This window comes from Streptomyces sp. NPDC049585 (genome assembly GCF_040675615.1).
Taxonomy (GTDB): Bacteria; Actinomycetota; Actinomycetes; order Streptomycetales; family Streptomycetaceae; genus Streptomyces; species Streptomyces luteosporeus.
Genome location: NZ_JBFAPE010000008.1, coordinates 1 through 56,160 on the forward strand (window position 1 = coordinate 1; position 56,160 = coordinate 56,160).

Annotated in this window: 53 protein-coding genes and 5 tRNA genes (1 of these 58 only partly in view); 18 read left to right on the top strand and 40 right to left on the bottom strand. The window is 71.9% G+C overall.

The features are described from left to right. Positions 1 to 115 precede the first annotated feature (115 nt). On the bottom strand, positions 116 to 700 hold the full coding sequence (locus tag AB0K17_RS11900) for a flavodoxin family protein (protein WP_365982866.1): 585 nt from the start codon (positions 698 to 700) through the stop codon (positions 116 to 118). 125 nt (positions 701 to 825) lie between these two features. On the opposite strand from AB0K17_RS11900, the gene AB0K17_RS11905 reads away from it, so the two are divergent. After that, positions 826 to 1,215, top strand: a complete 390-nt coding sequence (locus AB0K17_RS11905; RefSeq protein ID WP_365968007.1) for a helix-turn-helix domain-containing protein — start codon at positions 826 to 828, stop codon at positions 1,213 to 1,215. Positions 1,216 to 1,272: 57 nt separating this feature from the next. On the opposite strand, the gene mutM is transcribed toward AB0K17_RS11905, so the two are convergent. From mutM to AB0K17_RS11950, 9 genes are all read right to left on the bottom strand, one after another. Next, entirely contained in the window at positions 1,273 to 2,166 is an 894-nt protein-coding gene (mutM, locus tag AB0K17_RS11910; protein WP_365982867.1) for a bifunctional DNA-formamidopyrimidine glycosylase/DNA-(apurinic or apyrimidinic site) lyase, read from the bottom strand. Positions 2,167 to 2,323: 157 nt separating this feature from the next. Beyond that, positions 2,324 to 3,139, bottom strand: coding sequence for a ribonuclease III (gene rnc, locus AB0K17_RS11915; protein WP_365982868.1), 816 nt, complete (start codon positions 3,137 to 3,139; stop codon positions 2,324 to 2,326). Between the two features lie 19 nt (positions 3,140 to 3,158). Further along, entirely contained in the window at positions 3,159 to 3,332 is a 174-nt protein-coding gene (gene rpmF / locus AB0K17_RS11920; protein WP_086575354.1) for a 50S ribosomal protein L32, read from the bottom strand. Positions 3,333 to 3,334: 2 nt separating this feature from the next. After that, positions 3,335 to 3,928, bottom strand: a complete 594-nt coding sequence (locus tag AB0K17_RS11925) for a YceD family protein (protein ID WP_365968009.1) — start codon at positions 3,926 to 3,928, stop codon at positions 3,335 to 3,337. A gap of 190 nt (positions 3,929 to 4,118) precedes the next feature. Continuing rightward, positions 4,119 to 5,249: a cell division initiation protein gene (locus AB0K17_RS11930; protein ID WP_365982869.1), complete on the bottom strand. Its 1,131-nt coding sequence runs from the start codon at positions 5,247 to 5,249 to the stop codon at positions 4,119 to 4,121. A gap of 104 nt (positions 5,250 to 5,353) precedes the next feature. Beyond that, positions 5,354 to 5,875 carry a pantetheine-phosphate adenylyltransferase gene (coaD, locus tag AB0K17_RS11935; protein ID WP_365968011.1) on the bottom strand — a complete coding sequence of 174 codons (522 nt, stop codon included), beginning with the start codon at positions 5,873 to 5,875 and terminating at the stop codon, positions 5,354 to 5,356. Next, the gene (gene rsmD, locus AB0K17_RS11940) at positions 5,872 to 6,471 is read right to left on the bottom strand and encodes a 16S rRNA (guanine(966)-N(2))-methyltransferase RsmD (protein ID WP_365968012.1); all 600 of its coding nucleotides are present in this window, start codon (positions 6,469 to 6,471) and stop codon (positions 5,872 to 5,874) included. Before rsmD ends, coaD begins: the two co-directional genes overlap by 4 nt. 127 nt (positions 6,472 to 6,598) lie before the next feature. Continuing rightward, a complete protein-coding gene (recG, locus tag AB0K17_RS11945; protein ID WP_365982870.1) occupies positions 6,599 to 8,824 on the bottom strand; it encodes an ATP-dependent DNA helicase RecG in 2,226 nt (741 codons plus the stop codon). 35 nt (positions 8,825 to 8,859) lie between these two features. Next, the gene (locus AB0K17_RS11950) at positions 8,860 to 10,536 is read right to left on the bottom strand and encodes a DAK2 domain-containing protein (RefSeq protein WP_365982871.1); all 1,677 of its coding nucleotides are present in this window, start codon (positions 10,534 to 10,536) and stop codon (positions 8,860 to 8,862) included. A gap of 241 nt (positions 10,537 to 10,777) precedes the next feature. On the opposite strand from AB0K17_RS11950, the gene rpmB reads away from it, so the two are divergent. After that, entirely contained in the window at positions 10,778 to 10,963 is a 186-nt protein-coding gene (gene rpmB, locus AB0K17_RS11955; protein ID WP_003957616.1) for a 50S ribosomal protein L28, read from the top strand. Between the two features lie 150 nt (positions 10,964 to 11,113). Here the strand turns inward: rpmB and thiD are convergent, their stop codons facing one another. Continuing rightward, the gene (gene thiD / locus AB0K17_RS11960) at positions 11,114 to 11,899 is read right to left on the bottom strand and encodes a bifunctional hydroxymethylpyrimidine kinase/phosphomethylpyrimidine kinase (protein ID WP_365968015.1); all 786 of its coding nucleotides are present in this window, start codon (positions 11,897 to 11,899) and stop codon (positions 11,114 to 11,116) included. Positions 11,900 to 11,908: 9 nt separating this feature from the next. Further along, positions 11,909 to 12,883, bottom strand: a complete 975-nt coding sequence (locus tag AB0K17_RS11965) for a thiamine-phosphate kinase (protein WP_365968016.1) — start codon at positions 12,881 to 12,883, stop codon at positions 11,909 to 11,911. 157 nt (positions 12,884 to 13,040) lie between these two features. On the opposite strand from AB0K17_RS11965, the gene AB0K17_RS11970 reads away from it, so the two are divergent. Next, on the top strand, positions 13,041 to 13,274 hold the full coding sequence (locus AB0K17_RS11970; RefSeq protein WP_190063090.1) for an Lrp/AsnC ligand binding domain-containing protein: 234 nt from the start codon (positions 13,041 to 13,043) through the stop codon (positions 13,272 to 13,274). A gap of 20 nt (positions 13,275 to 13,294) precedes the next feature. Then, the gene (locus tag AB0K17_RS11975) at positions 13,295 to 13,804 is read left to right on the top strand and encodes a DUF3515 domain-containing protein (protein ID WP_365982872.1); all 510 of its coding nucleotides are present in this window, start codon (positions 13,295 to 13,297) and stop codon (positions 13,802 to 13,804) included. Between the two features lie 17 nt (positions 13,805 to 13,821). Here AB0K17_RS11975 and AB0K17_RS11980 read toward each other — a convergent pair whose 3' ends face one another. The 3 genes from AB0K17_RS11980 to AB0K17_RS11990 are packed head-to-tail and all read right to left on the bottom strand — an operon-like array spanning position 13,822 to position 16,764. After that, on the bottom strand, positions 13,822 to 14,970 hold the full coding sequence (locus AB0K17_RS11980; protein WP_365968018.1) for a D-alanine--D-alanine ligase family protein: 1,149 nt from the start codon (positions 14,968 to 14,970) through the stop codon (positions 13,822 to 13,824). A gap of 34 nt (positions 14,971 to 15,004) precedes the next feature. Continuing rightward, the gene (locus AB0K17_RS11985) at positions 15,005 to 16,006 is read right to left on the bottom strand and encodes an NAD(P)H-dependent glycerol-3-phosphate dehydrogenase (RefSeq protein WP_365968019.1); all 1,002 of its coding nucleotides are present in this window, start codon (positions 16,004 to 16,006) and stop codon (positions 15,005 to 15,007) included. Further along, positions 16,003 to 16,764 (bottom strand): lysophospholipid acyltransferase family protein, encoded by a 762-nt coding sequence (locus AB0K17_RS11990; protein ID WP_365968020.1) that lies wholly within the window; start codon positions 16,762 to 16,764, stop codon positions 16,003 to 16,005. Before AB0K17_RS11990 ends, AB0K17_RS11985 begins: the two co-directional genes overlap by 4 nt. A 175-nt stretch (positions 16,765 to 16,939) precedes the next feature. Between AB0K17_RS11990 and cofC the strand changes: the two genes are divergently transcribed. Beyond that, positions 16,940 to 17,581 carry a 2-phospho-L-lactate guanylyltransferase gene (gene cofC, locus AB0K17_RS11995; RefSeq protein WP_365968066.1) on the top strand — a complete coding sequence of 214 codons (642 nt, stop codon included), beginning with the start codon at positions 16,940 to 16,942 and terminating at the stop codon, positions 17,579 to 17,581. 175 nt (positions 17,582 to 17,756) lie between these two features. Beyond that, the gene (locus tag AB0K17_RS12000) at positions 17,757 to 17,972 is read left to right on the top strand and encodes a hypothetical protein (RefSeq protein WP_365968021.1); all 216 of its coding nucleotides are present in this window, start codon (positions 17,757 to 17,759) and stop codon (positions 17,970 to 17,972) included. Between the two features lie 84 nt (positions 17,973 to 18,056). Here the strand turns inward: AB0K17_RS12000 and AB0K17_RS12005 are convergent, their stop codons facing one another. From AB0K17_RS12005 to leuC, 4 genes are all read right to left on the bottom strand, one after another. Further along, positions 18,057 to 18,749: an HU family DNA-binding protein gene (locus AB0K17_RS12005; RefSeq protein WP_365968022.1), complete on the bottom strand. Its 693-nt coding sequence runs from the start codon at positions 18,747 to 18,749 to the stop codon at positions 18,057 to 18,059. 123 nt (positions 18,750 to 18,872) lie between these two features. Next, positions 18,873 to 19,118: a hypothetical protein gene (locus AB0K17_RS12010; RefSeq protein ID WP_365968023.1), complete on the bottom strand. Its 246-nt coding sequence runs from the start codon at positions 19,116 to 19,118 to the stop codon at positions 18,873 to 18,875. 181 nt (positions 19,119 to 19,299) lie between these two features. After that, positions 19,300 to 19,893, bottom strand: a complete 594-nt coding sequence (gene leuD / locus AB0K17_RS12015; protein ID WP_365982873.1) for a 3-isopropylmalate dehydratase small subunit — start codon at positions 19,891 to 19,893, stop codon at positions 19,300 to 19,302. A 2-nt stretch (positions 19,894 to 19,895) separates the two neighbouring features. Further along, on the bottom strand, positions 19,896 to 21,320 hold the full coding sequence (gene leuC / locus AB0K17_RS12020) for a 3-isopropylmalate dehydratase large subunit (RefSeq protein WP_365982874.1): 1,425 nt from the start codon (positions 21,318 to 21,320) through the stop codon (positions 19,896 to 19,898). Between the two features lie 100 nt (positions 21,321 to 21,420). On the opposite strand from leuC, the gene ndgR reads away from it, so the two are divergent. After that, positions 21,421 to 22,149, top strand: coding sequence for an IclR family transcriptional regulator NdgR (ndgR, locus tag AB0K17_RS12025; RefSeq protein ID WP_365968025.1), 729 nt, complete (start codon positions 21,421 to 21,423; stop codon positions 22,147 to 22,149). A 106-nt stretch (positions 22,150 to 22,255) separates the two neighbouring features. Here the strand turns inward: ndgR and AB0K17_RS12030 are convergent. The 8 genes from AB0K17_RS12030 to AB0K17_RS12065 all read right to left on the bottom strand — a co-directional run bounded on the left by AB0K17_RS12030 (position 22,256) and on the right by AB0K17_RS12065 (position 25,582). After that, a tRNA-Glu gene (locus AB0K17_RS12030) sits at positions 22,256 to 22,328 on the bottom strand. 39 nt (positions 22,329 to 22,367) lie between these two features. Continuing rightward, a tRNA-Gln gene (locus AB0K17_RS12035) sits at positions 22,368 to 22,439 on the bottom strand. 18 nt (positions 22,440 to 22,457) lie between these two features. Continuing rightward, a tRNA-Glu gene (locus AB0K17_RS12040) sits at positions 22,458 to 22,530 on the bottom strand. 26 nt (positions 22,531 to 22,556) lie between these two features. After that, positions 22,557 to 22,629, bottom strand: a tRNA-Glu gene (locus AB0K17_RS12045). Positions 22,630 to 22,690: 61 nt separating this feature from the next. Continuing rightward, positions 22,691 to 22,762: transfer RNA gene (locus AB0K17_RS12050), tRNA-Gln, on the bottom strand. Between the two features lie 247 nt (positions 22,763 to 23,009). Then, on the bottom strand, positions 23,010 to 24,485 hold the full coding sequence (gene gltX / locus AB0K17_RS12055) for a glutamate--tRNA ligase (protein ID WP_365968026.1): 1,476 nt from the start codon (positions 24,483 to 24,485) through the stop codon (positions 23,010 to 23,012). Continuing rightward, positions 24,478 to 25,260, bottom strand: a complete 783-nt coding sequence (locus AB0K17_RS12060; RefSeq protein WP_365968027.1) for a fumarylacetoacetate hydrolase family protein — start codon at positions 25,258 to 25,260, stop codon at positions 24,478 to 24,480. The genes gltX and AB0K17_RS12060 overlap by 8 nt, the downstream gene beginning before the upstream one ends. Before the next feature lie 115 nt (positions 25,261 to 25,375). Next, positions 25,376 to 25,582: a hypothetical protein gene (locus tag AB0K17_RS12065; protein WP_365982875.1), complete on the bottom strand. Its 207-nt coding sequence runs from the start codon at positions 25,580 to 25,582 to the stop codon at positions 25,376 to 25,378. A 500-nt stretch (positions 25,583 to 26,082) separates the two neighbouring features. On the opposite strand from AB0K17_RS12065, the gene AB0K17_RS12070 reads away from it, so the two are divergent. The 8 genes from AB0K17_RS12070 (at position 26,083) to AB0K17_RS12105 (ending at position 36,188) form a co-directional block, all read left to right on the top strand. After that, positions 26,083 to 29,724 carry a nitrate- and nitrite sensing domain-containing protein gene (locus AB0K17_RS12070; protein WP_365982876.1) on the top strand — a complete coding sequence of 1,214 codons (3,642 nt, stop codon included), beginning with the start codon at positions 26,083 to 26,085 and terminating at the stop codon, positions 29,722 to 29,724. 9 nt (positions 29,725 to 29,733) lie between these two features. Further along, a complete protein-coding gene (locus AB0K17_RS12075; RefSeq protein ID WP_344435999.1) occupies positions 29,734 to 30,147 on the top strand; it encodes a roadblock/LC7 domain-containing protein in 414 nt (137 codons plus the stop codon). Positions 30,148 to 30,250: 103 nt separating this feature from the next. Next, a complete protein-coding gene (locus AB0K17_RS12080) occupies positions 30,251 to 30,661 on the top strand; it encodes a DUF742 domain-containing protein (RefSeq protein WP_344435875.1) in 411 nt (136 codons plus the stop codon). Continuing rightward, a complete protein-coding gene (locus AB0K17_RS12085) occupies positions 30,642 to 31,253 on the top strand; it encodes an ATP/GTP-binding protein (protein WP_365968030.1) in 612 nt (203 codons plus the stop codon). The genes AB0K17_RS12080 and AB0K17_RS12085 overlap by 20 nt, the downstream gene beginning before the upstream one ends. Positions 31,254 to 31,674: 421 nt before the next feature. Further along, positions 31,675 to 34,599: a nitrate- and nitrite sensing domain-containing protein gene (locus tag AB0K17_RS12090; RefSeq protein ID WP_365982877.1), complete on the top strand. Its 2,925-nt coding sequence runs from the start codon at positions 31,675 to 31,677 to the stop codon at positions 34,597 to 34,599. A 10-nt stretch (positions 34,600 to 34,609) separates the two neighbouring features. Continuing rightward, positions 34,610 to 35,023: a roadblock/LC7 domain-containing protein gene (locus AB0K17_RS12095; RefSeq protein ID WP_181143878.1), complete on the top strand. Its 414-nt coding sequence runs from the start codon at positions 34,610 to 34,612 to the stop codon at positions 35,021 to 35,023. A gap of 84 nt (positions 35,024 to 35,107) precedes the next feature. Continuing rightward, the gene (locus tag AB0K17_RS12100) at positions 35,108 to 35,626 is read left to right on the top strand and encodes a DUF742 domain-containing protein (protein ID WP_365968032.1); all 519 of its coding nucleotides are present in this window, start codon (positions 35,108 to 35,110) and stop codon (positions 35,624 to 35,626) included. Continuing rightward, positions 35,607 to 36,188 (top strand): ATP/GTP-binding protein, encoded by a 582-nt coding sequence (locus tag AB0K17_RS12105; protein WP_365968033.1) that lies wholly within the window; start codon positions 35,607 to 35,609, stop codon positions 36,186 to 36,188. Before AB0K17_RS12100 ends, AB0K17_RS12105 begins: the two co-directional genes overlap by 20 nt. Positions 36,189 to 36,374: 186 nt before the next feature. On the opposite strand, the gene AB0K17_RS12110 is transcribed toward AB0K17_RS12105, so the two are convergent. The 4 genes from AB0K17_RS12110 to AB0K17_RS12125 form a co-directional block, all read right to left on the bottom strand. Next, on the bottom strand, positions 36,375 to 36,575 hold the full coding sequence (locus tag AB0K17_RS12110; RefSeq protein WP_344435868.1) for an acyl-CoA carboxylase subunit epsilon: 201 nt from the start codon (positions 36,573 to 36,575) through the stop codon (positions 36,375 to 36,377). Positions 36,576 to 36,592: 17 nt separating this feature from the next. Next, on the bottom strand, positions 36,593 to 38,176 hold the full coding sequence (locus AB0K17_RS12115; RefSeq protein WP_365968034.1) for an acyl-CoA carboxylase subunit beta: 1,584 nt from the start codon (positions 38,174 to 38,176) through the stop codon (positions 36,593 to 36,595). Between the two features lie 175 nt (positions 38,177 to 38,351). After that, a complete protein-coding gene (locus tag AB0K17_RS12120; RefSeq protein WP_365982878.1) occupies positions 38,352 to 40,748 on the bottom strand; it encodes a polysaccharide lyase 8 family protein in 2,397 nt (798 codons plus the stop codon). A gap of 154 nt (positions 40,749 to 40,902) precedes the next feature. Beyond that, entirely contained in the window at positions 40,903 to 42,342 is a 1,440-nt protein-coding gene (locus tag AB0K17_RS12125) for an FAD-dependent monooxygenase (RefSeq protein ID WP_365982879.1), read from the bottom strand. Positions 42,343 to 42,427: 85 nt separating this feature from the next. Here AB0K17_RS12125 and AB0K17_RS12130 point away from each other — a divergent pair, with 85 nt between their 5' ends. Beyond that, the gene (locus tag AB0K17_RS12130) at positions 42,428 to 43,072 is read left to right on the top strand and encodes a TetR family transcriptional regulator (RefSeq protein ID WP_365982880.1); all 645 of its coding nucleotides are present in this window, start codon (positions 42,428 to 42,430) and stop codon (positions 43,070 to 43,072) included. Positions 43,073 to 43,093: 21 nt separating this feature from the next. Here the strand turns inward: AB0K17_RS12130 and cimA are convergent, their stop codons facing one another. From cimA to AB0K17_RS12150, 4 genes are all read right to left on the bottom strand, one after another. Beyond that, entirely contained in the window at positions 43,094 to 44,728 is a 1,635-nt protein-coding gene (cimA, locus tag AB0K17_RS12135) for a citramalate synthase (RefSeq protein ID WP_365968038.1), read from the bottom strand. 281 nt (positions 44,729 to 45,009) lie between these two features. Continuing rightward, the gene (locus tag AB0K17_RS12140; RefSeq protein WP_365982881.1) at positions 45,010 to 46,323 is read right to left on the bottom strand and encodes an MFS transporter; all 1,314 of its coding nucleotides are present in this window, start codon (positions 46,321 to 46,323) and stop codon (positions 45,010 to 45,012) included. A 103-nt stretch (positions 46,324 to 46,426) separates the two neighbouring features. Next, positions 46,427 to 47,512, bottom strand: coding sequence for a branched-chain amino acid aminotransferase (locus AB0K17_RS12145; protein WP_365968040.1), 1,086 nt, complete (start codon positions 47,510 to 47,512; stop codon positions 46,427 to 46,429). A gap of 194 nt (positions 47,513 to 47,706) precedes the next feature. Then, positions 47,707 to 48,774: a 3-isopropylmalate dehydrogenase gene (locus AB0K17_RS12150; RefSeq protein WP_365982882.1), complete on the bottom strand. Its 1,068-nt coding sequence runs from the start codon at positions 48,772 to 48,774 to the stop codon at positions 47,707 to 47,709. Positions 48,775 to 48,927: 153 nt separating this feature from the next. On the opposite strand from AB0K17_RS12150, the gene AB0K17_RS12155 reads away from it, so the two are divergent. Then, positions 48,928 to 50,556 (top strand): metallophosphoesterase family protein, encoded by a 1,629-nt coding sequence (locus AB0K17_RS12155; protein ID WP_365982971.1) that lies wholly within the window; start codon positions 48,928 to 48,930, stop codon positions 50,554 to 50,556. A 77-nt stretch (positions 50,557 to 50,633) separates the two neighbouring features. On the opposite strand, the gene AB0K17_RS12160 is transcribed toward AB0K17_RS12155, so the two are convergent. The 3 genes from AB0K17_RS12160 to AB0K17_RS12170 form a co-directional block, all read right to left on the bottom strand. Then, positions 50,634 to 50,774, bottom strand: coding sequence for a hypothetical protein (locus tag AB0K17_RS12160; RefSeq protein ID WP_365968042.1), 141 nt, complete (start codon positions 50,772 to 50,774; stop codon positions 50,634 to 50,636). 284 nt (positions 50,775 to 51,058) lie between these two features. Continuing rightward, on the bottom strand, positions 51,059 to 52,690 hold the full coding sequence (pruA, locus tag AB0K17_RS12165) for an L-glutamate gamma-semialdehyde dehydrogenase (RefSeq protein WP_365968043.1): 1,632 nt from the start codon (positions 52,688 to 52,690) through the stop codon (positions 51,059 to 51,061). 43 nt (positions 52,691 to 52,733) lie between these two features. Beyond that, on the bottom strand, positions 52,734 to 53,660 hold the full coding sequence (locus AB0K17_RS12170) for a proline dehydrogenase family protein (RefSeq protein WP_365968068.1): 927 nt from the start codon (positions 53,658 to 53,660) through the stop codon (positions 52,734 to 52,736). Between the two features lie 179 nt (positions 53,661 to 53,839). Here AB0K17_RS12170 and AB0K17_RS12175 point away from each other — a divergent pair, with 179 nt between their 5' ends. Continuing rightward, entirely contained in the window at positions 53,840 to 55,084 is a 1,245-nt protein-coding gene (locus tag AB0K17_RS12175) for a helix-turn-helix domain-containing protein (protein ID WP_365982883.1), read from the top strand. A gap of 60 nt (positions 55,085 to 55,144) precedes the next feature. On the opposite strand, the gene AB0K17_RS12180 is transcribed toward AB0K17_RS12175, so the two are convergent. Next, positions 55,145 to 55,336: a ferredoxin gene (locus tag AB0K17_RS12180; protein WP_365968045.1), complete on the bottom strand. Its 192-nt coding sequence runs from the start codon at positions 55,334 to 55,336 to the stop codon at positions 55,145 to 55,147. 20 nt (positions 55,337 to 55,356) lie between these two features. Next, positions 55,357 to 56,160, bottom strand: the 3' portion of a protein-coding gene (locus AB0K17_RS12185) for a cytochrome P450 (RefSeq protein ID WP_365982884.1). Its footprint extends 423 nt past the window's final position; 804 of the gene's 1,227 nt are visible here — the last part of the coding sequence; the start codon falls outside the window, past its right edge; it ends in the stop codon at positions 55,357 to 55,359.

Sequence of the window (56,160 nt, forward strand, 5' to 3'; positions counted from 1 at the left end):
ACCCATATCTTCCCCCCCCCCACCCCTTACCTCCTCCCCCCCCCCCCCCGCATTTGTCCCCCCCCCCCCCCCCGCCGCCCCCGGGGGCGCCGGCCCCCGCGGGGGCCGCCCGCCGTCAGGCGGCGGCGCGGCCGGCGACGAAGATCCGGGCCTGCTCGGCGACGCGGCGGCCGAGGTGCTCGGCGGTGGCTATGTCGGCCTTGTGCACGCCCTCGGGGCCCTGGTCGTTGTTGGACTGGGCGGCGGCGCCGAGGAAGAAGCCCAGGCGGTTGAGGTCGTTCTCCGAGGCGGTGCTGCTGTTCCAGCCCGGCATCAGGCCGAGGCCGACCCAGTGCATGCCGTGCTGGGCGGCGAGCACGGTGAAGAACTGCAGGGTGTGCAGCTTGTCGCCGCTCTTGGAGGCGGAGTTGGTGAAGCCGGCCGCCAGCTTGTCCTGCCAGGCGCGGGTGAACCAGCGCCTGGAGCTGGCCTCGGCGAAGGCGTGGAAGGCGCCGGAGGCGGTGCCCATGTAGGTGGGCGAGCCGAAGACGATGGCGTCCGAGGCGTCCAGCAGCTCCCACTGCTCGTCGGTGATCCCGGCGACGTCGACCAGGTGGACGGTGGCGCCGGTGTCGGCGGCCCCCGCGCGGACGGCCTCGGCCAGGACGGCGGTGTGGCCGAAGCCGGAGTGGTAGGCGATGGAGACGACGGGCGTGGTCATGGTGGCTCCCTGGACGGTGCTCGCTACGGCGGGGTGCTGGCGCGACCAGCACTGCGTAAAGGTAAGCACTAACTTTTGGAAAGCGCAAGCCTCTGGTTAGCGCTGTGCGGGAGTATGGTGTCTGTATGGGGACGATTGACGAGCACCACGACCAGCTGCCCTTCGACGTCTTCGCCCGCAGCTGCCCCTCGCGCGAGACCCTGGGGCACGTCACCGGCCGCTGGGGCGGCCTGACGCTGTGCGCCCTGCGCGAGGACACCCTGCGCTTCAACGAGCTGCGCCGCCGCGTGGAGGGCGTGAGCGAGAAGATGCTGTCCCAGACGCTGCACGCGCTCGAGCGCGACGGCCTGGTCTCGCGCGACGCGCAGCCGACCAACCCGCCGCGCGTCGACTACGGGCTCACGGAGCTGGGGCAGGAAGTGGCCGACCGGCTGCTGGGCCTCGTCGAGGTGCTGGAGCAGCGGATGCCCGACGTGCTGGCAGCACGCCGCGTGTACGACGCCGAGCGCGCCTGAGCGCCGGCCCCGGCGCTCAGGGGTGGACCCCGACGCTCGGGCCGAGGGCCCCGGTGGTCAGACGGTGGGCCGCGGCGGGCGCTGGCAGCGGGGGCAGAAGTAGCTGGAGCGGTTCATCCACGGGCGCCGGCGGATGGGCGTGCCGCAGCGGCGGCACGGTTCGTCCTCGCGCCCGTACGCGTCCAGGGAACGGTCGAAGTAGCCCGACTGGCCGTTCACATTGACGTAGAGGCTGTCGAAGCTGGTGCCGCCGGCCGCGAGGGCCTCGTTCATGACCTCGCGGATGTGCGTGAGCAGCTCCGCCGTGCGCGGCCGGGTCAGGCCCGCGGTCGGGCGGTCGTAGTGCAGCCGGGTGCGCCACAGCGCCTCGTCGGCGTAGATGTTGCCGACGCCGCTGATCAGCGACTGGTCGAGCAGGGCCCGCTTGATGGTGGTGCGTCGCCGGCGCAGCGCGGCGTGGAAGGCGTCGTCGTCGAAGGCCGGGTCGAGGGGGTCGCGGGCGATGTGCGCGATGACGTCCGGCAGGCCGTCGGGGTCGCCGGGCACGGTCTCGTGCAGCGAGAGGCCGCCGAAGGTGCGCTGGTCGACGAAGCGCAGCTCGGTGGCCTCGGCGTCGGCGAAGCGGAAGCGGATGCGCAGATGTTTCTCGTCGGGGGAGCCCTGGGGCTGGACGAGGAGCTGGCCGCTCATGCCGAGGTGGGCGAGGACCGCGAGCGCGGGGGTGCCGGTGGCGGGCCCGGCCGGCGGCTCGACCGGCAGCCACACGTACTTGCCGCGGCGCCGGGCGGTGCCCAGGCGCTGCCCGGTCAGCCGGGCGGCGAAGTCCTCGGCGCCGGCCACATGGCGGCGTACCGCCCGGGCATGCAGGACCTGCACCGATGCGACGGTGCGGCCGCACACCCAGCGCTCCAGGCCGGAGCGGACGACCTCGACCTCGGGCAGTTCGGGCAACAGTGCTCCTTCGTCGCGATCTTTGTCACTGAAGACGCTGTCACTGCAGACGCGGTCACTCAAGAGGCGTCACTGCAGACACGTCACAGAAGACGCGGGGATACGCCACCGCCGGGCGGCCCACAAGGGGCCGCCCGGCGGTGAGCGGGACGGCACGTCAGCCGGACGCTTCGGCGGTGTCGTCCTGCCCGGCCGCCTCGACCGCGGTACCCGCCTCGGCCGCGGCCTTCTCGGCCTTGACGCGGGCTTCGGCAGCGCTGTTGATGGCGCGCCAGGCGGACTCGGCCGCCTGCTGCTCGGCTTCCTTCTTGCTGCGGCCGGTGCCGGTGCCGTACGCGACACCACCGACGCGGGCAGCAGCCGTGAAGGTCTTCTCGTGGTCCGGACCTGTCTCGGTGACCAGGTATTCCGGCACGCCGAGGCCTTCGATGGCGGTCAGCTCCTGGAGGCTGGTCTTCCAGTCCAGGCCGGCACCGAGGTTGGAGGACTTCTCGATCAGCGGATCGAAGAGCCTGTGCACCAGCTCGGCGGCCGCGTCGAGGCCCTTGTCGAGATAGACCGCGCCGATGACCGCTTCCAGGGTGTCGGCGAGGATCGATGCCTTGTCCCGGCCCCCGGTGCCCTCCTCGCCCCGGCCGAGCCGGATGAAGGAGCCGAGGTCCAGGGTGCGGCCGACCTCGGCCAGCGCCCGTGAGTTGACCACCGCGGCCCGCAGTTTGGCCAGCTGGCCTTCCGGCAGGTCGGGGTGGATCCGGTAGAGGGTGTCGGTGACCACCAGGCCGAGCACGGAGTCCCCGAGGAACTCCAGCCGCTCGTTGGTGGGCAGCCCGCCGTTCTCGTACGCGTAGGAACGGTGAGTCAGCGCACGCACCAGAAGGGCGGTCTCGAGGCTGTACCCGAGCCGCCCTTCCAGAAGCGTGTGGGACGAGGCCGTGTCCGCCGGCGCCTTCTTCGGCGTAGTGGCGTCTGACATGGAGCCTGTCACCCGCCGATCAGACCGCGAGGACCTGGCGCTTGTTGTAGGTGCCGCAGCTCGGGCACGCGATGTGCTGCTGCTTCGGCTCGTGGCAGCGCTCGCACGCCACCAGGGGGGTGACCGCAGCCTTCCACTGCGACCGGCGGTGGCGCGTGTTGCTGCGCGACATCTTCCGCTTCGGAACAGCCACGGCTACTTCTCCTGTGAGTCATCCCCGTTGGCACGGGGTGCGTTGTCCATCTCTCCGGCCGTGTCGCCGGAGAGTCCCTGCAATGCCGCCCAACGAATGTCGACGGTCTCGTGGTGGTGGTCCGGGTCGTCCGCCAGCCGTGCCCCGCACTCGGAGCACAGACCAGGGCAGTCGTCCTGGCACACCGGCTGCAGCGGCAGTGCGAGCACCACCGCGTCGCGCAGCACCGGTTCGAGGTCGAACAAGTCGTCCTCGAGGAAGAGCATGTCCTCCTCATCGTCCTCAACGTCGTCGTCCGCGGCCACGATGCGGCCCCGGGCGTCGGCGTCGGGGTAGGAGTACATCTCCTGGAAGTCCACGTCGAGCTCCTGCTCGAGCGGCTCCAGACACCTTACGCACTCCCCGGTGAGCGGTGCACGGGCGGTGCCTGTGACGAGCACCCCTTCCATGACCGACTCCAGCCGGAGGTCCAGCTCCACCGCGGCGCCCTCTGCCACGCCGATGACCTCGATGCCGAGATCCTGCGGGGCGGGGACGGAGCGGGAGACCCTCTTGAGCGCACCGGGACGCCGGCCCAGCTCGCGCGTGTCGAACACGAGAGGGTTACGGGGGTCGAGGCGGGCGTTCAGGGCTTCCTGCTTTCTACGCTGCGGTGACGGCGACCCCCCGGGTCGAGACACGGCGGGCAGCCCGGATCGCGGGACGTACGCGCGACCGAAGAGCCAGGATACTGGACGGCCCCCGCTGGGCCCAATCCGCCCCCGGGCGGACGGTCCGCGGGGCCGGTCAGTGCCCCTGCTCGTACTGCCTGAGCTGGTTCAGGTCGATCATCGAGGTGTCGAAGAAGCTGGTCTCGTCGAGCGCGGCCGCCTGTCCGCCGCGCCCCTGGGGCTGGGGCGCCTGGTGGGGCTGCCGGTGCGTCTCGACCGGGTAGACGGCCGCCGTGCCGTACGCCTGCGGCGCCTCCTGCGGCTGCCAGGCGTAGGGGTCGGTCTGCTGGTAGCCGCCGGGGACGGCGTAGGGGTCGGCCTGGTGCGGGTAGTGCCCGCCGTAGTCGTAGTCGCCCTGCTGGTGGGAGTAGCCCGCGGCGGGCGCGTAGTCGCCCCAGGCGGGCTCCTGCGGGGCTGCGGGGGCCACCGGCGGCTCCGGGGCCGCCTGGGGGGCGGGAGCGGCCGTCTGGGGGCCGGCGAGGCCCGCCAGGAAGTCCGCGTCGCTGGTGGGCCGGCCCGCGGCCATGCCGTCCTGGGCGGCGAGGTGGGCGCCGAGCTCGTCGACGGGGCGGGCGCCGAGCAGCTTCTCGCGGCCTCGGCCGACGGCCTCCAGGGTCTTGGCCAGCACGGCCGAGACGGCGCTGAGCTTGGCGTCGACGTAGGTGTCGGCGTTGTGGCGCTGGGTGTGTGCGTCGGTGCTGCGCTCGGGGGCGTCGTCGGCCGCCCCGCCCTCGTACCCCTCGTACCCGCCCTGCACCGCTGCGGGCAGCCCGAGCAGCTTCTCGCGGCCGCGGTCGATGGAGCCGCGGGTCTTGGTGAGCACGACCTCGAAGTTGGCGAGCTTGCTGTCGACGTAGTCGTCGGCCCCGGCGCGGATCTCCGCCGCCTCGCGGTGGGCCTCGGCGAGGATGCGGTCGGCCTCCTCGCGGGCGAGGCGGACGACCTCGGTCTCGGCGACCAGGGAGCCGCGCTGGTCGCGGGCGGCCTGCAGGATCCGCTCGGCCTCGGCGCGGGCCTCGGCCACCAGCTGCTCGCGGTCGCCGATCACCTCGCGGGCCCGGTCGAGGGAGCCGGGCAGCGCGGCCCGCACCTCCTGCAGGCCCGCCAGCAGGTCGGCCCGGTTCAGCACGCACGAGGCGGACATGGGCAGGGCACGGGCACCGGCGACGGTCGCGACGATCTCGTCGAGCTTCTTCTGGACGTCCACCTTGACGATCGCCGCCTTCGTGACATCTTCGGGCCCGGCGGGCCCTGGGGAGGGAACGGGGACGACTGTACGGCCGCCGGACCCCGCCCGGCATGCTCTGACGGTCAGTCAGTTCGCGGCTGTCGCGCGAGCCGCTCGCCCAGGGCTTCGAGCACCACCGGCGGCACCAGGTGGGAGACGTCGCCGCCCCAGGCCGCGACCTCCTTGACCAGGCTGGAGGAGAGGAAGCTGTAGGTGGGGTTCGTGGGCACGAAGAGGGTCTCGACGCCGGAGAGGCCGTTGTTCATCTGGGCCATCTGCAGCTCGTAGTCGAAGTCGCTGACCGCCCGCAGCCCCTTGACGATGGCGGGGATCTCGCGCTGCTTGCAGAAGTCGACGAGCAGGCCGTGGAAGGACTCCACCTCCACGTTGCCGTACTCGGCCGTGACCCGGCGCAGCAGCTCTATCCGCTCGTCGACGGTGAACATGCCCTGCTTCGACTTGTTGATCATCACGGCGACGTGGACGACGTCGTACAGCTTTGACGCGCGGGCGATGATGTCGAGGTGCCCATTGGTGACGGGGTCGAACGACCCCGGACAGACGGCGCGGCGCAACGGTGGTTCCTCGCTCTCCGGTCCATTCATGACGTGCCCGAATCCCTGTCGGATGTGCACGCCGAAGCGGCGTGACCGTACCAAAGCGTCCCCTCGCCGTAGCGACGGGCCCTCAGTGCGTCGAACCCCTCCGGCCAGCGGAATTCCCCTCCCCTGGTACTGCGCTCCACAGTGACGAGGGCCTCGTCGGCGAGCCACCCCCTGCGCCGGAGTGTGAGGAGGATCTCCCGAAGATCGTCATCGGTGACCGCGTAGGGCGGGTCGAGGAAGACCACGTCGTACGGCTGCCCCGGGACCGGCCCGGCCACCACCTGCTCGGCCTTGCCGGAGCGCACCTCGGCGCCCGGCAGGCCGACCGTGCGGACGTTGTCGCGGATGACGCGTACGGCACGGGCGTCGGCCTCGACGAGCAGGACGTGCCCGGCGCCGCGCGAGAGCGCCTCCAGGCCGACCGCGCCCGATCCGCCGTACAGGTCGAGCACGCGCATGCCCTGCAGGGTGCCCAGGAAGGACACCCAGGTGGAGAACAGGCCCTCCCGCGCCCGGTCGGAGGTCGGGCGGGTGCCGGTGCCCGGCGGCACGGCCAGGCGGCGTCCGCCGGCGGCGCCGGCGATCACGCGGGTCATGGGTCTTTCCGGTCCTTCGTCGCGGTGCGGGATGCGGGCGCCGGCACGGGCCGTCGCCGGACCCAGCGTATGGCGTCCCCGCGGCGCGGGCTCACAGGGACGGCCGCAGGACGATCCGGCTCGGGCCCTAGCCCTTGTCGAGGTACTCGGCGCGCTCGTGGTCCAGCAGGGCGTCCAGGGCGGTGCGCAGGTCGGGCAGGGCGGCGAGGTCGGGGTCGGCGGCGACCACCGCGGCGGCCTCCTCGCGGGCGGCGGCGATGATCTCCTCGTCGTCGATGACGGCGAGCATCCGCAGCGAGGAGCGCACGCCGGACTGGGCCTGGCCCAGCACGTCGCCCTCGCGCCGCTGTTCGAGGTCGATGCGGGAGAGCTCGAAGCCGTCCAGCGTCGCGGCGACCGCGCCCAGCCGGGCCCGGGCCGGGCTCGCCTCGTGGGCCTCGCTGACCAGCAGGCACAGCCCCGGCGCTGAGCCGCGTCCGACGCGGCCGCGCAGCTGGTGGAGCTGGGAGACGCCGAACCGGTCGGCATCCATGATCACCATCGCGGTGGCGTTGGGCACGTTCACGCCCACCTCGATGACGGTGGTGGCCACGAGCACGTCGACCTCTCCGGCGGCGAAGCGGCGCATCACGTCGTCCTTGGCGTCGGGCTGCATCCGCCCGTGCAGCACCTCCACGCGCAGCCCGGCCAGCGGCCCGGTCGACAGCTGCTCGGCCACCTCCACGACCGCCAGCGGAGGCCGCCGCTCGCCGTCCCCCTCCGCCCCGGTCCCCGCCTCGGCCTTCGCCTTCGCGGCGGTCTTGGCCCGGGCGCCCTCGTCCTCCTCGTCGCCGATGCGCGGGCAGACCACGTACGCCTGGTGGCCCGAGGCCACCTCCTCGCGCACCCGCTCCCAGGCCCGGGCCAGGAAGTGCGGCTTGTCCTTGGCGGGGACCACGTGCGTGGCGATCGGCGAGCGGCCGGCGGGCAGCTGGTCGAGCACCGAGGTCTCCAGGTCGCCGAAGACCGTCATGGCGACCGTGCGCGGGATGGGGGTGGCGGTCATCACCAGCAGGTGCGGGGGCTGGGCGCCCTTGGACCGCAGGGCGTCGCGCTGCTCGACGCCGAAGCGGTGCTGCTCGTCGACCACGACCAGGCCGAGGTCGTGGAACTGCACCTTGTCCTCGATCAGCGCGTGCGTGCCCACCACGATGCCCGCGTCGCCCGTGACGAGGTCGAGCAGCGCCTGGCGGCGGGCGGCCGTGCCCATGGAGCCGGTCAGCAGCACCACCTTGGTGCCCTGCTCGGCGCCACCGAGCATCCCGCCCTCGGCGAGGTCGCCCATCATCTCGGTGATGGACCGGTGGTGCTGCTGCGCGAGCACCTCGGTGGGGGCGAGCATCGCCGCCTGTCCCCCGGCGTCGACGACGGCGAGCATCGCGCGCAGAGCCACCATCGTCTTGCCCGAACCCACTTCGCCCTGCAGCAGCCGGTGCATGGGGTGCTCGGTGGCCAGGTCGTCGAAGATCTCGGCCGAGACGGTGCGCTGGCCCTCGGTCAGAGTGAAGGGCAGTTTGGCGTCGAACGCGTCCAGGAGCCCGCCGGGGGCGGGCTTGCGGGGCACGGCGGGCAGCTGGGAGTCGGCGTGCCGGCGGCGGGCCAGCGCCACCTGCAGCACGAACGCCTCGTCCCACTTCAGGCGGGAGCGGGCGTCGGCGATGTCGGCCTTGGTCCGCGGCCGGTGGACCTTGCGGAAGGCCTCCGGCAGCGGCAGCAGCCCACGGCCCTCGCGCAGCCGCTCCGGCAGCGGATCGCGCACCAGCGCCCAGCCGCCGGCCTCCATGGAGGCGAGGACGGCGTCGACCGCCTTGGAGATCTTCCAGGACTCCATGCGGGAGCAGGCCGGGTACAGCGGGATCAGCTGGTTGGCCCACGCCTCGACGGCGCCCGCCCCGCTGTCCTCGCCGAGCATCTCGTACGCCGGATGGGACAGCTGGCGCACGTTGCGGAAGGTGCCCACCTTGCCGGCGAACATCCCGCGCCGGCCGGGCACGAGCTCCTTTTGGTGGTGGTAGATCGAGCGGCCGAAGAAGACCAGCTGCAGCCGCCCGCTGCCGTCGGTCAGCGTGACCTCCAGGCGCTGCCCGCGCCCGGCATTGAACTTGTGCACGCGGGCGTCGCTGACCTGGGCGACGACGGTGACGTGCTCGTCGAGCGGCAGGTCGGCCAGGCGCGTGAGCTCCCCGCGCTCGGCGTAGCGGCGCGGGTAGTGGTGCAGCAGGTCGCCGACCGTGTGCAGGTCGAGGTGCTCGGCCAGCACCTTCGCGGTGCTGCCGCCGAGGGTCTTCTTGAGGGGTTCTTCCAGCGCGGGCACGGGTCCATTCCACACCACGGCACCGACAGCCGGGTCTATTCGACGCCGATCAGCAGCGGGGGGGCCTGCTGGCCGCCGCGGTAGACGACCGTGTCGACGGCGAGGTGGCCGCCGCGCACGTGCCGACGCAGCCGGTCGGCGACCGCGTCGGGCACGCCGTCGCCCAGCACGAGGGTGACCATCTCGCCGCCGGCGGCGAGCATGCGGTCCAGGACGGTCTCGGCGGTGGCGGCCAGTTCGCCGCCGATGACGGCGACGTCGCCGTCGATCAGTCCCAGCACGTCGCCGGCCTGGCAGACCCCGGCCATCGTCCACGACTGCCGCTCGGCGACGACCAGCTCGGCGTGGCGGGTGGCCCCGGCGGCGGAGGTCATGGCGACGACGTCCTCGTCGAAGCGGCGGGCGGGCTCGTGGACGGCCAGCGCGGCGATCCCCTGCACCGGGGAGCGGGTGGGGATCAGGGCCACCCGTACGCCCTCGGTACGGGCCTGCTCGGCCGCGGCGGCCGCGACGTGCCGCAGGTCGGCGTCGTTGGGCAGCAGCACCACCTCGCGGGCGTTGGCCCGGCGGACCGCCTCCACCAGCTCGCCGCCGGCCGGCGGCTCCCCCGGCCGTACGGCGACGACGGTGGCCCCCGCCTGCGCGCACAGGGCGGCCAGGCCCTCGCCGGGCACGACCGAGACGACCGCCCGCTGCACGGGCTCGGCGGCGTGGGCCGCGCGTTCCTGCGCGGCCGCGCCGAAGTGCGTGATGCGCACGCGGTAGGGGCGGCCGGCGTCGATGCCGGCCTCGACGGCGGCACCGGCGTCGTCGACGTGCACGTGGACGTTCCACAGGCCGTCGCCGCCCACGACCACCAGGGACTCCCCCAGCACGTCCAGGCGGGCGCGCAGCCGGGCGACGGCCGCGTCGTCCGCCTCCAGGAGGTAGATCACCTCGAAGGCCGGGCCGGTGAGGCCGGCGTCGTGCGGTCCGGGCCCCCGGTCGGCGGGGCAGCCCTCGGCCAGCCAGCCGTGGGCGGCCGGGGCCGTGGCCTGCGCCGCGCGGGCGGGCGCCGCCGTGCCGCCGGCCAGCGCCGCGGACAGCGCGCCGAGCACCTCCACCAGGCCCTTGCCGCCCGCGTCGACCACACCGGCGTCCGCGAGGGCCGCCAGCTGGCCGGGGGTGGCCGCGAGCGCGGTACGGGCGCCCTCGTACGCCGCGCCCGCCACTGCGGCGGCGTCCCCGGCGGTCACGGCGGCGGCGTCGGCCGCCGCGGCCGCCACGGTGAGCACGGTGCCCTCCACGGGGCGGGCCACGCCCTCGTACGCCGAGTCCACGGCGCGGCGCAGTGCGCGGCGCAGCAGCGCCGCCCCGTCACCGTGGTGATCCTCGTCACCGGCGGCCGCCAGCACCTCGGCCATGCCGCGCAGCAGCTGGGCCAGGATGGTGCCGGAGTTGCCGCGGGCGCCTATGAGCGCGCCGTGGGCCATCGCCCGGACGGCCTCGCCCAGGCCCGGGCGGGAAGCGGGGCCTGCGGTCGCGTGGGCGTCGAAGACCGCGTCCACGGCGCGGGCGGCGGACTCGACGGTCAGGTAGAGGTTGGTGCCGGTGTCGCCGTCGGCCACGGGATAGACGTTGATCGCGTCGATCTCCTCGCGGGCCCGGCCGAGTGCCTCCAGCGCCAGGGCGCACCAGGTGCGTACCGCCGTGGCCTCCAGCGCTTGCGGCACGTGGGGTCCTCCTCGTAGGTGGGCTCGATCGGTGCTGGAGCAGAGTAGACCGGTGGGCCGCTGCGAGGGGCGGGGCAGGCGGCCCCGGGGCCGGTCATGGTAGTTTCGTTGTCCAGGAGCGGCCGTTGTATGCTGCTCCGGTTGCCTGATGAGAATCAGGCTTTCCCCTGGCAAGCCAGTCACCTTCGACCCGGCACGCCGGGATTTCCCGTAAGTGCATCTGAAGTCTTTGGAGTGACCCGTGGCTGCCAACTGCGACGTCTGCGGCAAGGGGCCGGGCTTCGGCAACAACATCTCCCACTCGCACCGCCGTACGTCCCGTCGCTGGAACCCCAACATCCAGCGTGTGCGTGCCGTGGTCGGTCGGACGCCGAAGCGCCTCAACGTCTGCACCTCGTGCATCAAGGCCGGCAAGGTCTCGCGCTAACTAGCTAGTAGCGCGGCAGCCTCGCCGTTTACCTTGAAAGCCGGTCCCTTCGGGGGCCGGCTTTTTGCATGCGCCTGCGCCTGCGCCTGCCGGCGGATCTTCGTCACGCGCCACCACGGCGCCCCGCGACGAAGATCCGCCGGAGACGGCCTAGAGGTTCCATCCGTGGTGCACCGGGCCGATGCCCGTGCCCAGGGGGAAGCCGGCCGCTATGGCGCCCGTGACGTACTCCTTGGCCGCGGCCACCGCCTCCGGCACCGGGCGTCCGTGGGCAAGGAACGATGCGATCGCCGATGCCAGCGTGCAGCCCGTGCCGTGGGTGTGGCGGTTGTCGTGGCGGGGGGCGCGCAGGCGGTGTTCGCTGGTGCCGTCCGTCAGGAGGTCGACCGCGTCGCCGTCCAGGTGTCCGCCCTTGACGAGCACCCACCGCGGCCCGTACGCCAGTACCGCCTCGGCCGCCGGCCGCAGGTCGGCCTCCGAGCGCACCCGGACGCCCGTCAGCCAGGCGACCTCGTCGAGGTTGGGGGTGGCGATCGTGGCCACGGGCAGCAGTTCGGTGCGGACGGCGTCGAGCGCGGACGCGGCCAGCAGTGCGTCGCCGTGCTTGGAGATGCCCACGGGGTCGACGACGACCGGCACGGAGAGGCCGGCGAGCAGCCCGGCGACCTCCTCCACGAGCTCGGCCGAGGCGAGCATGCCCGTCTTGACCGCCTGGACGCCGATGTCGTCGACGACGCTGCGGAACTGGGCCCGTACCGCCTCGGCAGGCAGGGGCCAGGCGCCCTGGACGCCGCGCGAGTTCTGGGCGGTGACGGCGGTGATCACGCTCATGCCGTGCACCCCGAGGGCGAGCATCGTCTTGAGGTCGGCCTGGATGCCCGCACCGCCGCCGGAGTCGGAGCCGGCGACGGTCAGGACGCGAGGAGGAAGGGACACGGGGTGAATCTACTCGCCGGGCTCCAGGTCGTCGCCGAAGTGGTCCCAGCCGCCCGCCTTGTCCCAGGGGGCGCCGTCGACGGTGACCTGGGGCAGGGCGGAGGGACTGACGACCTCGCCGATGACCTTCCAGCGGGCCGGGAGTTTCACGTCCGGCGGGAAGGTGGCGACGATGGCGTGGTCCTCTCCCCCGGTGAGCACCCACTGCAGGGGGTCGACGCCGACGGCCTGGCCGATGTCGGACATCTGGGTGGGTACGTCGATGGCGGCCGTGCGCAGGTCGATGCGGACCTTGCTGGCCTCGGCGATGTGCCCGAGGTCGGCGATGAGGCCGTCGCTGACGTCGGTCATGGCGGTGGCGCCGAGGGCGGCCGCGGCGGGGCCGGCATGGTACGGCGGTTCGGGCCGGCGGTGGGCCTCGACGAAGGCGCGCGGGGAGCGGAAGCCGCGGGAGAGCACGGCGAGGCCGGCCGCGGACCAGCCGAGCCAGCCGGTGACGGCGACGACGTCGCCGGCGCGGGCGCCGGAGCGGGTGACGGGTTCCTGGTTGCGCAGGTCGCCGAGGGCGGTGATGGCCACGGTGATGGTCTCGCCGCGCACGACGTCGCCGCCGACGACGGCGGCGCCGGCGACCTGGCACTCGTCGCGGATGCCGTCCATGAGCTCGGTGGGCCAGGTGGCGGGGAGCTCGGCGGGCACGACGAGGCCGAGCAGGACGGCGGTGGGCACCGCGCCCATGGCCGCGATGTCGGCGAGGTTCTGCGCGGTGGCCTTACGGCCGACGTCGTAGGCGGTGGACCAGTCGCGACGGAAGTGCCTCCCCTCCAGCAGCACGTCCGTACTGGCCACAACCCGGCGGTCGGGCGCTGCGACCACCGCGGCGTCGTCGCCCGGTCCCAGACGGACCGCCGGGGTGGTGGTGAGCCGGGAGGTCAGCTCTCTGATGAGCCCGAACTCCCCCAGCTCGCCCACGGTGCCTTTCACTGAGCTCCTCCTCGGAGTGTCGGTTGCCCTGATCCTGACTGTTCGTGACGTGCTTCCGCGCCGCGCAGGCCGCGCGGGTCTCCCCGCCGCGGCGGGCGACGCGGTACCGTGGCGTCTCTTCTCCCCACATGATCCTCGTAGCCGCCCTGGAGGTTCCGTGGTACAGGCGTACATCCTGATCCAGACCGAGGTCGGCAAGGCGTCGACCGTGGCCGAAGTCATCGGAAAGATCGAGGGAGTGATCCAGGCCGAGGACGTCACCGGGCCGTACGACGTGATCGTGCGCGCCCAGGCGGACACCGTCGACGAGCTCGGCCGGATGGTGGTGGCCAAGGTGCAGAAGGTGGAGGGCATCACCCGCACGCTGACCTGCCCGGTGGTCCACATCTAGCTCCCCGTATCCTCGGGCCGGTGAAGTCTGCACTCCATCGGCCTTCCGGCCTGCCCGCGCTCGCTCTGCTGCTCGCCGCCACGGCCTGTGCGGTCACGGCCTGCTCGGGGTCCGGCGGTCAGGCCGGGCCCGCGGTGCCGACGCCGCCCGCGGCCGAGGCGGCGCTGTGCCGGGCGCTGCATGCGCAGCTGCCGGCGACCGTGGACGGGCTGAAGCGGCGCGCGACCGATCCTGCGTCGGACCTCACGGCCGCCTGGGGCGACGGCGTGCGCATCACGCTGCGGTGCGGGGTACCCAAGCCGGAGCTCCTCAAGCGGCGGCCCGACGCGGACTCGGTGGACGTGGACGACGTGGGCTGGCTGCCCGAGCGGCAGTCCGACGGCAGCGTCCGCTGCACCACCGTGCGCCGGAACGCCTGGGTCGAGGTGACCCTGCCGAGGAAGGTGGTGGGCGACGCCGGTGACATCAGTGCGCTGACCGATCTCTCCGGCGCCGTCCGCAGGACGATCCCCGAGGGGATCATCTCCTAGCCCTCCCCGGCCGGCGGCTAGCGCAGGCCGGTCGGCCGGCGCAGGGCGGCCTCCAGGAGGCGGTCGACCAGCTCGGGGTAGGTCAGCCCGGTCACCTGCCACATCCGCGGGTACATGGAGATGGGCGTGAAGCCGGGCATGGTGTTGATCTCGTTGATCACGAACTCGCCGTCCTCGGTGAGGAAGAAGTCGGCGCGCACCAGGCCCTCGCAGGAGGCGGCCTCGAAGGCGCGCACGGCGAGCTCCTGGACCTCGCGGGTCTGCTCCTCGGTGAGCGGGGCGGGGACGATGCCGGGGGCCGAGTCGATGTACTTGGCCTCGAAGTCGTAGAAGTCGTGCGCGGAGACCGGCGGGATCTCGGCGGGCACGCTGGCGCGCGGGCCGTCCTCGAACTCCAGCACGCCGCACTCGATCTCGCGGCCGCGCAGCAGCGACTCGACGAGGATCTTCGGGTCGTGGCGACGGGCCTCCTCGATGGCCTCGTCCAGGCCGGCGGGGTCGTCGACCTTGGTGATGCCCATGGAGGAGCCGGCGCGGGCCGGCTTCACGAACAGCGGCCAGCCGTGCTCGCCCGCGAAGTCGACGATCTTCCTGCGGGCGGCGGACGGGTCGTTCTCCCACTCGCGCGGGCGGATCACCACGTACGGGCCGACGGCCAGGCCGAAGGAGGTGAAGACGCGCTTCATGTACTCCTTGTCCTGTCCGACGGCGGAGGCCAGGACGCCGGAACCCACGTAGGGGATGCCGGCGAGGTCGAGCATGCCCTGCAGGGTGCCGTCCTCGCCGTAGGGGCCGTGCAGCACGGGGAAGACGACGTCGACCTCGCCGAGCGCCTTGGGGACGGCGCCGGGCTCGGTGTAGACGACCTCGCGGTTGGCGGGGTCGACGGGCAGCACGACACCGCCCTCGGCCGACTCGGCCAGCTCCTCGACGCTGGGCAGGCTCCGCTCGGTGATGGCCATCCGCTCGGGCTCGTCGGCGGCGAGCGCCCAACGCCCCTCGGTGGTGATGCCGATCGGCAGCACGTCGTACTTGCTGCGGTCGATGGCGCGCAGCACGGCGCCGGCGGTGACCACGGAGATGGCGTGCTCGGAACTGCGACCGCCGAAGACGACCGCGACGCGCGGCTTCCGGGCGGTGCTCTGGGGGGAGGTCTCGCTGCTCATATCGGGTTGAGAGTACCTGGTGGCGTCGGGTGGGTCAGTGGCGCTCGGGCTTGGCGCTGCGCGCCATGAGCTCCTTGAGGGCGACCATGGGCGGCTTGCCCTCGTGGACGATGCCCACGACGGTCTCCGTGATCGGCATGTCGACATGGTGACGCCGGGCCAGATCGAGCACGGATTCGCAGGACTTGACGCCCTCGGCGGTCTGCTTGGTGACGGCGATTGTCTCTTCGAGGGTCATGCCGCGGCCGAGGTTGGTGCCGAAGGTGTGGTTGCGGGAGAGCGGCGAGGAACAGGTGGCGACGAGGTCGCCCATGCCGGCCAGGCCCGCGAAGGTGTGCGCGTCGGCGCCCATGGCCAGGCCCAGGCGGGTGGTCTCGGCCAGGCCGCGGGTGATGAGGGAGGCCTTGGCGTTGTCGCCCAGGCCCATGCCGTCGGCGATGCCGACGGCCAGGGCGATGACGTTCTTCACGGCGCCGCCGAGCTCGCAGCCGACGACGTCGGTGTTGGTGTAGGGGCGGAAGTACGCGGTGTGGCAGGCGGTCTGCAGGCGCTTGGCGGCGTCCTCGTCGCGGCAGGCGACGACGGCGGCGGCGGGCTGCCGGGCGGCGATCTCGCGGGCGAGGTTGGGGCCGGTCAGGACGGCGACGCGGTCCGCGGAGACCTTGGCGACCTCCTCGATCACCTCGCTCATCCGCTTGGCCGTGCCCAGTTCGATGCCCTTCATCAGGGAGACCAGGACGGTGTCGGGGGCCAGCAGGGGCGCCCACTGCGCGAGGTTGCCGCGCAGGGTCTGCGAGGGGACGGCGAGGACGGTGAAGTCGGCGTCCCGGGCGGCCTCGGCGGGGTCGGTGGTGGCCCGTACGGCCGCCGGGAGTTCGACACCGGGGAGGTAGTCGGGGTTGGTGCGGCCGGTGTTGATGGCCTCGACGAGCCCGGCGCGGCGGCCCCACATCGTGACCTCGCAGCCGGCGTCGGCCAGCACCATCGCGAAGGCGGTGCCCCAGGAGCCGGTGCCGTAGACGGCGCAGCGCGTCACTTGCTGTCCTCCTCGGCCGTCGTCGCCTGCCGGGTGCGGGCGGCGGCGCGGGCCTTCTTGGGGTTGTAGGGCTCGGCCGGGGCGGGCTCGTCGCGCAGTTCGGCGAGGAGGTCGGTGATGGCCTTCATGATGACGGCGGTCACCTCGCGCAGCACCTCGGCGGTGGGCTCGCGGTCGTAGTAGGCGGACAGGTCGACGGGCGGGCCGGCCAGCACCTTGAGGGTCTTGCGGGGGAAGAGCCGCAGCTTCTTCTCCTTGGCGTAGGGCGGCATGGCCTCGTTGGCGCCCCACTGGGCGACGGGGACGACGGGGGCGCGGGTGAGCAGCGCCACGCGGGCGGCGCCCGTCTTGCCCTCCATGGGCCACATGTCCGGGTCGCGGGTGAGGGTGCCCTCGGGGTAGAAGGCCACGCACTCGCCCCGGTTGATGGCGTCCACGGCGGCGCGGAAGGCGTTGGCGGCGTCCGCGCTCTCCCGGTAGACGGGGATCTGCCCGGTGCCGCGCAGCACGGCGCCGACGAAGCTGCCCTTGAACAGGCCCGCCTTGGCCAGGAAGCGCGGGACGCGTCCGGTGTTGTACTGGTAGTGGGCGTACGACAGCGGGTCGAGGTACGAGTTGTGGTTGACGGCGGTGATGAATCCGCCGTCGGCCGGAATGTGCTCCATTCCCCGCCAGTCCCGCTTGAAGAGAACCACGAGCGGCGGTTTGGCCAACACCGCGGCAAAGCGGTACCAGAAGCCGATTCTGTGGCGGGACACTCGGACACCCTTCTGTCGGGACCTGGAAGCTTCTCGGGCGCTCTCGCTCACCCGGGGGCCGGACAAGTGTCGCCCCAGGTACCCGGTCTGTCGAGAACACCGTAACCCCGTGCCCCGCCCGGGCCCGCGGCGGCGTTGCACAATGACCCCCGTGCCGACGACGGAGGGGACACAGGTGGGCTGGACGCTGGTGGTGCCGGTGAAGCCCCTGGCCGTGGCCAAGAGCCGGTTGGCGGCGGGCACGGGCGCACTGCCGGCGCCCGCGCTGGCGCTGGCCTTCGCCCAGGACACCGTGGCGGCCGCGCTGGCCTGCGCGGCGGTACGGGATGTGGTGGTCGTCACGGCGGACGCCCGGGCCGGCGCGGAGCTCTCCGCGCTGGGTGCCCGGGTGCTGCCGGAGCCGGCGGGCGGTGGGCTGAACGCCGCCCTCGCACACGGGGCACATCTGGTGCGGTCCCGGTGCCGGCGGGCGGGGGTGGCCACCTTGAACGCGGATCTGCCGGCGCTGCGCCCACGCGAACTCGGCCTTGTGCTCGATTCCGCCGCCGAATTCCCGCGCGCATTTCTCGCGGATTCGGCGGGAATCGGTACGACGCTGCTCGCGGCCGCCCCCGGAATGGAATTGGCTCCCGCGTTCGAGGGCCGCTCCCGGGCCCGGCACGCGGCGTCGGGGGCCCGGGAGATCGCTCTGGCGGGCGTGGATTCCGTGCGCCGGGACGTGGACACCGAGGCGGACCTGCGGGCCGCGCTGGCGCTGGGGGTGGGGCCGCGCACGGCCGCTCTGGCCGGGCGGCTGCCGCTGCCGGGCGCCCCGTAGGGGCGCGGGGAACTGCGCGATCGGCCACCGACGGCCCGCAGCCGACGCGCGACCCCGAGGGCCGGGGCGCAGCACGGCGCTCCGCCTGCGGGCATATCGTGGCTTGTCGCGCAGTTCCCCGCGCCCCTACGGGGCGCGTGACGAAGAACCGCCGGAGACGGCCTAGGCTGCACCCATGCAGGCCACCGCGTACACCTTCGATCCTTCGACCCGCGCCGGGAGCGTTCTCCTGGACGACGGCACGCCCGTGCCCTTCGACGCGGCGGCGTTCGACGCGGGGGGTCTGCGGCTGCTGCGGCCCGGGCAGCGGGTGCGGATCGAGTTCGCGGAGCCGTCCGGCGGGCCGGTGGCGGAGCGCCGGGTGACCCTGGTGACCCTGCAGACGTTCTGAGACCTTCCCCGACACACACCGCGGGCCGGGCTCCCCTGGGGAGCCCGGCCCGGCGCGTTGACGCTGTGCGGTGCGGCCTTCGCCCTACTTCTTGCGGGCGGTGGTCTTCTTCGCGGTGGTCTTGCGCGCGGTGGTGGTGCGGGTGGCGGTCTTCTTGGCAGGCGCGGTCTTCTTGGCCGTCGTCGCCTTCTTGGCCGTCGTCGCCTTCTTCGCCGGGGTGGCCTTCTTCGCCGTCGTCGTCTTCTTGGCGGCGGCCTTGGTGGCCGGGGTGGCCTTCTTCGCCGTCGTCGTCTTCTTGGCGGCGGGTGCCTTCTTCGCCGTGGTCTTCTTCGCGGCTGCGGCCTTCGTCGGGGCGGCCTTCTTCGCCGTCGTCGTCTTCTTCGCCGCGGCGGCCTTCTTGGTCGTGGCCTTCTTGGCCGCGGCCTTGGTGGTGGCCTTGCCACCGGTAAGGCTGCCCTTGGGTGCCTTCTTGACGGAGACCTCGCCGGCCTTCGGGAGCTTCTTGGTACCGCTGACCAGGTCCTTGAAGCCCTGGCCCGCACGGAAGCGCGGCACCGAGGTCTTCTTGACCCGCACACGCTCGCCCGTCTGCGGGTTGCGGGCGTAACGGGCCGGGCGGTCGACCTTCTCGAACGAGCCGAAGCCGGTCACCGAGACCCGGTCACCGGCACACACCGCACGGACGACCGCATCCAGGACCGCGTCGACCGCATCCGCGGCCTGCTGACGGCCGCCGAGCTTGTCGGCAATCGCTTCAACGAGCTGCGCCTTGTTCACGTCTTCCCCTTCGGAGACATTGGCTGGAATGTGCTCCAGCTTTTTCGCACGTTAGGCAGATATATACCGCAAATCAAACACGAAACGGTCTAATCACCCTTGTGCCGCAACGAACCCGGCGCATCACGGAGTTCCGCGCATGCCGGGGTCTTGGGGGAAACGGCCCTCGTCAAGGTCGTTCATCAGCCGGTCCAGACGCCTTGCCGCGCCTTGGAGATCGTGCTTCGCCGAGGCCGTGATGGCCAGCAGCTGCCGGGACAGCGCCATCCGTACGCCCTCCGGGACTTGCAGTGTGCGCACTCTTGCGTGCGCTTCCTTCAGTTGGGCGGCGACGAGCCGGTAAAGCCCGAGTTGGCTGTCGCGTTCCATGCACCGATTGTGCCATCTGAGGCGAGTTGTCGCTTCACAGGCCCTCAACAACGCACCGCGCCCCCTGTCCGAAGACAGGGGGCGCATCATGCCAAACCCAGGGTGAGCAGCGAAAATCCGGGGCCGCGACGGGGGTGGAGGAGCCGGTCGACACTGGGCCAAACGAGCCCGAATCGACTCGTCAGAACGGCGTGGTGACCGGCTTGTACGCGGGCCGGCCCTGCTCGAAGGCGGCGATGTCGACCTCGTGGCGCAGGGTCAGCGCGATGTCGTCGAGCCCCTCCAGGAGCCGCCAGCGGGCGTTGTCGTCAAGCTCGAATCCGGCCGTGATGCCCGCGGCCCGCACCTGGCGGGTCACCAGGTCGACGGTCACCTCGACCGAGGGGTCGGATTCGGTCAGCTCCCACAGGGCCTCGACGGTCTCCTGCGGCAGCACGACGGTCAGCAGACCGTTCTTCAGCGAGTTGCCGCGGAAGATGTCGGCGAAGCGGGAGGAGACGACGGCCTTGAAGCCGTAGTTCTGCAGCGCCCACACCGCGTGCTCGCGGGAGGAGCCGGTGCCGAAGTCCGGGCCGGCGAGCAGCACGGTGGCGCCGGCGCGCTCGGGGCGGTTCAGGACGAACTGCGGGTCCTTGCGCCAGGCCTCGAAGAGGCCGTCCTCGAAGCCGTCGCGGGTGACCTTCTTCAGCCAGTGCGCGGGGATGATCTGGTCGGTGTCGACGTTGCTGCGGCGCAGCGGCACGGCCCGGCCGGTGTGCGTGGTGAAGGCTTCCATGGTCAGGCTCCGGAGAGGGTCGAGGCGTCGGCGAGGTCGGCGGGCGAGGAGAGGCGGCCGGCCACGGCCGTGGCGGCGGCGACTTGCGGGGAGACCAGGTGGGTGCGGCCGCCCTTGCCCTGCCTGCCCTCGAAGTTGCGGTTGGAGGTCGACGCGCTGCGCTCGCCGGGGGCGAGTTGGTCGGGGTTCATGCCCAGGCACATCGAGCAGCCCGCGTGCCGCCATTCGGCGCCGGCCGCGGTGAACACCTTGTCCAGCCCCTCCTCGACCGCCTGCAGGGCCACCCGGACGGAGCCGGGCACCACCAGCATCCGTACGCCCTCGGCCACCGTGCGGCCCTGGAGCACCGCGGCGGCGGCGCGCAGGTCCTCGATGCGGCCGTTGGTGCACGAGCCCACGAAGACGGTGTCGACACCGATCTCGCGCAGCGGCTGACCTGGTGTCAGTCCCATATAGGAGAGCGCGTTTTCGGCGGCGGACCGCTCGGAGGCATCGGCGAAGGAGGCCGGGTCGGGCACGACCGCGGACAGGGGTGCTCCCTGGCCGGGGTTGGTGCCCCAGGTGACGAACGGCGACAGCTCGGAGGCGTCGATGACGACCTCCTTGTCGAAGACCGCGTCGTCGTCGGTGCGCAGGGTGCGCCAGTGGGCCACCGCGGCGTCCCAGTCGGCGCCCCGGGGGGCGTGCGGGCGGTCCTTGAGGTAGGCGAAGGTGGTCTCGTCGGGGGCGATCATGCCGGCCCGGGCACCCGCCTCGATGGACATGTTGCACACCGTCATCCGGGCCTCCATCGAGAGCTTCTCGATGGCCGGGCCGCGGTACTCGATGACGTGGCCCTGGCCGCCGCCGGTGCCGATGCGGGCGATGACGGCGAGGATCAGGTCCTTGGCGGTGACGCCCTCGGGCAGCTCGCCCTCGACGGTGACCGCCATCGTCCTGAAGGGCGCCAGCGGCAGGGTCTGGGTGGCCAGGACGTGCTCGACCTGGCTGGTGCCGATGCCGAACGCGAGCGCGCCGAAGGCGCCGTGGGTGGAGGTGTGGCTGTCGCCGCAGACCACCGTCGTGCCGGGCTGGGTCAGTCCCAGCTGCGGTCCCACTACGTGGACAACGCCCTGCTCGACGTCGCCCAGGGGGTGCAGCCGCACGCCGAACTCGGCGCAGTTGCGGCGCAGGGTCTCCAGCTGGGTGCGCGAGACCGGGTCCGCGATGGGCTTGTCGATGTCGAGGGTGGGGGTGTTGTGGTCCTCGGTGGCGATGGTCAGGTCGAGCCGGCGGACCTTGCGGCCGGCCTTGCGCAGGCCGTCGAAGGCCTGCGGGCTCGTGACCTCGTGGAGCAGGTGCAGATCGATGAAGAGGAGGTCGGGCTCGCCCTCGGCGCGCCGGACGACGTGCTCGTCCCAGACCTTCTCCGCGAGTGTCCGTCCCATCGCTGTCCGTCCTGTGTGGTGGGTGCTGTTCGTTCCAGGTTGGCGCTTCTCCGGGAAAATTGAACTTGCGTTTCACAGAGTGAGACGGAAGTATCGTTGCATGGACAACTCTAGTGGCGCCTCAAGCGGTGTGGGCGTTCTCGACAAGGCGGCTCTGGTACTGAGCGCTCTGGAGTCCGGTCCGGCGACGCTCGCCGGGCTGGTCACGGCGACCGGGCTCGCGCGCCCCACGGCGCACCGGCTCGCGGTCGCGCTGGAGCACCACCGGATGGTGGCGCGGGACATGCAGGGCCGGTTCATCCTCGGCCCGCGGCTCGGCGAGCTCGCGGCGGCGGCGGGCGAGGACAGGCTGCTGGCGACCGCCGGGCCGGTCCTGACGCATCTGCGCGACGTGACGGGCGAGAGCGCGCAGCTCTACCGCCGGCAGGGCGACATGCGCATCTGTGTGGCGGCGGCCGAGCGGCTGTCCGGTCTGCGGGACACGGTGCCGGTGGGCTCGACGCTGCCGATGAAGGCCGGCTCCGCGGCCCAGGTGCTCATGGCCTGGGAGGAGCCGGAGCGGCTGCACCGCGGGCTGCAGGGCGCCCGCTTCACGGCGACGGCCCTCTCCGGCGTACGGCGGCGGGGCTGGGCCCAGTCGATCGGTGAGCGCGAGCCGGGCGTGGCCTCGGTCTCCGCGCCCGTGCGCGGCCCCTCCAACCGCGTGGTGGCCGCCGTGTCGGTCTCCGGCCCCATCGAGCGCCTGACGCGCCACCCGGGCCGCATGCACGCCCAGGCGGTGCTGGACGCGGCGATCCGTCTCACGGAGGCCCTGCGCCGCACGGGGTGAGCCCGCAGGGGGTCCGGGGCCCGCGCCCCGGGCCCCGGCCTTTTCGTCGGCGCCGCATGCAACGAAAAATGCCCCCCGCTTTCGCGAGGGGCATTTTCCTTCCGTGTACCCCCGACCGGATTCGAACCGGCGCTACCGCCTTGAGAGGGCGGCGTGCTAGGCCGCTACACAACGGGGGCTTGCTTTTCTTTTGTCTGCAGACTCGAAAGCAATCTGCGCTGGGCTACCAGGACTCGAACCTAGACTAAATGAACCAGAATCACTCGTGCTGCCAATTACACCATAGCCCATGGTGGTTTTTTAACCAGTACCCCCGACCGGATTCGAACCGGCGCTACCGCCTTGAGAGGGCGGCGTGCTAGGCCGCTACACAACGGGGGCCCTAGCGATTCCCTTGCGGGAACCAGTACCCCCGACCGGATTCGAACCGGCGCTACCGCCTTGAGAGGGCGGCGTGCTAGGCCGCTACACAACGGGGGCTCGCACTGCGTTTTGCTTCGAGAGAGAGTTTATCAAGAGAATTCGAAGCGATTTTCTCTTGCTGGGGTACCAGGACTCGAACCTAGACTAAGTGAACCAGAATCACTCGTGCTGCCAATTACACCATACCCCACCGTAACTCCACCCCCCGTAAGGGGTCTTGTCCGGCTTGCGCCCTCCGCTCCGGCCTCTCGGCCCTCCCGGGCGGCGCAGGAAGAACATTACCCGAAGGTGGACCGGTGACCAAAATCGATAAGCCGGGACCGTGCGGAGGCCGTGAACGGGCCGGTGGACGGGCCGGTGGACGGGCCGGGGAACGACGAGGGCCCGGCGGCCTCGCAGGAGGCTGCCGGGCCCTCGTACGGGCACGGGAGGGGCCGTCAGGCGCCCAGGCGCGCCAGGGCGGCGTCCACGCGCGTGAGGGTGCGGTCGCGGCCGAGGACCTCCAGGGACTCGAACAGCGGCAGGCCCACCGTGCGGCCCGTGACGGCCACGCGGACGGGGGCCTGGGCCTTGCCGAGCTTCAGGCCGTGCTCCTCGCCGGCGGAGACGACGGCGGCCTTGAGGGCGTCGGCGTTCCAGTCCGCCTCGGCGAGCTTGGCGCGGGCGGTGCGCAGCAGGTCGGCCGAGCCCTCCTTCATGGCCTTCTGCCAGGAGGCCTCGTCGTCGACCGGCTCGTCGAGGAAGAGGAAGTCGACGTTGGCGGTGATGTCGGAGAGCACCGTCAGGCGGGTCTGGGCGTGCGGGGCGATCGCCTCCCAGGCGGCCCGGTCGAACTTCTCCGGGGCCCAGGGGGCGTGCGGGGCGCGCAGCCAGGGCTCGCAGGCCTCGGCGAAGGCCTTCGCATCCAGGCGCCGGATGTGGTCGGCGTTGATGGCCTCGGCTTTCTTGAGGTCGAAGCGGGCCGGGTTGGCGTTGACGTCCTCGATGTCGAAGGCGGCGACCATCTCCTCGACGGAGAAGATGTCCTGGTCGGCCGACAGGGACCAGCCCAGGAGCGAGAGGTAGTTCAGCAGGCCCTCGCGCAGGAAGCCGCGCTCCCGGTAGAGGTTCAGGGAGGACTGCGGGTCGCGCTTGGACAGCTTCTTGTTGCCCTCGCCCATGACGTACGGCAGGTGGCCGAAGGACGGCGTGGTGCCGTTGCCGACGCCGATCTCGGCGAGGGCCTTGTACAGGGCGATCTGCCGCGGGGTGGAGGAGAGCAGGTCCTCGCCGCGCAGGACGTGCGTGATCTCCATCAGCGCGTCGTCGACCGGGTTGACCAGCGTGTACAGCGGGGCGCCGTTGGCCCGGACGATGCCGTAGTCCGGCACGTTCTCCGGGGTGAAGGTCAGCTCGCCGCGCACCAGGTCGGTGAAGGTGATCGGCTCGTCGGGCATCCGGAAGCGGACGATGGGCTCGCGGCCCTCGCGCTCGTAGGCGGCCTTCTGCTCGGCGCCCAGGTCGCGGCACGTGCCGTCGTAGCCGGAGGGGCGGCCGGCAGCGCGGGCGGCCTCGCGGCGCTCGTCGAGCTCCTCGGCGGTGCAGTAGCAGTGGTAGGCGTGGCCGGCCTGCAGGAGCTTGGCAGCGACATCCTTGTAGAGGTCCATGCGCTGCGACTGGCGGTACGGCGCGTGGGGGCCGCCCACCTCGGGGCCCTCGTCCCAGTCGAGGCCCAGCCAGCGCATGGCGTCGAGCAGCTGCTCGTACGACTCCTCCGAGTCGCGCGCCGCGTCGGTGTCCTCGATGCGGAAGACCAGGGTGCCGCCGTGGTGGCGGGCGAACGCCCAGTTGAACAGGGCGGTGCGGACCAGACCCACGTGCGGGTTGCCGGTCGGCGAGGGACAGAAACGTACGCGGACGTTCGCGTTAGCCACGCTTGATCACCTTGTTGGTGAGAGTGCCGATGCCTTCGATGGTGACGGCGACCTCGTCGCCGACGTTCAGGGGTCCGACCCCGGCCGGGGTGCCGGTCAGGACGACGTCGCCGGGCAGCAGCGTCATCGCCTCGGTGATGTGGACGATCAGATCCTCGACGGAGCGCAGCATGGCGCTGGTGCGGCCCTGCTGGCGCGGCTCACCGTTGACGGTGCAGGAGATCGCCACGTCGGCGGGGTCCAGCTCGGTCTCGATCCAGGGGCCGAGCGGGCAGGAGGTGTCGAAGCCCTTGGCCCGGGCCCACTGCTTCTCGCGCTGCTGGACGTCGCGTGCGGTGACGTCGTTGGCACAGGTGTAGCCGAGGATCACGTCCTTGACGCGCTCGCGCGGGACCTCGCGGCACATGCGGCCGATGACGACGGCGAGCTCGGCCTCGTGGTGGACCTCGCTGGAGAAGGAGGGGTAGGCGATGGGGTCGCCCGGGCCGACGACCGCGGTCGACGGCTTGAAGAAGGCGACCGGCACCTCGGGCACCTCGTTGCCGAGCTCTGCGGCGTGTTCGGCGTAGTTGCGGCCGATGGCCACGACCTTGTTGGGAAGGACGGGCGGCAGCAGACGGACCTTGCTCAGCGGAATCCGCTGGCCCGAGCGCTCGAATTCCGCGAAGGGGTGTCCCTTGATGATGTCGAGGACGGGACCGTTCTCGGTCGACTCGTCCCCTTCCACGACGCCGAAGGCGACGTTTCCCTCGATGGAGAACCTGGCGATGCGCACGGGAGGCGTTTTCCCCTTGTCGTATGTGGCCGGGTGAATCGGCCGGAGATCGGACACCCCAGGCTATCGCGGGGGGTCCCGCCGGCCCGTGCGCCGCCGTTCCCGGAGCGCCCCGTTACTGCGCGGCGGGCGCCTGGGGTGCGGGCGCGGTCATCAGGATGGTGCGCCGGGGGTTGGCGGTGACCGTGGGCAGCTGCTGGGCGTGCTGGGGCAGCATCTCCTCGGCGATACGCAGCGACTCGGCGTCCTTCAGGTGCACGAGCGTGGTGCGACGGGGGTTGGCGATCTTCCGGGTGGGGGTGGCCGTGGGGGCGGTGTTCACGTCGGTCCTCGCGTGGGGATCGGGGGCTTGTGGTGCTTTCACCGGGCGTTTCGTGCGCCCGTGCAAAGGAACCAGGCTAGGCGCGCCTATCCCCAGCGGCGGGGCGGACGAGTCCCGGCTTTCCTGTGAGTTTGCTCACGACAGGACCGAAAAATGCGGCATACCGGGCGACCACCGGGCTGCGACTAAACGGACATTGCAGGGCTGAATCTGACGTTCCGCTCCTGATCATGGCGACTGGGACACGCCCGGGGTGGGACCCCCACCCGTACGACCGATGACTACAAGTCCGACATTAGGGACCGGATCTTCTACGCTGTGTCACATAATCCCTCACGCGCGGTGACCGTCGCGTCCATGGGCACCACCGGCCTTGTTGGGAGATCCGGCACTGTGCTGGAATTCCCGGGACCGCCAGGGGGGCACCGCGGTCCCCCCACGACTCGACACCGTCCCTCCGCTCACCCGGCGGGACGCCTGGTCCAGAGGTTGCGACGCTAGTGCAGGGACGTTTCAAGAGGGATGGCAGCGCTGCGGCGGAGCCGGAGCCGCGCGGTGCAACCGACCGCGGCACGCCCGCCGGCGCGCCGGAGGTGCCGAACGGCGGCGAGGCCGCCCAGCGGCCCAAGGAGAAGAAGGGCGAGAAGGCCGGCAAGCCCGGCCCCAGCGGCCCGGGCTCACGAATAGCCCTGCGCAACTGGCGAATCAGTACCCGTCTCGTCTCGCTGCTCGCCCTCCCCGTCGTCGCCGCGACGACCCTGGGTGCGATGCGCATCAACGAGTCGCTGACCAACGTCGACCAGCTCGACCACATGAAGCTGCTCACCGAGATGACGGGCAAGGCGACCCAGCTCGCCGACGCCCTGCAGGAGGAGCGGGACAAGTCGGCCGGTCCGATCGTCCAGAAGAACAAGGGCGACGACTCCGTGGTGGCCCCGCGGCAGAAGACCGACCGCGCCATCGACGCCTTCCGTGAGACGACGAAGAAGGTCAAGGCCAACGACCCGACGATGGTCGGCGTCCAGACCACCCTTGTCGACATCACCAAGCAGCTCGACAAGATCAAGGCGGTCCGGGAGAGCGCGTACACCGACGAGCAGTACATCTCCCAGACGGTCAACAACTACGACGGACTGATCAACGCGCTGCTGTCGCTGTCCCAGGACATGGCCCAGGCCACCAGCAACAGCGACATGATCACCTCGACCCGCGCGCTGGCGACGTTCTCCGCCGCCAAGGAGTACGCCTCCATCCAGCGTGCGGTGATCTCCGCCGCGCTCGCCAACCCCAAGGGCGCGAGCCTGTCGGCCAACGACCACCAGTACGGCAAGGCCGCCCTGGACGCCGAGGAAGAGGCCCTGCGCCGCTTCACCGCCATCCGCGCCGGCGACTCCGCCGACCTGCTCAAGGCCCTCAACGGCGGTGACACCAACGTCACCGCGGCGAACACCTTCGCCGAGCGTGCCTTCGGCAACACCGAGGCGTTCAAGGGCGAGAAGACCAGTTACCGCGACTGGTACGACCAGGACAGCGTCAAGCTCGAAGAGATGGCCAAGATCGAGCAGACCCTGCTGTCGCAGATGGACCAGAAGGCCCAGGAACTGCGCGACGAGGCCCAGCAGGAAGCCATCCTCAACGGTGCCCTCATCGTCCTCGTCCTCGGCATCTCGCTCGTCGGCGCCTTCGTCGTGGCCCGCTCCATGGTGCGCTCGCTGCACCGTCTGCAGGACACCGCCCAGCGGGTCGCCAACGACCGTCTGCCCGAGCTCGTCAAGCAGCTCTCCGAGTCCGACCCGCAGGACGTCGACACCTCCGTGGAGTCCGTCGGCGTGCACAGCCGGGACGAGATCGGCAAGGTGGCCGCGGCCTTCGACCACGTGCACCAGGAGGCCGTCCGCCTCGCCGCCGAGCAGGCCCTGCTGCGAGGCAACGTCAACGCGATGTTCACCAACCTCTCGCGCCGGAGCCAGGGCCTCATCCAGCGTCAGCTGTCCCTGATCTCCGAGCTCGAGAGCCGCGAGGCCGACCCGGACCAGCTGTCCTCGCTGTTCAAGCTCGACCACCTCGCCACCCGCATGCGCCGTAACGGCGAAAACCTCCTCGTCCTCGCGGGTGAGGAGCCCGGTCGCCGGTGGACCCGCCCGGTCCCCCTCGTCGACGTCCTGCGCGCCGCCGCGTCCGAGGTGGAGCAGTACGAGCGCATCGAGCTGTCCGGCGTGCCGCCGACCGAGGTCGCCGGCCGCGTCGTCAACGACCTCGTCCACCTGCTCGCCGAGCTGCTGGAGAACGCCACCTCGTTCTCCTCCCCGCAGACCAAGGTCAAGGTCACCGGTCACGCGCTGCCCGACGGCCGCGTGCTGGTCGAGATCCACGACACCGGCATCGGTCTGTCGCCCGAGGACCTCGCGGCGATCAACGAGCGGCTCGCCTCGCCGCCCACCGTGGACGTCTCCGTCTCCCGCCGCATGGGTCTGTTCGTGGTCGGCCGCCTGTCCCTGCGACACGGCATCCGCATCCAGCTGCGCCCGTCGGACTCCGGCGGTACGACCGCGCTCGTCATGCTGCCCGTCGACGTCGCCCAGGGCCACAAGAAGCCGGCCCCCGGCGGGGGTCAGGCCGGTCAGGCGGGCCCCGGTGGCGCCGGTGCGCCGGCCGCCGGTGCCGGCCCGCAGCGCCGCCAGGTCACGGGCGGTCCGCGCCCGGCCGCGCCGGGTCAGCGTCCCGGTGCGCCCGAGGCAGGCGTGCCGCGCCGCGCCGGCGGCCCCGGTGCCGCCCCCTCCGGCGGTGCCGCCGCCGGCAGCCTCTTCGACACCGCCCCCCGCGGCGGCAACGCCGCCCCCGGTGGCGACGGCCGTGCCGCCCTGCCCCCGCGCGGTGCCGGGGCCCCCGGCGGGCCCGCCGGCCAGGCCGGTCCCGCGGCGATGCCGCCGGCCGGTGGTCCGGGCCGCAAGGGCAAGGGCCGCCAGCGCCCGGCCGACGACTGGCCGCTGGCCTCCGACGGTGCGCCGCGCCCGGGCCAGGAGGCGCCGCGCGGCCACGACAACACCGAGCGCACCGGCGGCTTCCCGCAGCCGGGTGCCGGGGTGCCGGGCGGCGGTCCGGGTGACACGGCGCAGTTCCCGCCGGTTCCCGCCGCGGACGAGCCGCGCCAGGCCACGGGCCAGTTCCCGGTGCCGGGCAACGGCGCCGGCGCCCAGCCGGGCGGCGGTCCGGGCGACACGGCGCAGTTCCCGCCGGTCACCGACGGCACGCCGAAGCCGGCGGACCTCGCGCCGGCGGGCACCACGGGCCAGTTCGCGCTGCCGACCCGGGGCGAGGACATGTCCGGTACGGGCCAGTTCCCGCAGCCGGGGGCCGAGCAGTCCTCCGGTACGGGCCAGTTCCCGGTGCCGGGCCAGGGCCGGGACCACGGTCAGGGCATGTCGGGCACCGGGCAGTTCGAGCGGCCGGACCGGGCCGGCGAGCACGCCTCGGGCACGGGGCAGTTCCCCGTCCCCGCCCAGGACGACCCGCTGACGGGCACCGGGCAGTTCCCGCAGGTCTCGGCGACCACGGGCCAGTTCCCCGTGCCGGGCCACGGCCAGGACGCCGCCACCACGGGGCAGTTCCCGCAGCCGGCCGCCGAGCACTCCTCCGGCACCGGGCAGTTCGAGCTGCCCCCCGCCGGCGCGGGCGCGGGCGCGGGCACGCCGCTGTTCGAGGAGCTGGAGTCCAACTGGTTCCGCGGCGCCGCCGGCGAGGGCCAGGTTCCGCAGCAGCCCGCCGACTCCGAGCGTCCGGCCCCGGCCGCCGCCGCGGAGCGTCAGGCGCCGCAGGGCGAGGCACGCGAGCGGGCCGAGTGGCGGGAGTCCCCCAACGACGAGCGCTGGCGCCGGGCCGAGCAGGTCCGCGAGCCGGCGGCGGGCGGCATCACCTCGTCCGGGTTGCCGCGGCGGGTGCCGCGGGCCAACCTCGTCGAGGGCACCGCCCAGACCACCCAGACGCAGTCCCTTCCGACCGGTCCGCAGGTCTCGCGTGCGCCCGACGACGTACGCGGCCGACTGACCAATCTCCGCCGGGGCATCCAGCAAGGACGTCAGGCCGGCAACGGTCCGTCCACCGGCAGCCACAATGTTGGCCCCACTTACCAGCAGGAGCGTTAGTTGAGTCCGATGAGCCAGGCGGCGCAGAATCTGAACTGGTTGATCACCAACTTCGTGGACAACACCCCCGGTGTGTCCCACACGGTGGTGGTCTCCGCCGACGGACTCCTTCTGGCGATGTCCGAAGGGTTCCCGCGGGACCGCGCCGACCAGCTGGCGGCGGTGGCCTCCGGCCTGACCTCGCTGACGGCGGGCGCCTCGCGCATCTTCGAGGGGGGCGCGGTCACCCAGACCGTCGTCGAGATGGAGCGCGGCTTCCTGTTCATCATGTCCGTCTCGGACGGTTCGTCCCTCGCGGTGCTGGCGCACCCGGAGTGCGACATCGGCCTCGTGGGCTACGAGATGGCCCTGCTGGTCGACCGCGCGGGCACCGTGCTGACGCCCGACCTGCGCGCCGAACTCCAGGGCAGCTTGCTGAACTGACCCGCTCCCACCGCATATTCCGTCCGACCGTACGGCCGAAAACCCCCCACCGGCCCCCGCTCGACGGCATTATTGCCATCCTGCAGTCCCGTCCGGAGGATTCATGACCCCGCCCGTCTCGCCCGGCCCGTACGGCGCTTCCCCGCATGCGTCGTACGGGGAAGATGAAGGCGACCAGCCCCTGGTCCGCCCCTACGCCATGACGGGGGGCCGCACCCGGCCGCGCTACCAGCTCGCCATCGAGGCCCTGGTCAGCTCCACGGCCGACCCGGCCCACCTCGGCGGGCTGCTCCCCGAGCACCAGCGGATCTGCCAGCTGTGCCAGGAGGTGAAGTCGGTCGCGGAGGTCTCCGCGCTGCTGAACATGCCTCTCGGCGTGGCCCGCATTCTCGTCGCGGACCTGGCGGAGGCCGGCATGGTGGCGATCCACCAGCCGGGCGGCGGCACCGAGGCCGGCGGTACGCCGGATGTGACACTGCTCGAAAGGGTGCTCAGTGGACTTCGGAAGCTCTAACTTCGGAAGCTCCGGTTACGGAAGCTCCAGCGGCGGACCGAGCCGCTCCACCACGTCCGCGAAGATCGTGGTGGCCGGTGGCTTCGGCGTCGGCAAGACCACGTTCGTGGGCGCGGTCTCGGAGATCAGTCCGCTGCGCACGGAGGCCGTGATGACGTCGGCCTCCGCCGGCATCGACGACCTGAGCCACGTCCAGGACAAGAAGACCACGACCGTGGCGATGGATTTCGGTCGTATCACGCTCGACGACGACCTGATCCTGTACCTGTTCGGCACGCCCGGCCAGGACCGCTTCTGGTTCATGTGGGACGACCTGGTCCGCGGCGCCATCGGCGCCATCGTGCTGGTCGACACCCGCCGCCTCGCCGACTGCTTCCCCGCGGTCGACTACTTCGAGAACAGCGGCCTGCCCTTCGTCATCGCCCTCAACGGCTTCGACGGACAGCAGCCCTACGCTCCGGAGGAGGTCCGCGAGGCGCTGCAGATCGGCCCCGACGCGCCGATCATCACCACCGACGCGCGGCACCGCCATGAGGCGAAGAGCGCCCTCATCACGCTCGTCGAGCACGCGCTGATGGCGCGGCTGAAATAGGTACCCACCGTGGCGAGTTATGACGGGGCGTAAGTTGTGGGATTGACCACGCAAACGCTTCTGGGTTCATAACGTTTCGACAGAGAATTGGCCGGGCGCGACCACTCGTCGCGTCCGGCCGACTTCGCTGCGCACACACCTCGCCCGACATTTGGCGTGGCTCGGCCTTAATGCCCGTTTTATGTCGGGCAAATCGCGGCCTTCACGGGCTCTGTCCGTTGTTTGGATTGCACCTGCCTCACGTGCTGGAATTCCCGGACTGAGCAGTGACGGCTCAGCAGATAAACGGCACAGGAACAGGTGCCGACGCCGAGAGGTTGTTGGTCGAGTGAGGCGAAGAAAGACGGGCGCCGCGCAGCAGACGCGGGACGCGCGGGGCAACTTCACCCCGCCGTCGCGCACAGCGGTGCCGCCTTCCGAGATGCCCGAACCCCCCGCCACCCCCGCTCCGGCCCGCGGCGGCAGATTCTCGCCCCGCAACTGGCGTGTGCCGGTCCGGCTGAACGCGATTCTGCTGATCCCGGTGCTCGTCGCACTGGTCTTCGGCGGTCTCGACGTCAAGAAGTCGGTCGACACCTGGAACGAGGCGGCGGACGCGGCGAACACGGCCCGCGCGGTGCGCGCGGCGGCCACGTACGCCCACGCCGTCATCGACGAGCGCGACCTGACGGCCAAGCCGCTGCTCGAGGGCAGCACGGACGACCCGGTCATCAAGAAGGTACGGGCGGCCACGGACAAGGCGCGCGCCGAGTTCGACACGGCCGCCAAGGCGATGCCGGACACCCCGAGCCTCAAGCGCCGTCTGAAGGCGGTGCGCGACGCGGAGCCGACGCTGGTCAAGCTGCGCTCGGCCGCGTACACCCCTGCCCTGGACGGGACGAAGACCGAGGACGGCTACGGCGCCATCCAGCGTCCCCTGATGGCCTTCACCAACGAGCTGGGCCTGGGCACCGGCAACGTCACCTCCTACGGACGCGCCGTCTACGCCGTCTCGCTGGCCAAGGCCGCCGAGTCGCTGCAGCGCTCCATCGGCACGCACCTGCTGCTGAAGCCGGGCAGTGCCGCCGAGCGCCAGGTGCTGCTGACGTCGTTCTCCTCGTACAACTTCCTCGAGTACATCGCCCGCAGCGAGTTCGAGGCGGGCGCCGGGGACGAGGACATCAAGCGCATGAAGTCGGCCATGGCCACCGAGGCCCAGACCGACGCGCAGGACAAGATGACCGCCGCCATCATGTCGGGCGCCACCACCGCGCAGCTCAAGGCGCAGGGCGTGACGGCCGACACCTGGCTGCAGACCTCCACGGGCAAGTTCAACGCCTACCGCACGGTCGAGGAGCACCTCGCCGACCACGCGGTGGAGGAGGCCGAGTCCATCGCCTCGCAGGCGACGCAGGACGCGATCGTCAACTCCTCGATCATGGTCTTCGCCCTCGTGGTCGCCTTCTTCGTGGCCGGCCGGATGGCCCGCTCGATGAGCCGGAGCATGCGCCAGCTGCGCACCGCGGCCTTCGACGTGGCCGAGCAGCGCCTGCCGGCGCTGGTCGACCAGCTCTCGCGCACCGACCCGGGCAAGGTGGACACTCGTGTCCAGCCGATCCCGATCACCACCGGTGACGAGATCGGTGAGGTCGCCCGCGCCTTCGACCAGGTGCACCGCGAGGCGGTCCGCCTCGCCGCGGAGCAGGCCCTGCTCCGGGGCAACGTGAATGCGATCTTCACCAACCTCTCCCGCCGCAACCAGGCTCTGATCGAGGGACAGCTGAACCTCATCACCGACCTGGAGAACAACGAGGCCGACCCGGACCAGCTGGAGAACCTCTTCCGCCTGGACCACCTGGCCACCCGTATGCGGCGCAACGGCGAGAACCTCCTCATCCTCGCCGGCGAGGAGCCCGGTCGCCGCTGGGACCAGCCGATCCCGCTGGTGGACGTGCTGCGCGCGGCCTCCTCCGAGGTGGAGGCGTACGAGCGCATCGAGCTGTCCGGCGTGCCGGACGCCGAGATCCACGGCCTGGCCGTGACCGACCTCGTGCACCTGCTGGCCGAGCTGCTGGAGAACGCCACCACGTTCTCCTCCCCGCACACCAAGGTCCGCGTCACCGCCACCCGGCTGCCCGACGGCCGCGTGATGGTGGAGATCCACGACAAGGGCATCGGCCTGACCGCCGAGGACTTCGCAGACATCAACCACAAGCTGGCCAACCCGCCGACGGTGGACGCCGCGATCTCCCAGCGCATGGGTCTGTTCGTGGTCGGCCGCCTGGCCATGCGCCATGGCATCCGTGTCCAGCTGCGCCCCTCGGGCGAGCAGGCCGGCACCACCTCGCTGGTGATGCTGCCGGACGCCATCACCCACGGTGGCGGTGGCGACGAGTCGGCCCCGGACGACTTCACCGTCTCCCGCATGGTGCCCGACCAGCAGCAGCCGGCTCCCGTCGCCGGTATGCGCACGGCCGCCGAGCTCGGTTTCGACGACTCGCGCTACGAGTCCGGCGGGGAGTCCACCTCGCTGGACCCGGTCGGTCGCTCGCTGATGCGCGAGGAGCGCCGCGCCCAGCTGGGCGCGCAGGCCTCCGACCAGCGCCCGCTCTTCGCCGACGAGACCGCGCAGGAGCAGCCGTACCCGCAGCAGGGTTACGAGTACCCGCAGGGCGGTTACCCGGAATCCGGCTACGAGGAGCAGACGGCGAACGCCCCGCAGGCGTACGCCGACTACAACGCCCCTGAGAGCCAAGGCGAATGGGCCGGCGCAGGTACGTACCAGCAGGCGTACGGGCAGGGTTACGCAGCGGAACCGGAATCCCGGCCGTCCGCTGACACGGCGCAGCCCGAGCGCGTAGAGTTCGACCGTCCGGGCCCCGCTTCGAGCGGCTCCCCCGCGCTGACCGGGTCCGGTCTGCCGCGCCGCGACAAGCGGTGGCAGCACTCCGAGCCGGGCGAGGAGGCCACGAGGGACGGCGGAGAAAGCGAGCGGTCCCCGCAGGGGACGCCACAGCAGCCCCGCGAGGGCGACACTGCCGCATGGCAGTCGGTCAACGACGAGCGCTGGCAGCAGGCCAAGCAGCTCCGTGAGCCGAAGGCCGGCGGAGTGACCTCCTCCGGTCTCCCCCGCCGGGTCCCCAAGGCCAATCTGGTCGAGGGCACGGCGGCCGGGCAGAGCGCTCCGGCCGGCCCGCAGATATCCCGCGCACCGGAGGACGTCCGGGGCAGGTTGGCGAACCTGCGCCGCGGCATCCAGCAGGGACGCACCGTGGGGTCGGACTCCGGCGAGTTCCCGGCACCCGCACAGCATGAGCAACACGACCAGGGCTTCGGCCCCGGCGGCACCTACGATCAGGAGCGTTAGTGTGAGCCCGATGAGCCAGGCGGCGCAGAACCTGAACTGGTTGATCACCAGTTTCGTGGACAACACCCCAGGGGTGTCCCACACCGTCGTGGTCTCCGCCGACGGACTCCTTCTGGCGATGTCCGAAGGCTTTCCGCGGGACCGCGCCGACCAGCTGGCGGCGGTGGCCTCCGGCCTGACCTCGCTGACCGCGGGCGCCTCGCGCATCTTCGAGGGCGGCACGGTCAACCAGACCGTCGTCGAGATGGAGCGCGGCTTCCTCTTCATCATGTCCATCTCGGACGGTTCGTCCCTCGCAGTGCTGGCGCACCCCGAGTGCGACATCGGCCTCGTGGGCTACGAGATGGCCCTGCTGGTCGACCGCGCGGGCAATGTGCTGACGCCCGACCTGCGCGCCGAACTGCAGGGGAGCCTTCTCAACTAACCCAGAAAGAGTGCGTTTCGCGCCACCGCGCCATAGGGTGCGGTGGCGCGACCAGCAGCAGACAGGCAAGCCGGAGGAGGAGACGTGGCAACGCCCCCAGGCGGTTACCCGTACGGAAACGACCAGCAGGCCCAACCCCCGCTGAACCGCTACAACTTCCCCTCCGCGCCAAGCCACCAAGCCGTGCCGGAGCAGCAGCGCCCTGCCCATGTGCAGGCGCCGCCACAGTACCGGCGTGCGGCCTCCCCCTCGGGGGGCAAGCAGAATCCGCTGGTCCGCCCCTATGCGATGACCGGCGGCCGGACGCGGCCGCGTTACCAGCTCGCCATCGAGGCGCTGGTGCACACCACGGCCCAGCCGTCCCAGCTCCACGGGCAGTTGCCGGAACACCAGCGCATCTGCCACCTGTGCCACGAGATCAAGTCGGTCGCCGAGATCTCGGCACTTCTTTCCATTCCGCTCGGCGTCGCCCGGATTCTTGTCGCCGACCTGGCGGAGGCCGGACTAGTCGCCATTCACCAGCCCGGCGGGGACGCATCCGCCGGCGGTCAGCCTGACGTGACACTGCTCGAAAGGGTGCTCAGTGGACTTCGGAACCTCTAGCGGCGAGGCAGCCCGCTCGACCACCTCCGCGAAGATCGTGGTGGCCGGTGGCTTCGGCGTGGGCAAGACCACGTTCGTCGGCGCGGTCTCGGAGATCAACCCGCTGCGCACCGAAGCCGTCATGACCTCCGCCTCGGCGGGCATCGACGACCTCACCCACGCGCCGGACAAGACCACGACGACCGTGGCCATGGACTTCGGCCGTATCACCCTGGACCAGGACCTCATCCTGTACCTGTTCGGCACGCCCGGCCAGGACCGCTTCTGGTTCATGTGGGACGACCTGGTCCGCGGCGCCATCGGCGCCGTCGTCCTGGTCGACACCCGCCGCCTCGCCGACTGCTTCCCGGCCGTCGACTACTTCGAGAACAGCGGCCTGCCCTTCGTCATCGCCCTCAACGGCTTCGACGGACACCAGCCGTACAGCCCGGAGGAGGTCCGCGAGGCGCTGCAGATCGGCCCCGACGCGCCGATCATCCAGACGGACGCCCGCCACCGCCACGAGGCGAAGAGCGCCCTCATCACGCTCGTCGAGCACGCGCTGATGGCGCGGCTGCGCTAGCTCGGATGCGAAGAGGTCCCCGCACTCCTCGTCGAGTGCGGGGACCTCTTCGCATAAGCCCCTCTTTGCATGGGCCCTCTTTGCCATGGGCCCTCTTTGCAGGGGCCGGAGGTACGGCGAAGGCCCCTCACCCGTGGGTGAGGGGCCTTCGCCGTGTTTCGCCGTATGCGGTGCCGGACGGGTCCGTCAGACCTGCCAGCTGTGCGGCGCTCTGAAGCCGGAGGTGCGCTCCAGACGGCGCCAGGGCGCCGTGGTGCGGCGCGGGCGGGTGTCCTCGGCGGCGCCGGTGCGGCCGGCCGCGGCGCGGGCGAGGAGGACGGCGGTGACGGCGGCCAGTTCCTCGGCGTCCGCCGTGCCCTTCTCGACGCGTACGAGCGTGTCGTTCATCGCTGTGTCTCCACTGATCACTGGGGCGGGTTGCCGTGCTTGCGGGCCGGCAGGTCCGCGTGCTTGTTCGCGAGCATCGCCAGCGAGCGGATGAGCACCGCCCGGGTCTCGACGGGGTCGATCACGTCGTCGACCAGGCCGCGCTCCGCCGCGTAGTACGGGTGCATCAGCTCGGCCTTGTACTCCTTGACCATGCGGGCCCGCATGGCCTCGGGGTCGTCGGCGTCCGCGATCTGCTTGCGGAAGATGACGTTGGCCGCGCCCTCGGCGCCCATGACCGCGATCTCGTTGGTGGGCCAGGCGAAGGTCAGGTCGGCGCCGATGGACTGCGAGTCCATGACGATGTACGCGCCGCCGTAGGCCTTGCGCAGGATCACCGAGATCCGCGGCACGGTGGCGTTGCAGTACGCGTACAGCAGCTTGGCGCCGTGCCGGATGATTCCACCGTGCTCCTGGTCGACGCCGGGGAGGAAGCCGGGTACGTCCAGAAGGGTGATGATCGGGATGTTGAAGGCGTCGCACATCTGGATGAACCGCGCGGCCTTCTCCGAGGCCTCGATGTCGAGGACGCCGGCGAGGGACTGCGGCTGGTTGGCGACGATGCCCACGACCTGGCCGTCCATGCGGGACAGGGCGCAGATGATGTTGGTGGCCCAGCGCTCGTGGATCTCCAGGTACTCGCCGTCGTCGACGATCTCCTCGATGACCTTGCGCATGTCGTACGGCCGGTTGCCGTCGGCCGGCACCAGGTCGAGCAGGGTCTCGCCGAGGCGGTCGGCGGGGTCCTCGGAGGCGACGCGCGGCGGGTTCTCGCGGTTGTTCTGCGGCAGCAGCGACAGCAGGTAGCGCACCTCCTCCAGGCACGTCTCCTCGTCGTCGTAGGCGAAGTGCGCCACGCCGGAGGTCTCGGCGTGCACGTCCGCGCCGCCGAGGCCGTTCTGGGTGATCTCCTCGCCGGTCACCGCGCGGACCACGTCGGGCCCGGTGATGAACATCTGGGAGGTCTCCCGGACCATGAAGACGAAGTCCGTCAGGGCCGGGGAGTAGGCCGCGCCACCGGCGCACGGGCCGAGCATCACGCTTATCTGCGGGATGACACCGGATGCCTTGGTGTTGCGCTGGAAGATGCCGCCGTAGCCGGCGAGGGCGGAGACGCCCTCCTGGATGCGGGCGCCGGCGCCGTCGTTCAGGGAGACCAGCGGGGCACCGGCCGCGATGGCCATGTCCATGATCTTGTGGATCTTGGTGGCGTGGGCCTCGCCCAGCGCACCGCCGAAGATCCGGAAGTCGTGTGCGTAGACGAACACCGTCCGCCCGTGCACGGTTCCCCACCCGGTGATCACGCCGTCGGTGTAGGGGCGCTTGGCCTCCAGCCCGAAACCGGTCGCGCGGTGCCGCCGCAGCGGCTCCACCTCGGTGAAAGAGCCCTCGTCAAGCAGCAGATCGATGCGTTCGCGAGCGGTCAGCTTGCCCTTGGCCTTCTGCGCCTGGGTCGCCCGCTCGCTCGGACCACGCCGAACCTGCTCACGGATCGCGTGCAGCTCGGCGACGCGCCCTCGGACGTCACTCGCCTCTACGGGCGCACCTTCGACATTGCTCATGGAAAGACGGTACGTGGCAGGCGTCCCGGAACATCATGTCGGTTCCTTACAACGTAGCGTGGCTTTTGGTGGGCAGGCAGCACAGAAGTGGGCAGCCCCCTTATCACCCCTTGAGCAGTCACCGGCGGTCCCACGCTGTGACTACTCAACAAATCCGGCCGGGCCCGGCGGTCAATCACGCACCTTGACCGGCCGCGGGGACCGCCGGACCGGCCGGCTGGACGCTGCACATGTGCGGTGCGCAGGCCCTCCCCGGCAGCACCCGCAGCCGCAGGACCGGGGTCGTGGTCAGGACCTCCACCGTGGGGTCCCGGGCGAGGATACGGGTCACCGGGTGGGACCAGGTGACCTCGAAGGGCTCGCCGGTGCGCGGGGGCTCGGCGAGGTGCAGGGTCGCACGGTCGCGGCCGTGGCGCACCAGGACGCAGGAGGGTGCCGTGACCGTGAGGGGGCCCACCGTACCCGGGGCCCAGAAATTGACGGCGGTCAGGCCCAGGGGGGCGACGGTCACGCCCTGGTGGTCGACGGTGTTGGCCAGCACGGTGAGCCGGTCGCGGTCGGCGGCCCTGCCGGCGACGGCCTGCTCGTCGGCCCCCGGCATCAGCACGTAGAGGTAGCCCTCGTCGTCGGGATCGGTTCCGTGCGGGTGCAGCAGCGCGAGGTGGCGCCGGGTGAGCGGGGTGGCCGAGCCGCCGGCGTTGATGTCGCGCCACGCGCCGGTACGGGACTCGTGCAGCGCCTCCAGCGGGGCGCCGCCGGGCAGGACGTAACCGCCGTGACCGGGGACGTGGACCCAGTGGGCGCAGTCGAAGGACTCCGGCCGGCCCTCGTGCAGCATCCGGCGCTCGCCGTCGACGGTCAGGACCGCGTCGGCCCGGCCGAGGTGGCGGTTGTCGACGATCGTCTCGACCCCGGCGCCGTCGGTCGCGGTGATCCCCGCGCCCAGGCAGATGATCGCGTCGTCCGCGAAGAACCACGACTTGCGTGCCTGAAGGCTGGATCCCAGCCCCTTGAGGTGCTGCCCGATCGCCGCGTACGTGCCGTCGGTGACGCCGCCCACCCAGCGCACGTCCGGCTTCGGCTGCCCCCAGCCGCCGCCGGCGTTGTCGGCGAGCGGCACGGCGCACACGGTGGTGCCGGGCAGCCGGTAGGGATCGACGGTGGGCCAGAAGGCGTCGCCGTACGGATCGGCAGGGCACTCCTCGTGCCACCAGCACAGCATGCCGGCGCCGGTGTGCCAGCCGCGCGGATTCTCGCCGTTGCCGTTCTCGTAGTACGTGATGCGGTCCGAGGCCATCGCGAGGGAGGCGGCCCAGCCGGGACGGCGGTGCACGGCCCGGTCCATGGAGGCGAACAGACGGTGCCCGACCGGCTCGGGCAGGACCGGCCCCGGGCGGGCGGCGACGGCGGCGAGGCGCGCCAGATCGGCCGGGCCGAACTGGGGGTCGCTCAGCAGTGGCCGCACCCGGTCCCGGGCGGCCCAGCCCCTGATCATGCCGTGCCAGCGGTCCCGCTGCGCGGCCGGCGCGGCCTCGGCCAGCAGCGCGACGGCGGCGATGAGGGCGTGCCCGCGCTGCCGGTCGCCCTGGGCGGGGGCCTGCGGATCCGCGGCGGACACGCCCCTGCTGACCGCGCGGCCGGAAACGCAGTCCATCACCAGGCCGTCGTGCACGAACGGTGCGAAGGCGTGCTCGACGCCGTCGATGACGGTGCGGCGGGCGGGATCCGTGACCTCCCACGGCGAGTCGCGCAGGAGGACGAGAAGACGGGCGAGGCCGTCGAGCAGGACACAGCCGTACGTCCCGGTGTAGGCGACCCACGAGTGCTGGACGAACGAGCCGTCGGCGTACAGGCCGTCGCCCTTGACGACATGAGGGAACACCGGCGACAGCGCGTCCCGGGCGAGCGCGACCTTGCCGGGCGCCCGGCCGAGAACACCGCGCAGGGCGACGACGCGGCACAGGTCGACACGGTTGGCGCCCGTGCTGGTGCCGGAGTACGCGCCGAGCGCGGAGTCCGGCACGAAGTGGTCGACGGCGGCGAGGTTCCCCTGCAGCCGGGCCTCGCCGGCGGCGTCGTCCAGCAGGGCGAGCGTGTCGAGGAGGAGACGCGGAGAACCGATCTGCCACTCCCACCAGTTGCCGTAGCGGGTGGTGCCCGGGTGATAGACGCGCTCGCCGACGTGGTCGAGGCCGGCCAGCACGTCGGCGAGGAGAGCGGGATCCCCGGTGAGCCCCGTGGCGGGCTGGACGTACGCCTGGGCCATCGTGAACAGCCGGGCATAGCTGGTGGTGATGCCGGCGGGCGGATCGAAGGGCGCATCCGGCCACAACGCGCCGGGGGCGGGGCGCATGGTCGCCCGGTGCGTGGCGGCGAGCGCTCCGATGCGGCGCAGGGCGCCGGCGTAGGGGGCGGCGGCGGGGTCGAAACCGGTGCCGAGGGTGAGGGCGGTCCAGCGTCTTCGCAGAACGGCGAAGGGGTCGGGCTCTGCGGGAGCGCCGAGGACGCCGAGGGCGCCGGCGGCGGTGAGGAAGGTGCGGCGGGAGAGGGCCACGGTGGTCTCCTCCCCCACCCCGCCCCTCCCCGAAACCGGGGGCTCCGCCCGGTGTCCTCAAACGCCGGACGGGCTGATTTCAGCCCGTCCGGCGTTTGAGGACCGGGGGTCCGGGGGCGGAGCCCCCGGGAGACGGGGAGAGGGCGGGGTTGGGGAACGGCCGCCCGCAGGGCTAACCGCCCAGCCGCTTGAGGTAGTCGGCTATCGCCGACGGCGCATCGGCGCTCAGTGCTACGTAGTTGTCCGGCCGCACCAGCACCACCCCCGCCCGGCCCTCCATCCCGTACGCCCGTCGGGCGTGTTCCTCCGCCGGGCCGAGCCGCACCGTCCGCACCCCCTCCGGCACCGCCGCCCCCGCCCCGAAGTCGAGCACCGTGAAGTGCGGCCCCGCGAACGCTTCGAAGAGCCGGCCACCGTCGGTCAGGGGCGCGTCCGGTGCGCGGTGGCCCGCCAGGGGGCCGTCGCCGGCGAGCGTGCTCCAGTCGTAGTGCACGCCAAGGGTCGTCACGTCGTCCGTGACGACCGCCTCCGTGCCGACGCCGGGGCGGCGCACTCCTTCCCGTACGGCCCGCAGGCGTTCATCCGTGAGGTTGAGTGTCCAGGCGGCGACCGGCAGCCGCTCCTCCTCGTACGTGTCGAGCAGGCCTTCCCCCGCCTGGCCTCCGAGCACGTGGGCCAGCTTCCAGCCCAGGTTGAAGGCGTCCTGGATGCCGGTGTTCATGCCCATGCCGCCGGCGATGGAGTGGACGTGGGCGGCGTCGCCGGCGAGGAAGATGCGGCCGATGCGGAAGCGGTCGGCCATGCGGACGTTGATGCGGTAGGTGGACATCCACCGCACGTCCGCGAGGTGCACGCCGGGGACGCGGGCGTGGCGCTCGAAGAGGCGCTGGAAGGAGGCGAGGGAGGCGGGCAGGGGCTGTCCCTGTGCATCGCGTTCGGGGCTCGCCTGGAGTTGCCAGTGGTCGTCGCCGCGGAAGGGGCAGAGCATGACGGCGCCGTCCTCGTCGAACCACTGGTGCCAGTAGGCCGGGTCCAGGCCGTCGGCGCGGACATCGCCGATGATCATGCATTCCTCGGCCTCGGTCCGTCCCTCGAAGCCCACTCCGAGGGCCTTGCGCACCGTGCTGCGACCGCCGTCGCAGGCGGCGAGGTAGGAGGCCGACACGCTGCGCCCGTCGGCGAGACGGGCCGTCACCCCGTGCTCGTCCTGCTCGAAGTCGACCAGTTCGGTGCCGAGTTCGACGTGGACGCCGTATGCGGCGAGCTTGTCGCGCAGGATCTCCTCGGTGCGCCACTGGGGGATGAGCAGGCCGGTGGCGTACGGCACGTCGGGGGTGGGGACGCGGTCGCCGGAGGAGACATGGTCGGCCAGGGCGACGCCGCCGCGGTACTTGCGCAGGGTGATGTGCTCGGTGCCGGAGGCGGTGGCGGCCTCCCCCACGCCGAGGTCGTCGAGGATCTCCCGGCTGCGCTGGTTGAGCCCCTTGCCCCGCGAACCGCGGTGGAACTCGGGGGACTTGTCGATGATGCGCACGGGGACTCCGGCGCGGGCGAGCGTGATGGCGAGGGTGAGCCCGGTCGGGCCGGCGCCCGTGATCAGTACGGCGGTCATGGGTCCATGAAAGACCCGCCGGCCGGAAAATGCAACCGAGTAACAAAAGATTCCGAGTAACGGCGATTCCTGCTAGGGTGGCCTCGTGAGCGAGGAGACACCCGGGACGGGCCTGCGGGAGCTGAAGAAGCAGCGCACGCGCCAGGCGCTGTCCGACACGGCGATCGAGCTGTTCCTCAAGCGCGGGTTCGACGAGGTCTCGGTCGCGGACGTGGCGGCGGCGGTGGAGGTCTCGAAGCCGACGCTCTTCCGCTACTTCCCCACCAAGGAGGACCTGGCCCTCCACCGCATCTCCGACCACCAGGGCGAGGCGGCCCGCGTCGTGCGCGAGCGCTGCGCGGGCGAGGCGCCGCTGGCCGCGCTGCGGACGCACTTCCACGAGCGCCTGGACGCCCGCGACCCGGTCACGGGCCTGTGCGACGTGCCGGAGGTGCTGGCCTACCGCGACCTGCTCTACTCCACCCCGAGCCTGCAGGCCCGGCTCATGCTCTACAGCGCCGAGGACGAGCGGGTGCTGGCGGAGGCGCTGGCGGAGACGGGGCCGGCGGACGAGGTGACGGCGAAGCTGGCCGCGGCGCAGATCGTCGCCGTCCACCACGTCCTGGCCCGCACCAACTGGCGCCGGTTGGCGGCGGACCGCCTCACCGGCGCCGTGGTGCGCACGGCCCACGCCGACGCCGACCGGGCCTTCGACCTGCTCGACTCGGGCCTGTCGGCGATCAGCCGCTGAAAAGCGCCCACCCGGGGGTGCTCACTCGTTGGGTTCGACGCCCGCGCGCCGCAGCCCGTAGGCGTAGGCGTCGTCCAGGGCCTGCCAGGAGGCGGCGATGACGTTCTCGCCGACGCCGACCGTGGACCACTCGCCGCTCTCGTCGCTGGTGGAGACCAGCACCCGGGTGGTCGACCCCGTGCCCAGGCTGCCCTCCAGGATGCGCACCTTGTAGTCCGTCAGCTTCAGCGAGGCGAGCTGCGGGTAGATGCGCTCCAGCGCGCCGCGCAGCGCCCGGTCCAGGGCGTTGACCGGGCCGTTGCCCTCGGCGGTGGCGACGATGCGCTCGCCCTTGGCCCACAGTTTCACGGTCGCCTCGTTGGCGTGCGTGCCATCGGGCCGGTCCTCGACGATGGCGCGCCAGGACTCCACCCGGTAGTAGCGGCGGGTGCGGCCCTCGACCTCCTCGCGCATCAGCAGTTCGAAGGAGGCGTCGGCGGCCTCGTAGCTGTAGCCGGCCAGCTCGCGTTCCTTGACGCGGGCGACGATCCGGCCGATCAGTTCGCGGTCGCCGCCCAGGTCGATGCCCAGTTCCTTGCCCTTGAGCTCGACGGAGGCGCGGCCGGCCATGTCGGAGACGAGCATCCGCATGGTGTTGCCGACCCGCTCGGGGTCGATGTGCTGGTAGAGGTCGGGGTCGACCTTGATGGCCGAGGCGTGCAGCCCGGCCTTGTGGGCGAAGGCGGACAGACCCACGTAGGGCTGGTGGGTGGCGGGGGTGAGGTTGACGACCTCGGCGATGGCGTGGGAGATGCGGGTCATCTCGACCAGCTTGCCGGGCGGCAGGACGCGCCGGTCGTACTTCAGCTCCAGGGCGGCCACGACGGGGAAGAGGTTGGCGTTGCCGACGCGCTCGCCGTAGCCGTTGGCGGTGCACTGCACGTGCGTGGCGCCCGCGTCGACGGCGGCCAGGGTGTTGGCGACCGCGCAGCCGGTGTCGTCCTGGGCGTGGATGCCCAGGCGGGCCCCGGTGTCGGCGCGCACGGTCCGTACCACCGCCTCGACCTGGGCGGGGAGCATGCCGCCGTTGGTGTCGCACAGGACGACGACGTCGGCGCCGGCCTCGTGGGCGGTGCGCACGACCTCGGTGGCGTAGCCGGGGTTGGCGCGGTAGCCGTCGAAGAAGTGCTCGCAGTCGACGAAGACACGGCGGTCGTGGGCGCGCAGGTGCCGCACGGTGTCGCGGATCATGGCGAGGTTCTCGTCGAGGGTGGTGCGCAGGGCGAGTTCCACGTGGCGGTCGTGGGACTTGGCGACCAGCGTGACGACGGGGGCCTGCGAGTCGAGGAGGGCGGCGACCTGGGGGTCGTCCTCGGCGCGGACGCCGGCCCTGCGGGTGGCGCCGAAGGCGACGAGCCGGGCGTGGCGGAAGTCGATCTCCTGGCGGGCGCGGCGGAAGAACTCGGTGTCCCGGGGGTTGGCGCCGGGCCAACCGCCCTCGATGAAGCCGACCCCGAAGTCGTCGAGGTGCCGGGCGATGGTCAGCTTGTCCGCCACGGTGAGGTTGATGCCCTCGCGCTGGGCCCCGTCGCGCAGGGTCGTGTCGAAGACGTGGAAGCCGTCGTCGGGGCGGTCGGTGGCGTCGTTGGCGTCCGTGGCGCCCGTCGTTGCTGACATGGCTGGTGTGACTCCTGTCGATCTCGGTCTACCGGAATGACCGGTTCCACCGTCCCCCTATCGTCCCGCACGCTGCCCGCTCCCGGCGAGGGTGGCCGGGAAACGAAAAGACCTCTCGCGGGTGCGAGAGGTCTGCGCGCGGGTCTGGGACGACGGTGTCCGCGGCGCACGGGTGGTGTGCCGCGGTCACTGCGGACCGGCGCGCTAGCTGCCCATAATCATGGCGAGCGAGAGCATGGACGGCATCCAAGCACGTTCCGGTCCGCCCGTGCCGCACGGTCTCACGATGCGGGCACCCGTGTCGGCTCCCCGGCCTCCTCGCCCCGCCGCCCCACCCGGGTGAGATCGGTGTCCCGGGTCTCGCGCATCGTGAGGTAGACGACCAGCGACACGGCGGCGCAGCCCGCCACGTACCAGGAGAAGCCGGACTCCCTCCCGCTGTTCTTGAACCACAGGGCCACGTACTCCGCCGTACCGCCGAAGAGCGCATTGGCGATCGCGTACGGCAGCGCCACGCCCAGGGAGCGCACGCCCGTGGGGAAGAGCTCGGCCTTCACGCAGGCGTTGATCGACGTGTAGCCGGTGACCACGACCAGGGCCAGCAGGGACAGGCCGAGCGCCGGCCAGAAGGACCCGGCGTGCCTCAGCATCGCCATGATCGGCACGGTGAGGAAGGTGGCCCCGACCGCGAAGGTGATCAGCAGCGGGCGCCGGCCGATCCGGTCCGACAGCGCCCCGGCCAGCGGCTGCAGGCAGGCGAAGACCAGCAGCGCGCAGAAGCTCACCAGCGTCGCCGTCTGCTTGGGCAGCCCGGCGGAGTTGGACAGGTACTTCGTCAGGTAGGTGGTGTACGTGTAGTAGGCAACCGTGCCGCCCATGGTCAGGGCGATGACCAGCAGCGCCTCGCGCTTGTGCCGCAGCAGGGCGCGGATGGTGCCGCGCTCCTCGTCCGCCTCGGCGCCGCTCGCCTCGTAGGCGTCCGTCTCCAGCATCGAGCGCCGCAGGTAGAAGATGACCGCCGCGCCGAGCGCGCCCACCACGAAGGGGATGCGCCAGCCCCAGTCGTGCAGCTCGGCGCTGGTGAGGGTGTGCTGCAGGACGATCAGCAGCCCCAGGCCCAGCAGCTGGCCGGCCGTCATCGACACGTACTGGAAGCTGGAGGCGAAGCCGCGCCGGCCGGGCGCCGACGCCTCGGTGAGGTAGGTGGCGCTGGCCGCGTACTCGCCGCCGACCGAGAGCCCCTGCAGCAGCCGGGCCACCAGCAGCACGAACGCGCCACCGTACCCGGCGACCCCGTACGTCGGGGCGACGGCGATCAGCACGGCGGACGCCGACATCAAGGTGACGGTCAGCGTGAGCGCCGCCTTGCGGCCGCGCCGGTCGCCCACCCTGCCCAGCAGCCAGCCGCCGACGGGCCGCATGAAGAAGCCGACGGCGAAGATGCCGGCGGTGTTCATGAGCTTGGCGGTGTCGTTGCCCGCGGGGAAGAAGGAACCCGCGAAGTACGTGGCGAAACTGGCGTAGACGAACCAGTCGAACCACTCGACCATGTTGCCGGCCGAGCCGATCCATATCTTCTTCCAGTGCTGTTCCATGGACGATCACGGTGCTGGAACGGCACTGCGGCGACAAGGGCCCGGCCGGCAACGATCCCGCGTACTTGCGTGCATTGCGTACGCGGGACCGTGGGGGCGGCGATCAGCCCAGGCGGTGCATCCAGCCGTGGGTGTCCTCGGCGGCGCCGGTCTGGATGTCCAGCAGCGCCTTGCGCAGCCGCATGGTCACCTCGCCCGGCTGCCCGTCGCCCACCGTCCAGTTGCCGGTGGTGGACTTCACCGAGCCGACCGGCGTGATGACGGCGGCGGTGCCGCAGGCGAAGACCTCGGTGAGGGTGCCGTCGGCGTTGCCGTCCTTCCAGTCGTCCACCGAGATGCGGCCCTCGGAGACCTCGTAGCCGAGGTCGGCGGCGATCTGCAGCAACGAGGCGCGGGTGATGCCGGGCAGCAGGGTGCCGGTCAGGCTCGGGGTGACGATGCGGTTGCCGTACACGAAGTACAGGTTCATCCCGCCCATCTCCTCGATCCAGTTGCGCTCCACGGCGTCCAGCCAGACGACCTGGTCGCAGCCGTGCTCGGCGGCCTGCGCCTGGGCGACGAGGGAGGCGGCGTAGTTGCCCGCGCACTTGGCGGCGCCCGTGCCGCCGGGAGCGGCGCGCACGTACTCCTGGGACAGCCACACCGACACCGGCTTCACGCCGCCGGGGAAGTAGGCGCCGGCGGGCGAGGCGATGACGACGAAGAGGTACTCGTTCGAGGGCCGCACGCCCAGGCCGACCTCGGTGGCGAACATGAACGGCCGCAGGTACAGCGACTGCTCGCCGGAGGCGGGCACCCACTCCTTGTCCTGGCGCACCAGCACGTCGCAGGCCTCGATGAAGGTCTCGACCGGCAGCTCGGGCATGGCCAGGCGGCGGGCGGAGGCCGCGAAGCGCTTGGCGTTCTCCTCGGGACGGAAGGTGGCGACGGAGCCGTCGGGCTGCCGGTAGGCCTTCAGGCCCTCGAAGATGGCCTGGGCGTAGTGCAGCGTCATGTTCGCCGGGTCGATCGACAGCGGCGCGTACGGCACGAGCTGGGCGTCGTGCCAGCCGCGGCCCTCGGTCCACTTGACGGTCACCATGTGGTCGGTGAAGTGCCGGCCGAAGCCGGGAGCGGCGAGGATGCGCTCGCGCTCCGCCTGGGGCAGCGGGTGCGAGGAGGGCTTGAGCTCGATCGTGGGCGTCGTCATGGATGCGTGTCCTTCACCTCGTGTGTGGCGGACCGCGCTCACTGTGCCCCGAAGGAGGGCCCGGGGACTGAAGAGCTTCTTCGCCATGTCGCGGCCCCTCGTTCGATTATCGCTCGTGAGGGGCCCCACGGAAAACGTGCGCGCGGCCGGTAGGGATGGTGGCAGCCGGCCGTGCGCTGCGGCAACGGCCGGGCTCAGGCCGGTACGGGCCCGTCGGCGGCGGTGGCCCTGACGCGCGCGGCCAGCGCGTCGCCCACCTCGTCGGTGCTGCGTACGCTCCCGTCGCGGGCGGCGACGTCCGCGGCGACCGCGTCCTCGACGCGGGCGGCCTGCGCCTCGTACCCGAGGTGGCGCAGCAGCAGCGCCACGGAGAGCACGGTGGCGGTGGGGTCGGCCTTGCCGCTGCCGGCGATGTCGGGCGCGGAGCCGTGGACGGGCTCGAACATCGAGGGGTACGTGCCCGCCGGGTTGATGTTGCCGGAGGCCGCCAGGCCGATGCCGCCGGTCACGGCCGCGGCCAGGTCGGTGAGGATGTCGCCGAAGAGGTTGTCGGTGACGATGACGTCGAAGCGCTCCGGCTGGGTGACGAAGAAGATCGTCGCCGCGTCGACGTGCAGGTAGTCGGTGGTGACCGCGGGGTACTCGCGGCCGACGGCGTCGAAGACGTTCTTCCACAGGTGCCCGGCGTGCACCAGGACGTTGTTCTTGTGCACGAGGGTCAGCTTCCTGCGCGGGCGGGCCTGGGCGCGCTCGTAGGCGTCGCGGACGACGCGCTCCACGCCGTAGGCGGTGTTGACGCTGACCTCGGTGGCCACCTCGGCCGGGGTGCCGGTGCGCAGGGAGCCGCCGTTGCCGGTGTAGGGGCCCTCGGTGCCCTCGCGGACGACGACGAAGTCGATCCGCGGGTCGCCCGCCAGCGGCGTCGCGGTGCCCGGCAGCAGCCGGGCGGGGCGCAGGTTGACGTAGTGGTCGAAGGCGAAGCGCAGCTTGAGCAGCAGGCCCCGCTCCAGCACGCCGGAAGGAACCGACGGGTCGCCGACCGCGCCCAGCAGGATCGCGTCGTGCCCGGCCAGGCTCTCGAGCTCGGCGTCGGGCAGCGTCTCGCCGGTGGCGTGCCAGCGGCGGGCGCCGAGGTCGTACTCGGTGGTCGTGAGCTCGACGTCCGAAGGGAGCGCTGCGGCAAGGACCTTGAGGCCCTGGGCCACGACTTCGGGGCCGATGCCGTCACCGGGGATCACTGCGAGGCGAATGCTGCGGGACATGGGAGGGACCGTACTCCTTGTCCCGCCTGATGACACGCACCGTCCAGAATGCGGACCGAGGTGCGAGCCGGACAGGCGTCTTTCCCTCAATTTCGCCGAAAATATGTGTCCCGTCTTCCCGCTCCTGGCACCGTGCGGGACATGGACACGGGCATGGACACACCACGCGTAGGCATCCCCGACCGGCTGGCGCGCCGGATGACGATGGCCGAGCAGCACGAGTACCTCCGCGCCAGGTTCACCAGACGCGGCCTGCTGCGGGCCGGAGCGGCCACGGGGGCGCTCGCGGGCACCGGGCTGCTGACGGCGGGCGCGGGGGCCGCCGTCGCACGGCAGGCGGGGCCCACCCCCGCGCCGACCGCACCGTCCCCCACCCTGATCACCGCGCCCGCGACCGGCCGGGTGGACGGCTCGCTCGTGGCCCCCTTCGGCCGGCACCTGGCCTTCGGCGCGGACCCGCGCACCCAGATGCGCATCTCCTGGCAGGTGCCCTTCGCGGTGCGGCGGCCCTTCGTCCGGGTGGGCCCGAAGCCCTGGGAGCTCGACCGGCGGATCCCCGCCGAGGTCCGCACCCTGCACACCCCGCCGCTGAGCAAGAAGCTGCCCGCCGTCGACCAGGTCTTCCTGCACGCCGCCCTCGACGGGCTCGTCCCCGGCCAGACGTACTACTACGGCGTCGGGCACGACGGCTTCGACCCGGCCGACGCCCGCCACCTGGGCACGGTCGGCTCCTTCCGCACCGCCCCGGCGCATCCGGAGAAGTTCGTCTTCACCGCCTTCGGCGACCAGGGCGTCAGCTATCACGCGCTGGCCAACGACCAGCTGATCCTGGGCCAGAACCCGGCCTTCCACCTGCACGCGGGCGACATCTGCTACGCCGACGACAGCGGGGCGGGCAAGCCGGGGGACGTCTACGACGCCCGCGTGTGGGACCAGTTCCTGGCCCAGACCGAGTCGGTGGCCGCCCGGGTGCCGTGGATGGTGACGACCGGCAACCACGACATGGAGGCCTGGTACTCCCCCAACGGCTACGGCGGCCAGAGCGCCCGCTGGACGCTGCCGGACAACGGCTTCGACCCCCGGCACTCCCCCGGCGTCTACTCCTTCGTCCACGGCAACGTCGGCGTCGTCGCCCTCGACGCCAACGACGTCTCGTACGAGATCACCGCCAACACCGGTTACAGCGGCGGGCGGCAGACCCGCTGGCTGGAGCGGCGGCTGCGGGAGCTGCGCGAGCGCGACGACATCGACTTCATCGTGGTCTTCTTCCACCACTGCGCCTTCTCCACCACCAAGGGCCACGCCTCGGACGGCGGCGTGCGCGACGTGTGGGTACCGCTGTTCGAGAAGTACACGGTGGATCTGGTCGTCAACGGCCACAACCACGTCTACGAGCGCACGGACGCCGTCCGGCACCGGCGCGTCCAGCGCAAGGTGCCGCTCGGCGGGACGACCGACCCGGTGCGCGACGGCATCGTGTACGTCACGGCGGGCGGGGCCGGCAAGTCGCTGTACGACTTCCCCGTGCCGGACAGCTACGAGGGCCACGTCCACGACCTGGAGAGCGTCTCCAGCTACTACTGGCGCAAGGGCAAGGAGAAGGTCACCGAGCAGGTGGAGTGGTCGCGGGTGCGCTACACCGGTTACTCGTTCCTCGCGGTGGAGTGCGAACCGGGCCCCCGGCCGCGGATGCGCGTGACGGCGCTGGCCGAGAGCGGGGCCCGGATCGACCACTTCGACATCGTGCGCTCGGAGGAGGACCGGCGCAACCGCACCCGGTAGTCGGGCCGCCCGCGTGTCCGACGGATCTTCGTCGCGGGGCACCACGCGCGCCCCGTCAGGGGCGCCGTGGTGCCGTCCTAGTGGCCGGTGACGCCGCCGTTGTCGCGACGGTCGAGGGCGCGCTGCAGCGCGGCGGCGGCGTTCATCCGGTCGGCCTCGCGCTGGGCGCGCTCGGCCGTGCGGCGGCGGGGGCGGCGGGCGGTGGTGGTCTCGGGCATGGGGCACGTCTCCTTCGCGAGTCCTGGAGGGGATGCGGGATAAGCGCCGTCAGGGGCGGGGGCCTGCGGTGCCGCAGGGGTCACCTGCGCGGTGGCACGCGGCCGCAACCGCGGATCGCTCGATGGAGCGGGCGTTCGGCTGTTCTCAACGCTAGGGCAGGGCATGCGCGATGTCCCGCCTATTACTCGGACTTCCTACTATCTGAGACGACCGGTGAGCCCAAAGGGAACCGCCCCCCGCCCCGGCTGGGGGGCCGGGGCGGGGGGCGGTGCTCACGGGGACGTCAGCCCATGTGGGGGTAGCGGTAGTCCGTCGGGGGGACCAGCGTCTCCTTGATGGACCGGGTCGAGACCCAGCGCAGGAGGTTGGTCGCGGCACCGGCCTTGTCGTTGGTGCCGGACGCGCGGCCGCCGCCGAAGGGCTGCTGGCCGACGACCGCACCGGTCGACTTGTCGTTGATGTAGAAGTTGCCGGCGGCGAAGCGCAGCTTCTCCATGGTGTGCGCGGCCGCGGCGCGGTCCGCGGCGATGACCGAGCCGGTCAGCGCGTAGGCGGACACCGACTCCATCTGCTCCAGCATGGCGTCGTACTGGTCGTCCTCGTAGACGTGGACGGCCAGGATCGGGCCGAAGTACTCGGTCGTGAAGACCTCGTTCTCCGGGTCGGTGCACTCGATGACGGTCGGGCGCACGAAGTAGCCGACCGAGTCGTCGTACGTGCCGCCGGCGACGATCGTGCAGGACGGGTCGGCCTTGGCGCGGTCGATCGCGGCCTTGTTCTTGGCGAAGGAGCGGTCGTCGATGACGGCGCCGATGAAGTTCGACAGGTCGGTGACGTCACCCATGGTGATGCCGTCGACCTCGGCCGCGAACTCCTCCTTGAAGCCGTCCTCCCAGATGGAGCGCGGGATGTAGGCACGGGAGGAGGCCGAGCACTTCTGGCCCTGGAACTCGAAGGAGCCGCGGGTCAGCGCGGTCTTCAGCACGGCGCGGTCGGCGCTCGGGTGGGCGACGACGAAGTCCTTGCCGCCGGTCTCGCCGACCAGGCGCGGGTAGGACTTGTAGTTCTCGATGTTGTTGCCGACCGTCTTCCACAGGTACTGGAAGGTCTTGGTCGAGCCGGTGAAGTGGATGCCGGCCAGCTCGGGGTGGTTCAGGGCCACCTCGGAGACGGCGATGCCGTCGCCGGTCACCAGGTTGATGACGCCCTTGGGCAGGCCCGCCTCCTCCAGCAGCTGCATCAGCAGCACGGCGGAGTGGGTCTGGGTGGGGGACGGCTTCCAGACGACCACGTTGCCCATGAGGGCCGGGGCGGTCGGCAGGTTGCCGGCGATGGCGGTGAAGTTGAACGGGGTGATCGCGTAGACGAAGCCCTCGAGCGGGCGGTGGTCGCTGCGGTTCCACACGCCGGCGGAGTTGGCGACCGGCTGCTCGGCCAGGATCTGGCGCGCGAAGTGGACGTTGAAGCGCCAGAAGTCGACCAGCTCGCAGGGCGTGTCGATCTCGGCCTGCTGGGCGGTCTTGGACTGGCCCAGCATGGTGGAGGCGGCCAGCGTCTCGCGCCAGGGGCCGGCCAGCAGCTCGGCGGCGCGCAGGATGATCGCGGCGCGGTCGTCGAAGGACATCGCGCGCCAGGCCGGGGCGGCGGCGAGGGCGGCGTCGATGGCGTCCTGGGCGTCCTGCTGCGTGGCGTGGTGGAAGGTGCCCAGCACGGCGGCGTGGTTGTGCGGCTGGACGACCTTGAACGGCTCGCCGCCGCCCATGCGCTTGACGCCGCCGATGGTCATCGGCAGGTCGATCGGGTTGGCGGCCAGCTCCTTGAGCTTGGCCTCGAGGCGTGCGCGCTCGGCGGAACCGGGGGCGTAGCCGTGCACCGGCTCGTTGACCGGCGCGGGGACCTGGGTCACAGCGTCCATGGGTGCCATGTCTCCTAACGGGTTACGGGGGTCGGGGGGAGGCTCAGCCCTTGGTGAGGATCGAGCGGGCGAAGAACATCAGGTTGGCGGGCTTCTCGGCCAGACGGCGCATGAAGTAGCCGTACCAGTCGGTGCCGTAGGCCGTGTAGACGCGCATCCGGTGGCCCTCGGCGGCCAGGTGCAGGTGCTCGTCGCTGCGGATGCCGTAGAGCATCTGGAACTCGTACTCGTCCATCGCGCGGCCGGCCTGGCGGGCCAGCTCCTTGGTGATGGCGATCAGTCGCGGGTCGTGCGAGCCGATCATCGGGTAGCCCTTGCCCGCCATCAGGATCTTGAGGATGCGGACGAACGCCTTGTCGATCTCGGCCTTGTCCTGGTACGCGACCGAGGCGGGCTCCTTGTAGGCGCCCTTGACGATGCGCACGCGGCTGCCGGCCTCGGCCAGGCGGCGGGCGTCGTCCTCGGTGCGGAACAGGTACGCCTGGATGACACAGCCGGTGTCGGGGAAGTCCTTCCGCAGCTCCTCGTGGATGGCGAACATCGAGTCGAGGGTGGTGTGGTCCTCGGCGTCCAGCGTAACCGTCGTGCCGATGGCGGCGGCGGCCTCGACGACGGGGCGGACGTTGGCCAGGGCGAGCTCGTGGCCGCCCTCCAGTGCCTGACCGAACATCGACAGCTTGACGGACATCTCGGCGCGGGTGCCGAGGCCCAGCTCCTTCAGGCGCCCGATCAGCTCCAGATAGGCGTCGCGCGCGGCGTAGGACTGCTCGACGGTGGTGATGTCCTCGCCCACGACGTCCAGGGTGACCTCGAGGCCCTTGGCCGCGGCGTCCTCGACGACGGGAATGACCTGGTCGACGGTCTCGCCCGCGATGAAGCGGTCGACGACCTGCTTGGTGCCCGGGGCAGCCGAGACGAAGCGGCGCATCTTGTCGCTGCGCGAGGCAGCGAGGATCACGGGACCCAGCACGGGCACCTCCACGATGACGGCCGTTCCCACCTGGGAGGACGGCATATGAAACTCATCGTGAAACGTATGGTTCACGCCATATTGACGGCCATCGACAGCTGTCACGCATTCGTGGCCGGGATCTCAGACATCTGTATGACAATGATGACCGACGAATGGAGAAAGGAGCACGGCGCGGCATGCGTGGCGAGTATCAGCAGCTCGTGGACGAGATCTCGGCGGCGCTGGGCGCTCCGGCGACCCTGGAGGACCGCGACTTCGGCCTGATCGCCTTCGGCGCGCACGGCGGGGACGACGATCTCGAGCTGACGATGGACCCGGTGCGCACGCGCTCGATCCTGCAGCGGCGCTCGACGGCGGCGGTACGGGCGTGGTTCGAGGCGTTCGGCATCGCCCGGGCCCAGGCGCCGCTGCGCATCCCGCCGGACCCCGCCGCGGGCGTCTTCAAGGGCCGCATCTGCCTGCCGGTGCGGCACGGCGGCGTGGTGCACGGCTACGTGTGGCTGCTGGACGACGGGCACCTGAGCGAGCTGGACCTCGCCGAGCCGTTCGCCGACCCCCGGCTGGCCCATGCGATGGAGACCGCGGCGCGGATCGGGGCCCTGCTGGCGGCCGAGGCCCGCTCCGGAGCGGAGCTGGGCGAGCTGCTGCGGGAGCTGCTGACCGCCCGGCCGGCCGCGCGCGAGGCGGCGGCCGGGGTGCTGCGCGAGGCGCTGGGCGCGGCGGCCGACGGGCCGCTGGCGGTGGTGGCGGTCACGCCCTGGCGCGCGGGCGACGGCGTGGCCGGAAACGAGCCGCCCGGAACGGAGGGCGCGGGGTCCGCGCTGGCCGCGCAGTCGGGCGTGGCGGCGCTGTGCGCGGTGCCGGAGGCGCTGCCGGACGGCTCGGCGGCGCTGGCCGCGCTGGTGCGGCTGCGGGCCGCCTCCTCCCCCGCCCCGGCCCTGACCGCGGCGGACCGGCTGCTGCGCTCGCCGCGGGCCGGTCTGCCGGCCGGGCAGCCGGCGACGCCGGCGGCGGGGATCGGCACCCCGCGCCGGGGCCTGGCGGAGCTGCCCGAGGCCTGGGCGGAGGCGCTGTCGGCGGCCCGGGCGGCCGCGGCCGAGCCGCGGCTGGGCCCGGTGGCGCAGTGGGCGGACATCGGGCCGTACCGGGTGCTGACCGGGCTGCCGGCCGGGCGGGCCGCGGATCCGGCGGTGGCGCCGCTGCTGGCGTCGGCGTACGCGGAGCTGTCCCGTACGGCGGAGGTGTACCTCGACTGCGCCGGTCAGGCGGGTCGCGCGGCGGCGGCCCTGGGCATCCACCGGCAGACGCTGTACTACCGGCTGGGCCGGGTGGAGCAGCTGACGGGCCTCGACCTGGACGAGGGCGAGGACCGCCTGCTGCTGCACATGACGCTCAAGGCCGCCCGTCTGCGGCGGCCCTGACGGCCCGGCCCCGACGGTTCAGCCCTGACGATTCAGCCCTGACGATTCAGTCCCGACGGCTCACTCCTGCACGGCGATGGCCTGCACCGGGCAGCCGCGCACGGCCTCGCGGACCATGGGGTCGCCGGCGCCGTCCTCCTTGCCGGGCAGGACGGTGCCGAAGCCGTCGTCGTCCTGGGTGAAGACTGCGGGTGCGTTGAGGGCACACATGCCCGAGCCGATGCACACCTCGGAGTCGATGGTCACGCGCATGGCGGTCCTCCGTTCTCCGGTCACCAGGTGACCGGGAGTGAGTAGAGACCCTGCAGGGTGCCGCCCGGCTTGGCGGACAGCTCGTCCGGGCCAACGGCCAGGCGCAGGGTGGGGATACGGGCAAAGAGGGTGGACAGGGCGATTTCCATCTCGGCACGGGCGAGGTTCTGCCCGAGGCACTGGTGCGGCCCGAAGCCGAAGGCCAGATGATGGCGGGCCGAGCGGCTCACGTCCAGGGTCTCGGGCCCGGGATAGACGGCGGTGTCGCGGTTGGCCAGGGAAGGAATGACGATGACGCCGTCGCCGGCCTTGATGGTGCGGCCGCCGAGCCCGACGTCGTCGGTGGCGACGCGCACGAGCACGTCGGCGATCGTCAGGTAGCGCAGCAACTCCTCCACGGCGCCGGGCATCAGGGCGGGGTCGGCGCGCAGGGCGGCGAGCTGGTCGGGGTGGCGGAGCAGGGTGTACGTGCCCAGGGCGATCATGTTGGACGTGGTCTCGTGCCCGGCGACCAACAGGATCAGGGCGATGAGCACGAGCTGGTCGCGGTCGGTGCCGCCGTTCTTGCGGCCCTGTTCGATGAGTTCGCCGAGCAGGCCCGGGCCGGGGCCGCCGGGCCGGCGTTCCTTGTCCTCGACGAGCCGGCGCAGGTAGTCCAGCAGCGCGTTGCGGGCCCGGACGGCGTCGGCCGAGGTGGTCGCGGCGAGCAGTTCGCGCGAGCGGCCCTCGAAGTACTCGTGGTCGGCGTAGGGCACGCCGAGCAGATGACAGATGACCATGGACGGGACGGGCAGGGAGTAGGCCGAGACGAGTTCGGCGCCGGG

Bases quoted from the DNA above. Each gene is read 5' to 3' on its own strand.
- AB0K17_RS11900 (WP_365982866.1), bottom strand. From the start codon at position 700: ATGACCACGCCCGTCGTCTCCATCGCCTACCACTCCGGCTTCGGCCAC.
- AB0K17_RS11905 (WP_365968007.1), top strand. From the start codon at position 826: ATGGGGACGATTGACGAGCACCACGACCAGCTGCCCTTCGACGTCTTC.
- rnc (WP_365982868.1), bottom strand. From the start codon at position 3,139: ATGTCAGACGCCACTACGCCGAAGAAGGCGCCGGCGGACACGGCCTCG.
- coaD (WP_365968011.1), bottom strand. From the start codon at position 5,875: ATGAATGGACCGGAGAGCGAGGAACCACCGTTGCGCCGCGCCGTCTGT.
- rsmD (WP_365968012.1), bottom strand. From the start codon at position 6,471: ATGACCCGCGTGATCGCCGGCGCCGCCGGCGGACGCCGCCTGGCCGTG.
- AB0K17_RS11980 (WP_365968018.1), bottom strand. From the start codon at position 14,970: ATGAGCAGCGAGACCTCCCCCCAGAGCACCGCCCGGAAGCCGCGCGTC.
- AB0K17_RS12000 (WP_365968021.1), top strand. From the start codon at position 17,757: ATGCAGGCCACCGCGTACACCTTCGATCCTTCGACCCGCGCCGGGAGC.
- AB0K17_RS12010 (WP_365968023.1), bottom strand. From the start codon at position 19,118: ATGGAACGCGACAGCCAACTCGGGCTTTACCGGCTCGTCGCCGCCCAA.
- leuD (WP_365982873.1), bottom strand. From the start codon at position 19,893: ATGGAAGCCTTCACCACGCACACCGGCCGGGCCGTGCCGCTGCGCCGC.
- leuC (WP_365982874.1), bottom strand. From the start codon at position 21,320: ATGGGACGGACACTCGCGGAGAAGGTCTGGGACGAGCACGTCGTCCGG.
- ndgR (WP_365968025.1), top strand. From the start codon at position 21,421: ATGGACAACTCTAGTGGCGCCTCAAGCGGTGTGGGCGTTCTCGACAAG.
- AB0K17_RS12075 (WP_344435999.1), top strand. From the start codon at position 29,734: ATGAGCCAGGCGGCGCAGAATCTGAACTGGTTGATCACCAACTTCGTG.
- AB0K17_RS12080 (WP_344435875.1), top strand. From the start codon at position 30,251: ATGACCCCGCCCGTCTCGCCCGGCCCGTACGGCGCTTCCCCGCATGCG.
- AB0K17_RS12090 (WP_365982877.1), top strand. From the start codon at position 31,675: ATGCCCGAACCCCCCGCCACCCCCGCTCCGGCCCGCGGCGGCAGATTC.
- AB0K17_RS12095 (WP_181143878.1), top strand. From the start codon at position 34,610: ATGAGCCAGGCGGCGCAGAACCTGAACTGGTTGATCACCAGTTTCGTG.
- AB0K17_RS12110 (WP_344435868.1), bottom strand. From the start codon at position 36,575: ATGAACGACACGCTCGTACGCGTCGAGAAGGGCACGGCGGACGCCGAG.
- AB0K17_RS12115 (WP_365968034.1), bottom strand. From the start codon at position 38,176: ATGAGCAATGTCGAAGGTGCGCCCGTAGAGGCGAGTGACGTCCGAGGG.
- AB0K17_RS12125 (WP_365982879.1), bottom strand. From the start codon at position 42,342: ATGACCGCCGTACTGATCACGGGCGCCGGCCCGACCGGGCTCACCCTC.
- cimA (WP_365968038.1), bottom strand. From the start codon at position 44,728: ATGTCAGCAACGACGGGCGCCACGGACGCCAACGACGCCACCGACCGC.
- AB0K17_RS12140 (WP_365982881.1), bottom strand. From the start codon at position 46,323: ATGGAACAGCACTGGAAGAAGATATGGATCGGCTCGGCCGGCAACATG.
- AB0K17_RS12145 (WP_365968040.1), bottom strand. From the start codon at position 47,512: ATGACGACGCCCACGATCGAGCTCAAGCCCTCCTCGCACCCGCTGCCC.
- AB0K17_RS12150 (WP_365982882.1), bottom strand. From the start codon at position 48,774: ATGTCCCGCAGCATTCGCCTCGCAGTGATCCCCGGTGACGGCATCGGC.
- AB0K17_RS12155 (WP_365982971.1), top strand. From the start codon at position 48,928: ATGGACACACCACGCGTAGGCATCCCCGACCGGCTGGCGCGCCGGATG.
- AB0K17_RS12160 (WP_365968042.1), bottom strand. From the start codon at position 50,774: ATGCCCGAGACCACCACCGCCCGCCGCCCCCGCCGCCGCACGGCCGAG.
- pruA (WP_365968043.1), bottom strand. From the start codon at position 52,690: ATGGACGCTGTGACCCAGGTCCCCGCGCCGGTCAACGAGCCGGTGCAC.
- AB0K17_RS12175 (WP_365982883.1), top strand. From the start codon at position 53,840: ATGCGTGGCGAGTATCAGCAGCTCGTGGACGAGATCTCGGCGGCGCTG.
- AB0K17_RS12180 (WP_365968045.1), bottom strand. From the start codon at position 55,336: ATGCGCGTGACCATCGACTCCGAGGTGTGCATCGGCTCGGGCATGTGT.